Origin of the sequence: Jeotgalibacillus sp. S-D1 (assembly GCF_004358665.1) — a bacterium.
In the GTDB taxonomy this organism is placed as follows: domain Bacteria; phylum Bacillota; class Bacilli; order Bacillales; family Jeotgalibacillaceae; genus Jeotgalibacillus.
The window spans coordinates 115,344-173,014 of the sequence record NZ_SMZR01000002.1; the positions used below are offsets into that span (position 1 = coordinate 115,344).

Sequence of the window (57,671 nt, forward strand, 5' to 3'; positions counted from 1 at the left end):
GGAGAAAAAGCGCTAAAGCTTGCTCAAATTATCCACTCGTCTCTTATTAAAAAAACAGGCAGTAAGGACCGCGGAGTAAAAAAACAAGACTTCCATGTTTTGCGAGAAACGAATATGCCGGCAGTTTTAATCGAATGCGGCTTTATGACTAACAAGGAAGAAAAAGCTCTTCTTGCTTCCCCCGCTTTTCGGGCAAAATGCGGAAAAATAATTGCTGAAGCGATTATCGCATTTTTAGACGCCGGTCAACCTTCCCATAAAAAGAGCCTTCCAAAAGAACAACCGTTATATCGTGTCCAAACCGGGGTATTTACAACAAGAGCCAGAGCTGAAGAGCTTGTAAAAAAACTTCGAAGCGCGGGATTTGATGCTGCAATAGGAATAATCAACAAATAGAGGTCTTAATATTAAAACGATAAAAAAATGAACGGCTCAAAAAAGAACAGCGTCAGTGCGACAGCTGTTCTTTCTTATGTCATGATCTAATTATTCCGTAGCGGTTTCTTTATCAGATGATGAAGAAAACTTCATTTTTAAACCAATTGCAATTGCGGCTAATGAAATCAGGCCGCCTATTATTCCGGTGCCCAATAGAAAAATGATGAGTATCCATTTAAATAGACCCATTATTTCAACACCCAGCACATAAATTCCCAGTATGGAAAATAATACACTGATTCCTAAAAAGGTTGCTCCTATTGCGCTCAGTCCAAACCAAGTGGTGCGCTTAATAAATGTTTCCATCTTATCACCTGCTTCTTTCTTTGTTATGTAGCTTTCCCTATTTAGGACTATACCATTATAGGAGCATTTGGAAACATTTTGTCTCATTTAATTTAATCAAAAGGCTTTGTTAAACCTGACCAATGAAGGCGATTGGCTTAAGGGTATCACACTTTCAGTTCCAAACAACGGTATACATTCATCGTGCTAATAAAAAACCGTGATGAGCTTATGGCTCACCACGGGATTTTTTGTATAGAAATACCTGATCGTACGTTTTTCTTTATTCTTGTGAAGAATCGGGCTCCGTGCCTTCCTGGCTGGAATCGTCCTTTTTCACCTCATAAGGCCTAACGCTAACTGCCCCCGTTTTAGCATCTGCAAACAAATAAAGCTTTGAGCCGTCAGCTTTTTCACGGGTAAAATGAAGCTTGCGCTGCATTAATTCTTCCCGTTCCTCTACATGATCCATTTCCCGATGGTTCAAATCAAATCTGCCAAAATTAGAGCGCAGTGTTCCATCCAGGCTTAAACTGTCAGGTACATAAATATTGATTGAACCTGCCAGCGTTTTTGCTTCAATTTTACGAGCTGAAGTACTAGAGGTTTTGCAGGTTACATTTCCATTAACCGATTGCACTTCCATGGAATCAACTGCACCTTCTACTGAAACCTTGCCATTAACAGATTCTGCATCGATGGAATCTGCACGGGTGTTTGAAACCTCTATGCCGCCATTGGCCGTTTCCAGTTCTCCTCTTTCGATCAGCATATTGGAAAGCTCGATTTTACCGTTGGCGGTTTTCACTTTAACTTTATTGACATTGGCTGATTCTCCATTGAACTTTCCATTAAACAAACGGACATCCCAGCGGTCATAGCTGTTTCTTGGCACATAAAGTACTGTGTCGAGCTTTATCATTTTCAAGTCGGAAATAAAGCGTAATTTTTTATACTGTGTATTAAAGAGAACAGCGTCCTTTAATTGATTTTTTGCTTTGATTTCGTCATCTGACCGGTATACTTTAACATCGCAATCCGCTTTGGCAAAGTTTTCATCCCACGGCACCACCGTTACTTTGCCATTCGCTACATTAATTTCAATGTCCGTTAATTCACCGGCATCCGCCTGGAAGGTGTGCTTAAATTCAAGCGATGGACCCATGTTAAACTCAAGGTCCAGCCCCTTTACTTTTTCAAAAGCATTTTGCACAAAATCCATGATCCGATCTGTAGAGTTTGCACCGGGTTTCTTTTGCTTGTCTGAAGACTTATCTGATTGGAAAAAATCATCCAGATTAAATGGAAAATCTTTTTTCTTTGATGGCTGTTCTTCACCCTGACTGGCAGCAGTAGACTGGCTGTAAGAAGTAGAGCTTGTTGTCTGGGTCTTGCTTTGACCAGACTCATTTTCCAAAGCCTCCAATAATGTTAATGCTTCAGTCGCTGTAATCGTGCCCTTTTCGACCATATTTAATATCCGTTTACGTTCGTTTTCCATCTCTCAAACACGCTCCTTATATTGAAATGATTGTTCCAATTCATTTGAACGTTCCTAAAAGGTATACGACTGTATCGATTAAAAAGTTTCAATTGATAAGTTAAAGAATGAAAGATTTGAAATCGTCTAACACGAAATGAACCCACATGGTACTTATGGGGATAGTATAGCCTTTTTCAGTCTTGAAAATGAATAAAAAAGGACTGATCAACATTCGCTTTTAAGCAATAATTGCGCAAGCCTCTGTTTCACAGTCCGATTTTATATTAATCATTTACGAAGTCGTAACCGGTTCACCTGTCCGTTCAGACATTCGGGCCGCCATACGTTCACGTTCACGCTCAAGAACTGGTTTAAGATACTTTCCAGTATATGACTCATCTACCTTCACAATGTCTTCAGGCTTTCCGGTAGCCACAATTGTTCCTCCGCGGTCTCCGCCTTCCGGACCTAAATCAATAATCCAGTCTGATGCTTTAATGACATCCAGGTTGTGTTCTATAACCAAAACAGTATCTCCATTTTCCACAAGGCGTTGAAGCACCTCAAGCAAACGTGAAATATCATCTACATGAAGGCCGGTTGTCGGCTCGTCTAAAATGTAAAGAGAACGGCCTGTAGAACGGCGATGCAGCTCAGAGGCCAATTTCACCCGCTGCGCTTCCCCACCTGAGAGTGTGGTTGCAGGCTGTCCCAGCGTAATATAGCCTAGTCCGACATCAACAATCGTCTGGAGCTTGCGGCTGATTTTTGGGATATTTTCAAAGAAAGACAATCCATCCTCAATTGTCATTTCAAGTACATCTGAAATATTTTTACCCTTGTATTTTACCTCTAATGTTTCCCTGTTGTACCGTTTGCCATGGCATACTTCGCAGGGTACGTAAACATCCGGCAGGAAATGCATTTCAATTTTGATAATGCCGTCTCCGCGGCAGGCCTCGCATCGCCCGCCCTTGACATTAAAACTGAAACGCCCTTTTTTATATCCACGCACTTTTGCTTCATTCGTCGTTGCATATACATCACGAATGTCATCGAATACTCCGGTATACGTGGCAGGATTTGACCGTGGTGTTCTGCCAATCGGAGCCTGGTTAATATCAATTACTTTATCCAGCTGATCGATGCCTTTGATCGCTTTATGCTCTCCTGGCTTCGTTTTTGCTTTATGCAGCTTTTGGGCAAGGGCCTTGTGAAGAATGCCGTTAATTAAAGTACTCTTGCCTGAACCCGATACCCCGGTTACAGATGTGAAAATACCCAAAGGAATATTAACTTTAACATTTTTCAGGTTGTTTTCTTTTGCTCCTGTGATCTCAAGCTTTCTGCCGTCCCCTTTTCTTCTTTCATGGGGCAGCGGAATAAATTTTTTGCCGGAGAGATACTTCCCTGTCAAGGACTTGCTGTTTTTCATTACCTGCTTCGGTGTGCCGGCTGCTACAATTTCACCGCCATGGACGCCTGCCCCTGGGCCTACATCAATTAAATAATCAGCCGCCATCATGGTATCTTCATCATGCTCCACCACAATTAGCGTGTTGCCGATGTCCCGCATATTTTTTAACGTGCCGATTAACCGGTCATTGTCGCGCTGATGAAGACCGATGGAAGGTTCATCAAGAATATAAAGAACCCCTGACAACTGGGAACCAATTTGGGTTGCGAGGCGGATACGCTGTGCTTCTCCACCCGATAAAGTACCTGCTGCACGGCTAAGTGTTAAATAATCGAGTCCTACGTTTACAAGAAAGGAAAGCCGCTCATTTATTTCTCTTAAAATCAGCTTGGCAATCTGCATTTCTTTTTCAGTCAGATCTAACCGATTGAAAAATGCTTTTGCTTCTTCAATGGAAAAAGACGTCACCTGGCCGATATGGTGATCATTAATTTTAACTGCCAGACTTTCTTTTTTCAGCCGATGCCCCTTACAGGTGGGGCAGTCCTGCTGTCCCATATATTTTTGCATTTGCTCACGAATATAGTCTGAACTTGTTTCACGAAAGCGTCTTTCAATATTTTGAAGCACACCTTCAAATTGAATATTGTTTTCACGAACCTGACCAAAATCATTTTTGTAGCGAAAATGGATTCTTTCTTTTCCTGAGCCGTGAAGGATTTTATCCATTTTCTTTTTTGGTATGTCCTTTACTGGTATGTTCATATCTATTTTATAATGTTTACAAATAGCTTCGAGCATGGATGGATAGTATTGGGAGCTGGTCGGTTCCCATGGGGCAATCGCATGCTGCTTCAAAGTAAGCGATGGGTCGGGAATCACAAGATCCAAATCAACTTCAAGCTTTGAACCCAGACCGTCACATTCTCCGCACGCCCCGAATGGAGAGTTAAATGAAAACATTCTCGGCTCCAATTCCTCAATTGAAAATCCGCAAATCGGGCAGGCATGATGCTCATTAAACCTGATCTCTTCCTCGCCAATCACATCAATGACTACATTGCCATCTGCAAGACGAAGCGCACTTTCAAGCGAATCAGCCAGTCGGGATTCAGATCCTTCTTTCACTACAATTCGGTCCACGACAACTTCTATGGAATGCTTTTTATTTTTGTCTAATTCGATCTCTTCACCGATATCAATCATTTCGCCATTTACCCGTACACGTACATAGCCCTGCTTTTTAATATCCTCAAGTACCTTTGCATGTGTACCCTTACGCCCTGAAACGATTGGGGCCAATACCTGCAGACGGGTCTTTTCAGGATACTCATAGATCCGGTCCACCATTTGCTCAATGGTTTGGGAAGTGATTTCAATGCCGTGTTCTGGACATATTGGACGGCCCACTCTAGCAAACAGCAAGCGCAGATAATCATAAATTTCTGTAACCGTTCCAACAGTTGAACGCGGGTTTCTGCTCGTGGTTTTCTGATCGATTGATATAGCAGGAGAAAGCCCTTCAATGGCATCTACATCCGGCTTATCCATTTGACCAAGAAACTGACGGGCATAAGCAGAGAGCGATTCGACATAACGCCGCTGACCTTCTGCATAAATTGTATCAAAAGCCAATGAGGATTTTCCCGAGCCAGACAGGCCTGTCATGACTACCAGCTTATCCCTTGGTATTGTGACATCGATATTCTTTAAATTATGGGCTCGTGCCCCCTGTACTATAATTTGATCTTTTGCCATTAAAAGGTCATCCTTCCGCTTTTAACTCTAATACCAGGTCACGCAGCTCAGCCGCACGTTCAAAATCAAGTGCCCGGGCAGCTTCTTTCATTTCGATTTCCATCGATTCAATCACTTTTGCCCGCTCTGGTTTAGTAAGCTTCTTCATTTTGGCAGCTGGTGAAACATATTCTTCCGACTCTTCTGCTGCATGAGTTGCACGAATGACATCCCTGATCTTTTTATCAATCGTAACAGGAGTAATATTGTGCTTTTCATTGTATGCCGTTTGTTTTTCTCGTCTTCTAGCGGTTTCATCAAGTGCTCGGCGCATTGAATCCGTGATTTTGTTGGCATACATAATAACATGGCCATGTGCATTTCTGGCTGCACGGCCGATCGTCTGGATCAATGCACGGTCGGAACGTAAGAACCCTTCTTTGTCTGCGTCCAAAATAGTAATTAACGAAACTTCAGGTATATCCAATCCTTCCCTTAAAAGGTTAATCCCAACCAACACATCATATTTACCAAGCCGCAGATCGCGGATAATTTCAATTCGCTCAAGTGTCTTTATTTCAGAATGTAAATATTGAACTTTGATGCCGATTTCCTTTAGATAATCGGTTAGATCCTCTGACATTTTCTTTGTTAGGGTTGTAATTAGCGTCCGTTCATTGTTTTTGATCCGTTCTTGAATTTCCCCAATAAGATCATCGATTTGACCTTCAATTGGACGTACTTCAATTGTAGGATCAAGCAGTCCGGTTGGTCGAATAATCTGCTCAACCATCTCCGGTGTATGTTCAAGCTCGTAAGGACCAGGGGTTGCTGATACAAATACCGCCTGATTTACATGCGATTCAAACTCATCGAACTTTAACGGCCGGTTATCGAGTGCAGATGGCAGACGGAAGCCGTGATCCACCAATACTTTTTTACGCGCCTGGTCGCCGTTGTACATCCCGCGAACCTGCGGCAGCGTTACGTGAGATTCATCAACTACAAGAAGAAAATCCTTTGGAAAATAGTCTATCAGTGTATAAGGAGTTGCACCTGCCTCACGCAGGGTCAAATGCCTTGAGTAATTTTCAATTCCTGAGCAGAAGCCCATTTCATTCATCATTTCCAAATCGTAGCGGGTACGCTGTTCCAATCTTTGTGCTTCAAGCAATTTATCTTCTTCTTTCAGAACTTTCAGCTGTTCCTCCAGCTCCGCTTCGATATTGGCGATTGCTTTTTTCATTTTTTCTTCCCGTGTAACGAAGTGGGACGCCGGGAAAATAGCGACGTGATCACGATCACCTAAAATTTCGCCTGTCAGTGCATCCACCATTCGGATCCGGTCAATTTCATCCCCGAAAAATTCGATGCGAATGCAGTGCTCATCATTTTTCGCCGGGAAGATTTCCACAACGTCCCCTCTTACGCGGAACGTACCGCGAGTAAAAGCAATATCATTTCGTTCATACTGGATATCCACCATTTTGCGAAGGAGCTGATTCCGTTCGATCTCCATACCCTTACGCAGCGAAACGACCAATTCACTGTACTCTTCTGGAGAACCCAGACCATAGATGCAGGAAACGCTGGCAATTATGATAACATCATCCCGTTCAAAAAGAGAGGATGTAGCGGAGTGACGCAGTTTATCTATCTCATCGTTGATGCTGGCGTCTTTTTCAATAAACGTATCCGTCTGCGGTACATACGCTTCAGGCTGATAATAGTCATAATAGCTGACAAAGTATTCCACTGCATTATTGGGGAAAAACTCCTTAAATTCACTATACAGCTGCCCAGCCAAGGTCTTATTATGAGCAATGACAAGCGTTGGCTTTTTTACTTCCTGAATAACATTCGAAATGGTAAACGTCTTTCCTGTCCCTGTAGCACCCAGCAGCGTCTGATGTTTTTTCCCATCTTTGATGCCCTGCACTATTTTTTCAATTGCCTTCGGTTGGTCGCCCCCCGGCTTGTAAAATGATTGAAGATCAAACTCTTGCACCATGAATACGCCTCCCAGATTTCATCGTAACTTACTTACATTTCTTCTATATGCATACCCTTTATCCTGCTTTCAAACAAGGCAGAGCGTAAAAATTATCAACTTAGCAATACTTTCTTCCATATTACCACAACAGACTTTTAAAAAGATAGCAATAAGAGAACGTATATTCGTATAATATATTGGCAAGAATAGAATCCTTTAACAAAACAGAGCCTGATGAAAATAAACTCGGATGTCTTTTCTTATTGACAGCAAAAAAAAACACGGCGTTTACGAAACGCCGCGCATTTTTTCATTATTTTGTTTCATATATCGGTTGGCAAACCAAAGGCCTAGTGTGAGAGAAGCGGCATCGACGATAATGATGAGCCAACTTCCAACATAGCCTTTATAAGACGATGCTGCAATCAATGCGATCGTTAGCAGCATTGCAATAAAACGGCTGTAGGTTACCCTTGTGAATAGAACCACTAAAAGTGCAGGGGCAAAGATAGCCAGAAGTAGTTTTGTGCCCATTCAATCACCTCGATTCATGCTTTCATCTTACGCACTTCAGTCTCCATCTGCAATAAGATTCTGGGTTATTTTACTTAATTCGCTTTGAGGAATGAATTTTTCTGCAAGCATATCCGGCAGAACGTCGCTAAGAAAGAATTGCACACTTTTCATCTCATTAAACTTCACAATTGTGGTAAGTGCCTCCTGATATATTTCAAGAAAGATTGGCTCTGGATTTCCTTTTTGAATTTCCCCGAACGATTCATAAAGTAAATCAATTTTATCTGCGACAGATAAAATATTCCCTTCAAGCGTTGAATCCTTGCCTTCTTTAAATCTTTCCAAATAAATATCCTGATATGGTGCAGGAAACTCCTGCCTTACGAATTTATGCGTCATTTCTTCCTCAACTTCGCTAAATAAACGATTTAATTCAGAAGATGCATATTTTACCGGGGTTTTAATATCACCGGTAAAAATCTCGGGATAGTCATGGTTTAACGCCTTCTCATACAGTGATTTCCAATCCGGGTTTTTACCATGGTATTCTTCTACCGTCCCCAGGAATTGGGCAATTTTTGTCACCTTAAATGAATGGGCAGCAACGGTGTGCTCATTGTATTTAAACTTCCCCGGACAGCGATACAATTTTTCCATGTCTGATAAACTTTTAAAATAATGGTGAATGCCCATTAAATCCTCTCCCGATTTTATCTGATTTAGCCTATCTTAGCACCATGAGGGAATTGGGACAAGCTAAGAATGGTAAACAAAATAAAAATAAACAATCGAAGATGCACGCCTTCGATTGTTTACAGTTATACCGGAGAGATCACGCAAAAGCTTACGCACTATCCGGTGCAAATTCTCTCATACGGTCTTCAACCATGATAATTCCGAGCTGGTGATGCTGGCCTTCGTGCAGCGCACGCTGAACATACCGCATTTCACCTTGCTGGTTAAGCACTTCAATTTTACAATGAACCCGATTTTTTTGAAGTGCAGCGTATAGTTCCTGTTCATTTTTTACTGGCAGGCCATTTAATTTCTTAATAACCTCTCCCCTTGTTAATCCCATTTTATCAGCAGGAGTGCCAGGTATAATATCCACAATCATTACGCCATTTTCCCTGTTCATAAAATGATAGCCTGAATGGCGGCATATCGCCCTGGTTTTAAATGCTAAGAAAACCCGTCCGGCAAAAGCCAGTACAAAAGCTGCCAGGAATAAATAAGGAGCCCAGTAGCCTGCTACAGCCACAATTGTAACAAGTGCACTTAACCAGACAACCTCCTGCGAAGCCTGGCGAATAACGGGAGCAGGCAGATCATGCACAATCGTTAATTGGAAACCGATAACAAATGGCACTGCTATCAGTGACCACGATGTAGAACCAAAAGTAATGACAGGCCACCATCCGCTTATTGGTTCAATACTGCCTGCAGGAACAAGCAAGAATAACGGCACCAGCCACAATCGCTTCGTAAAAAATGCTCCTGCATTTAACCCTCTTGGCGTACGGATAATTCTCGGTGAAGTGCGTTTCTGCGCATTTACCCTCATTAATATACCTTCAGCAAAAAGCAAAATACCCATTATTATACTTGTAACGCCAATGACGCCTGGATCCTGAGCAGTTTCAGGAATCCATGCCGGCATTGTGACATCCAGATACGACAGACCATAAACAATACCGGCCGCCAAAGGAATCACAAAGGCCGGAGAAAGTGCACGGAACTGCCAGGTCAGAACGCCTGCGAGCATAAGAAGACTTACCGTATAAATCCAGATAAGCGGTATTTCCACTCCAACTGTTAAAATTATTACGGAAAACAGTATTCCAAGAAGTAAACCCCAGCCTAACAAACTGGTCAACTCTACAGCCCATGACTGCATTCCAATACGAATGTCTTTCCGTTCTCTTTTTACTCGCATAATACCTGCCGCGACAACCGCAATTATGGCTGCATAAAACACAGGGTTCAACAATACTGCTGCTGCCCCATTACCGATTTCTTGAATCCACTCGTTCATTTTTTGAACACAACCCTTCTAATCTGTTTCCTGGTATGTAGATCCTGCATTCACTAATGTAAATAAAAGGACCATTTAGCATCAAATGGTCCTTTCGAAAGGAAGATTCTGATTGTCTCTATTGTATCAAACTCAACATGACTCTTACATGAGAAATTTTACTCTTTCTCAGAGATAAATTGAAGAGCAGATTGCAGCTGCAGATCATTCTTTGGATTGTCTTTGTATGATTGAATAGCTTTATCGAGCTCTGTCAGGGTTGCTGTATTTGCTTCTCCGTTTTCTTTCAGGCCTGATTTCTTTTGGAAAGCAGTAATTGCTTTTTCAGTACTCGTAGAGAAGTAGCCATCTGTGCGATCCACTTCGTACCCGAGACCATTAAGTATATTTTGCAGCACAGCGACTTTCTCATCATTCATACCCTTTTTCAAAACTACAGCTGATTGCAGCGGCACCAGTCCATATACAGGCGATTGCTTAACAGCAATTGTAGGTTCAATTCCTTTTTTATGAATCCACCGTTTATTTGGTGTCAGCCATTTTGACATTGTAAGTTTCATTTGACTGCCATCGCCCAATTCAAACGATTGCTGAACGGTGCCTTTGCCAAATGTTTTTTCTCCGATTAACGGATAGCCTTCAACCTCCTGCATGCCGGCTGCTAAAATTTCCGCAGCAGAAGCACTGCCCCCGTCAATTAATGTAACAACAGGATAGTCTTTCTTTTCTTTTAACACAGACTTAAGGGGTTCACGCTCACCGGTTCTTTCTTCAATATGCATGAACGGTTTTTTTCCAGTGACAAATTGATCCATAATCTCATGCACACTGGACAATAGACCGCCTGGATTTCCTCTGACATCTAAAATCAGCCCATTAATGCCCTCTGTCTCAAGTTTCGTAAGTTCGTCCTTTAAATCATTGGCGGTTCCTTCAGCGAAAGTGGTAATTTCTATATAACCGATTGTGCCGTTATCTGTTTTCATCCGGTCGCTATGTACCGTTTCAATTGGAATTTCATCTCTTTTTACAACAATCTTCAGATCTTTTTCACGGTCTCCACGATTAATGCCGATTTCAACTTTACTTCCCTTCGGTCCACGGATTTTAGCTGTTACTTCATACAAGGTAAGACTTTGTACGCTTTTCCCGTCAACACTGATTATTTTGTCATTTGGTTTAAGTCCAGCTTCTTCTGCCGGAGAGCCTTTGAATGGAGAAACAATAACAAAATCTTCCCCTTCTTTTGTTACCTCAGCACCAATCCCTGAAAAAGATGAATCCAGTGACTGCTCAAATTGCTTCGACGTTTCCTTATCCATGTATACTGAATACGGATCGTCCAAAGAAGCTACCATCCCCTGTATGGCTCCATCCAGAAGTTTGGATGAATCCACTTGTTCCACATAGCTGTCTTTTATCAGGTTTTGTGCTTTTTGAAGCTTGGCCAGCGCCTCTTCCACTTCAGGCTGATTGGCCTGCTGTTCCTGGGTGTTTTTGAACCAGATCTGTTCTATTGCAAAAAAGAGAGCAGCTCCCACAAGGACACATGTAATCATCAGGAGCAGCTTATTGTACTTTCTCATACCATTCATCCCCCCTTAATAAATCATTACAACTGAATGTATGATGAACCTGTCCAATATAGAAGGACAACCCTCACTGTTCTACTGCTTCAATCAATTGTTCCTTTGTCACCGGCCCGAGAATTTTCTGTTTTATATTTCCCTCGCTGTCCACGATATACGTACTTGGGATCGTCAGGATCGTGTAGGCTCTTGCTACATTTCCTTCAGTATCCAGTAGCACAGGAAATGTCATTTGATTCGCTTTAACAAAACTTTTTATTTTTTCTTCGCCATGATCCTCCTGTGTCAGATTTATCCCCAGAAGCACTACATCAGGATGGTCCTTTATGTAGTCAGCTTGAAATTTCTCAAGCTCAGGAATTTCTTCATGACAGGGGGGACACCAGCTTGTCCAAAAGTTTAAGATAACCGTTTTTCCTCGCATGTCAGATAGCTTGACCGTTTCTCCTTGTAAACTTTGCAAGGAGAAGTCAGGTGCTGCCTCTGTAGTGTTCTTTGCTTCAACCGGTACATTTGAGACCGCCACACTCCTTTCGAATCCTGGCTCATCGATCATCCCCCCGCTCGTTAAAATTAAATAAAATCCGAACCCGCCCATGATAAATGCCCAAGTCCCTGATTGAATCCATCTTTTCAATGCTGCAACTCCTTCCTTAATCAATCCCGTTGGAAGAGTATACGTAGGCAGATCGAAATAGATGTTCAAAATTATTTTTGACTGGGATGAAATCTAATGCGGATGGGGGTTGAAAGTGGATGGGGGGGAAATGTAGAATGGCGGCCGGGAAATGTAGAACATTGACGGGGAAATGTAGAACAACCGCCAGGAAATTTAGAAGAGTGACAGGGAATTGTAGAACAGCGGCCGGGAAATGCAGAACATGCCCCCAATGAACGCTTACTTTCAGCATCAATCAAGAAATTCACAACAAAAAAACCGCCATAACGGCGGTTTAGTTGATTTAGAATGAAACATATTTACGCGGGTTAACTGCGTTTGACTTAGCGCCATTCCAGGCACCCTCGTGAAGTTCAAAATGAAGATGGGAGCCGAATGAGAATCCTGTGTCACCCATTCCGCCGATGTACTGGCCTTTTTCAACATATTGTCCATTTGATACTGAAATGCTGCTTAAATGAGCATATACTGTTGTGTATGTTTTTCCATCAATATTATGAGTGATCATGATCATGTTACCATATCCGCCGTTTTCGCCGCTTTTCGCTTGGAAAACATATCCGCTTGCTGCTGAAACGATTGATGTTCCGACTCCAGCTGCTACATCCATTCCATAATGGTAACGTGATTGGCCATTTAATACATCATAACCAAATTCGGTTGTGATCGTACCAAATGCCGGTGTTGTCCACGCTCCAGCACTTGTTGCCGGCTTAGCAGCTTGCTTGGCAGGAGCTGGTGATGAAGACGTTTGTTTTGGAGCAGATGCTGATGCACTGGCTTGCTTAGCAGCAGCTGCTTCTTCCGCTGCTGCAGCTTCAGCCGCTGCCGCTTCTTGTTGACGTTTCTCTTCAGCCTGGCGTTCTAATTCCTTTTGACGCGCAAGTTCTGCAAGGCGTTCTTGTTCAGCAATAATTTTTGATTCTACATCCGCTGAAAGATCTTTCAGTTCGCTGTCTTTTACTTCAAGTTCTGATTTTTCTTTTTCAAGCTTGCCTTGCTCAGCTTCAAGTTCTGCCATTAGTGATTTCTTTTCTTCCTTTTGGCCATCCAGTTCAGCTTTTAAATTATCAAGATTCGCTTTTTTATCTTCTAAAGCAGCAAGCTCTTCTTTTACTTCTGCTTCTTTTTGCTCAAGCGATTTTTGGTCTCTGTGCTGTTCTTCCATAATTTTACGATCAGCCTCTACAAGCGTGTTTACTGCTGAAAAACGATCAATAAAATCGCCAAAGCTTTCCGCTCCAAGTAAAACATCCATGTAGCTTACTGAGCCGCCGCTCATTTGAATCGCACGGGCACGCTCTTCCAAAAGAAGGGTCCGTTCCTCAATCTTTTGCTTTAATACTTCGATTTCTTCACGCAGCTTTTCAATATGAGCTGTTGTAGAATCAATTTCTTCTGAAACAGTTTCGATTTCAGCTGTTGTAGATTTAATTTTTGAATCTAGTTCTTTAATTTGTGAAGTAACCTCGCTTTGACGGTCAATTACTTTATCAATATTTGAATCCTTTGAATTGATTTCCCCATTAATCTCTTCACGTTCTTTTTTAATATTGTTTTGTTCGTTTTCCAGACTGTTAATTGATTCTGCGGAAACAGTTCCTGAATATGCAGGAACGCTGCCTATAAGTAATGCTGTTGCAATGGACAAGCTCCATAATGACTTTTTCACAATACGTTCTCCCTTCGAATCTAGCATTTTCTCTTTTTAGTTGATCTTACACACGTAAGAATTTACGGACAGACATAAAGCTTCCCCAAATACCAATAACAACGCCCATTAATAAAATTAGTGCATTAATTTGATAGATAAACGGTGTGAATTCGAGAATTTGAATAAAAGAATTTTGCAGTCGCGGCTGCATGAATTCATAAACGTTGTAGTACAGGACAGTTACGATGCCAATCGGCAGAATCGATCCAATAATACCAAGCCAGATACCTTCAAGGATAAATGGAATCCGTACAAACCAATTTGAAGCTCCTACAAGCTTCATAATCTCAATTTCTCTTCTTCTCGCAACAATTGTTATCTTAATTGTGTTTGAAATTAAGAACATTGCGGTAAACAATAAACCAAAGATCAAAACTGCGCCAACATTACGGCTTATTTCAAGCGTTTCGAATAACTGGTCAATTTTTCCTTCGCCATATTCGACATCTGCTATATTTTCAATATCGCTAATTTCTGTGGCTAATCGTTCAGTTTGTCGAGGGTCGGTGGCTTTTACAACAAATTTATCCCTCAGTGGATTATTTTGTTCAAACAGCGCCATGTCTTCGCCAAAACTGTCAATTAAGCTGGTTAATTCCTGTTCTTTTGAGGAATAAGCAACCGATTCTACACCAGACAGACTGGTTATTTGATCTTCGAGTGAATCAATTTCTTCCTGTCCTGATTCAAGCTCAATGTATACATTCATTTCTACATCTTGTTCAATATCCGTTGCAGCCTTATTCATATTAAGCATTAAAGCAGTGAATACACCAACAAGCAGCAATGTAACAGTTACAGCACTGACAGATGCAAATGTCATCCAGCCGTTTCGTGCAAGGTTTTTTAGGCTTTCTCTAAGATGTCTTGATAGTGTTCTAGCCTTCATAACCATACTCCCCTCGCTGCTCGTCACGAACAATTACTCCATTTTCAATGGCAATTACTCTATGACGAATTGTGTTAACAATTTCTCGGTTATGGGTGGCCATGACGATTGTAGTGCCTCTTGCATTAATCTCTTCAAATAGATTCATAATTTCCCATGACGTTTCCGGATCAAGATTACCTGTTGGCTCATCGGCAATAACCACTTTTGGCTGATTAACAATTGAGCGAGCAATCGATATACGCTGCTGTTCTCCTCCGGAAAGCTCATCGGGCATCATGCGGGCCTTATGTTTTAACCCTACGAGATCAAGTACTTCCATGACTCGTTTTTTAATCACCTTTGGCTGTTCCTCTATTACTTCCAGGGCAAATGCAATATTTTCATAAATTGTCAGTCTGTTTAACAGCTTGAAATCCTGGAATACTACACCTATATTTCTTCTTAAATAAGGAACCTTCTTCGGTTTTAATGTCGCAATGTCCACATTATCAACCAGTATCGTACCTTTAGTTGGCTTTTCTTCCCGGTACATCATTTTAATAAAGGTAGTTTTTCCAGCCCCGCTGGGACCAACGACATAAACAAATTCACCTGAATTTATTTGAACGTCAAAGCCATTTGCGGCCATGATTCCATTAGAATATTTTTTATACACTTTTTTCATCTGGATCATATGTATACTCACCTAATCTATAAATTTGGATATAGCTCTCTTAAAGGTGTATTTCGACAATAATAAGCTTCTATGTAAAAGGATTATAAATAGAATTAAATCTTATTTGTCTAAATACAGGAGAAACGCTCGGATTTTTGCTACAAGAGTATTATAACTATTCAAAACATGTTTGTTAACGTTTTTTATATTACATTTATATTTCTTCCCTGCAACAAAAAAAGCATCATTTTCCAGTTAAGGAAATGATACTTTTTAAATTTGCGGTTATTTCTTCTCTGAGAGCCACTCTGCAATAACCTCAGCACGCTCTCCTTCTACTATCCCGCCTGGCATTCTTCCCTGCCCGTTTTGAATAACATCAAGTATTTCCTCATACGATTTCTCTGCACCGATTTTTGCAAGCTCTGGAGCACTTGATCCTTCAAGGTTGCCGCCATGGCAGCTTGAGCATTTGCCCATGTAGAGCTTTTCAGGATCCATTTGTTCCGTAGAGGTATCTGAACCCCCTGAATCCCCTCCACCGCAAGCAGCGAGAAACATGGTTGCACCCAGCATGATGCTTAAAGTTACTTTTTTCATTTTATACACCTCATAGCTTTTACAAGTAGAATTAATTATAGCATTATTATGCCCGTTTGAAACCTTCTCCCAACACTTCGGAAGCATCGCTTACAATCACAAATGCATGGGGGTCGATTTTTTTTACGACATTTTTCAGTTTAGAAAATTCCGTTTGATCGATAACACACATTAGAATAGGCCTTTCATGGTCTGTGTACCCTCCATGTGCTGACAGCTTTGTAACACCACGGTCGACTTCATCAAAGATAGCCTGACTGATCTCTTCCTGCCGATTCGTAATAATATACAGCATTTTGGATCTGCCCAAACCAATTTGGACCAGGTCAATGGTTTTACTTGTAACATAAAGTCCGATCATCGCATATAAACCACGTTCAATATCAAATACTGCAGCTGCAGACAATACAATCAACCCATCAATCAGCGCCACACAAGTTCCGAGGCCTAAGCCTGAATATTTATGTATAATTTGCGCTGCTAAATCCGTTCCACCGGTTGATGCTTTGCCCCGAAACACAATGCCAAGACCAACGCCTACCCCAATCCCGCCAAATAGGGCTCCCAAAAGGGGATCCTCTGTCCATGGCTCCCAGCTTTCTGTAAGAAATACAGCAAAAGGTAAAAAGAAAGAGCCTACAGCTGTTTTTAATCCAAATTGAAATCCAAGAAAGATTAGTCCTGCAATAAAAAGAGGAATATTAAATGCAATTTGCACGAGTGAAGGCCGCCAATCAAATAATCCATATAATATGGTACTAATTCCACTGACACCGCCTGAAGCTACTCCATTCGGCAGCAAAAATACGTTAAAGGCAATCGCTACACATACTGAGCCTAAAATAATGTTTCCATAATCAAGTACCACGCTTATTTTACCCGCTTGAGCACTTGCTGTGCCTCTATTTCTTTTTTTCATTTTGATGTCCATTCCTTCCGCTGCTAACGTTCAATGCTTGAGAGTATAGCACGAAAGCATCAGGTTTGTGAATATTAGCTAAATAGAGCGGTAGCGTGATAAAGGATTAAAGAATCTGTATATTATAATCCCGTCAAACTCTTCATACATAAAAAAACCTTTCCTGAGAATAATTGAATAGAATTTTATCTATTCAGCCATTTCGGAAAGGATTTCATTATAATATAGAAGAAACTCGTTTTAATGGTGTAGTCTTGAACGTAAATAAGCGTTGATGAAAGGATCTAAATCTCCGTCCATTACCCCTTGAACATTACCAGATTCCGTACTCGTCCGGTGGTCTTTTACCATTGAATAAGGATGGAAAACGTAAGAGCGGATTTGGCTTCCCCAGCCGATCTCTTTTTGCTCTCCACGGATATCGGCTAATTTTTTTTCCTGTTCTTCTATTCGAAGCTGATAGAGCTTCGATTTAAGCATTTTCATCGCATGCTCCCTATTTTTAATTTGAGAACGTTCATTTTGACATGATACGACGGTATTAGTTGGCAAGTGAGTGATTCGAACCGCCGAATCAGTTGTATTAATGTGCTGGCCACCTGCACCGCTTGCCCGGTAGGTGTCAATCTTTAAGTCCTCAGTACGAATCTCAATTTCAATATCATCGTTGAATTCCGGCATGATGTCACATGAGACAAAAGAGGTATGGCGTCTGCCGGAAGAATCGAATGGCGAAATGCGTACCAGCCGGTGAACGCCTTTTTCAGCTTTTAAGTAACCGTACGCATTATGACCTTTAAACATTAGCGTAACACTTTTAATTCCCGCTTCGTCACCTGGCAGGTAATCCATTGTTTCCACCTTGAAACCCCGTTTTTCTCCCCATCTTGTATACATACGGAGAAGCATGGAGCCCCAGTCCTGTGATTCTGTGCCTCCAGCACCCGGGTGAAGCTCCAGGATTGCATTGTTTTTATCATATGGTTCACTTAAAAGCAGCTGCAATTCAAATTCGTCCAGTGATTTAATGAACTCCTTCATTTCAGAAACCATATCTTTTTGAAGCTCTGCATCCGGCTCTTCTTTCAGCAGCTCGTGCGTGAGTTCAAGGTTTTCCTGTGTTTCTAAAAGGTCTCTGTACCCATGGACTGTATCTTTTAACGCATTTAATTCATTAATTACCGCCTGCGCTTTTTGCTGGTCATCCCAAAAATCAGGCTCAACCATACGTTCGTCTATTTCAGCAATCTGAGCTTCTTTATTATCTAAGTCAAAGAGACCCCCTGAAGTCCGCTAAAACCTTAGCTGTTCTTTCTAACTCTGCTTTTACCTCAAACATTTCCATTTATGTGTCCACCTTATTAAAATATTTTTAAATCTATGGCTTTATTAAACGCAGCTGCGGATTTCAGCTGCATCAACAGTGTACAACTAACAACAGCCAAATTTATCAGAGCTATATCATAAGAAAGCTGACCCGTCAAAAATGGCGGGTCAGATCTAAAGCTGATTATTGAACAGCACCGTGACAGTTCTTAAATTTCTTGCCGCTGCCGCATGGGCAAGCATCATTTCGGCCGACGACATTTGATTTGCGAACTGGCTGGGCTTTCTTTTTTGCATCGCCGGTTTCTTTAGGGTTTACCGCCTGGCCTTTTGCCACTTCCTGGCGTTCAAGGTTGCTGCGGATTTCTGCCTTCATAATGTACTTAGCTACATCTTCATTGATGGATTGCTGCATGGTTTCAAACATAGCAAATCCTTCATTTTGGTATTCTCTGAGCGGATCAATCTGACCGTATGCCCGCAAATGAATACCCTGGCGAAGCTGATCCATCGCATCGATATGGTCGATCCATTTTGTATCAATGGAACGAAGAAGGATTACCTTCTCAAATTCCCGTATGCGGTCTTCAAGCTCTTTCTCACGCTCATCATACCGTTGGGTAACTTTTTCCATAATTAGAGATTTCATTTCTTCATTTGATTTTCCAGCCAGGTCGCTTTCAACAATTTCGCCTTCTGGCTGAAGGTTTGCAAATATGAAATTTTCCAGTCCCTTCAAGTCCCATTTCTCTTGTTCTTCTGTTACTGGAGCATAAGAATCAACAGCATTAAATACAGTTGCTTCAAGCATATGCTCAATAATGCTGCGCAGATTTTCCGACTCAAGTACTTCAAACCGGTCTTTGTAAATGACTTCACGCTGCTGACGAAGAACATCATCATATTGCAGGAGCTGCTTACGTGCGTCGAAGTTATTGCCTTCTACCCGTTTTTGAGCTGACTCTACTGCGCGTGTAACCATTTTACTTTGAATTGGCTGTGTATCATCCATTCCAAGTCTGGCCATCATGCTCTTCATATTGTCTGAGCCAAAACGGCGCATTAGTTCATCTTCCATTGAAAGATAAAACTGAGTAACACCAGGGTCGCCCTGACGTCCGGAACGTCCGCGCAGCTGATTATCAATCCGGCGTGATTCATGGCGCTCTGTGCCGATTACAGCAAGTCCGCCTACCTCTATAACACCATCGCCAAGCTTAATATCAGTACCGCGTCCTGCCATGTTTGTGGCAATCGTTACTGCACCGTACTTACCTGCGTCAGCGATAATCTGGGCTTCTCCACCATGATTTTTTGCATTTAACACGTTATGGGGGATGCCCTTTTGTTTTAAATGCGTGGAAATCAATTCAGATGTTTCGATTGCTACTGTACCGACCAGAACAGGCTGGCCTTTTTGATGGCGTTCTGCAATATCTTCAATGGCCGCCATATATTTTCCTTTTGTTGAAGCAAAAATTAAATCAGCCCGGTCATCGCGGACAATTTCACGATTGGTTGGAATGGATACAACACGCATATTATAAATATTTCTGAATTCTTCTTCTTCCGTTTTTGCTGTACCTGTCATTCCTGAAAGCTTTTTGTACATACGGAAGAAGTTTTGGAACGTGATTGACGCCATGGTCATCGATTCATTTTGAATCTCAAGGCCCTCTTTAGCTTCGATTGCCTGGTGAAGGCCGTCACTGTATCGGCGTCCTTTCATCAAACGTCCTGTAAATTGGTCAACAATGACAACATTGCCCTCATCCACTACATAATCAAAGTCCGCCTTCATGCTGACATGGGCTTTGAGCGATTGGGTAATATGATGGTTCAGAGTAACGTGAGTAATATCAAAAAGATTATCAATACGGAAAGCCCGTTCTGCCTTGTTGATTCCATCCTCTGTCAATTGAACGCCTTTTGTTTTTTCATCATATGTGTAATCTTCATCCATTATTAAATTGCGGACAAAGGCGTTTGTCTGGATATACAATTGCGTTGATTTCTGCGCCTGTCCCGATATAATCAATGGTGTTCTGGCTTCATCAATAAGGATTGAATCCACTTCATCTATAACAGCAAAGTTTAAGGGACGCTGAACCATTTGTTCTTTGTACAGAACCATATTATCACGCAAATAATCAAACCCCAGCTCGTTATTAGTGCTGTAGGTAATGTCGGCGGCATAGGCTTCGCGTTTTTCATCTTTTGTTAAACTATTAAGATTTAGTCCTACTGTCAGTCCTAAAAAGTTGTACAGACGTCCCATTTCCTCAGCATCACGGGAAGCCAGGTATTCATTCACTGTAACGACATGGACTCCTTCTCCGCTGATGGCATTTAAATAAACAGGCATAGTGGAAGTTAGGGTTTTACCTTCCCCTGTTTTCATTTCGGCAATATTCCCTTCATGCAGGGCGACACCGCCTAAAATCTGTACCCTGTATGGATGCAGACCAAGAACACGTTTAGCTGACTCGCGAACAACAGCAAATGCCTCAACCATCAAGTCTTCTAACGTTTCTCCCTGCTGATGGCGGGATTTAAACTCTTCTATTTTATTTTGCAGCTCGGCATCAGGCAAACGCTCCATTTCAGTATGAAGTGCCTCTACCTGATCAGCTACTTTTTCAAATTTTTTCACATCACGCTTATTTCCATCAAACACCTTGTTTAAAATTCCAAGCATGTTAACGCTCCTTTATGATGGGGCTTTTTTTGCAGCCCTTACTTTCCATGAGGGCAACTGCCAACTTACCCGCAGCCCTTCTTATGGTTAAAATAATCACAATGAATAATTTTTCACATGCAAAAACAGCATCTGAACCGCATAATTTCACCTATCTATCTTACCATTTCAACCCGAGCAGTACAAGATGGGCACATTCCCAGTCAGGTTAATATTGGATTAAACGAAGCTCAAGGGGAAATTACTTTCACCGTTTCACAATTAAAAACCGCTGAAATCAATTAATTGATTTCAGCGGTTTTTTTAAGATTGAGCCATATAGTCCAAAACATCTAAATCAATGTAGCCGTCTTCCTGCTTTCTCATCTCAAAATTTTCCGTATGAAGATAGTTTCGCAGAGCTCTCTGCAGTGTAATCCCTTCCCGTTTATAGCCCAAGCGGACGAGCTGATACTCGAGGTTTGTTTCAACTTCATCTTCAATCGGCACGATCAGATCTTTTTTGGACTGAGCAAAATAAAGCTGATGCAAGCGGTGGATCCGTATCAGCTCTTCAACAGGTGTTGGGTGATCATCTACACGAAGATCAATAAACCGATCATTAAAACCCCCGTATCCGCCTTTTTCTTTTACCACCAACAGAGCGGCGGACTGCTGGCCACGCGAATCGCCACCGGCTGTCTGTCCGGCTGCGAGTGCTGAAAGAAGTCGTTCCGCAAGTGTTCCATCCGCACTCTCAAATGTCTTTGCCATCGCTTCTACTGTTCCGGGTACCAAAATATTACCTTGAACCGCGAAATTTTTTCCTGAGATTCCACCTGCCCATTCATAGCACTTATCCCCTGTAAACGTGGCAGAATTCCCCTGCGCATCAACAATTCCTACCTGGCGATAGTCCCTGTCTTCATCGGGTTCTGTCAGCAGTTTTAACGTTTCGTCAACACTCGTGCCGGACATCATATAGGCAATGCCTTCGGGTCCATATGTAGTATTTGCATAGGATTGTGTTGCAACAGCCCCTACACCTGCCACCGCGTGCGGAACAACCGCTCCCACACCTAAAAACTTCGACTGTGTTGCCACACCCCATTCTCTTTCTACAGGGTCAAATCCTACGATTGAATACGTCATGTTCATCACTCCTACTCGTTATGTGTACTTAAAAACTGTCCTGCTTCATCTGCTATGAAAAGTGCCCCACAGAAGGATCAGCGACGACCAGGTCAGTTGTAACCAAAGTATTTTATTATAGCTGCGAAAATCCCAAATATCACCGGGGATAACCTCTTTACTGAAAAAACAGCCTGTGACCATTCTTTTACCCTTTTCTCAAAGATTATAAGCATCTTGGACAAAAGGCAGCGAAACCGGAAGAGATGAATACATTTAATATCGTATGATTGCCGTACATACAATGAGGGCGTAAGACTTGAAAGTTCGATTGCAAATAAATGGGTGAATGTACTAAGAAAAGCTATTTGAAGAGACTAAAAAAGGTAAAGCCCATTGGCTTTACCTCTTTAATCACCTAGTTTGATTGGTCCTGCAGTATTCTTAACTCTTCCAAAAACCATTTTTCCATCTTCCGTGCGGCTGATGATACACTAGCTGCAGAGATATCAAACGCTTCCCCTGCTTCTTTTTGAGTAATAGGATGGTTGGTAGCATGCTGGGCCATTAAATAAGACACTGCTGCAATATAAGGTTGTGGTTTACGGATTTTTTCGCCATGCTCTGCAAAATAGCTAGAGGCTATATGGCATGCGAACAGGGATAAATCCTCATCCCCCTGTTTGTCCCAGTAGTTTTTCAATTCATGAACAGCTTCGGTTTGTGCATCCTTGTCAATTTCCTGGACCATCTGACCAAGCCATTCACCTTCGGATTCCAGGGATTCTGTCCGTTCAACCATCGCATTGATGATTCGGGTGCTCATCTCAGTAGTAAGCCAATTAACTCTGTTTTCGCCTTCAATATTATCAATATTCAGCTGAGAAATGCGATCGATCACTTGTTCACGTTCATTTTGAGAGTAAACTGCTGGCAGCATAAAGCCGTAAGGCACCCATTTTTCTTCAAAAGGAATAAGCAATGCATAAATAAAGTCAATTGATGACCATGAGTGGAATTCAGGTAATACTACCGTGTACTCCTGATCATCCAATAAATCCTTCATAATAATTTCCCGAATATCTTCATCCATGGAAACGACCTCGGCCAGCACCGGCTTTGGCGAAGCCCATTGCTTCATCAGCTCCCGTAGCCTCGGACGTTCCGTGACAGTGGATTTTTCTTCCAGGAAATTTTCCCAATATGTGGTGCTGTCTTCTTTTCTTAAACCAAAAATAAATGACAAGTATACAGTTAAAAACTGAGGTTCATTAAATGTTTCTGTTACATGATTTAATACATAACTGATATCTTCCTTAAACAGGGCTTGTTTTGGACCCATTGCCTCGCTTAAAAATTGCAGCTGCAAATCCATTTGCTCCGTGACAAGAAGTGTCTGTATGGATACCACCTGTTTTTTTGAACAGCATTTTTTATATTTCTTCCCGCTGCCGCATGGGCATGGTTCATTTCTTCCTACATCTTGCATCCTGGCACTTCCTTTTTTTCTTGATAGCTACGATTGTACCATGCCTCTGCTCAAAATTAAAAAATCGTCCCCTTCTAAAAGAAGGGAACGACTTGATGACAGTATATTATTATGCTTCTGTTTCAATCAAACCATATTTGCCGTCTTTACGCTTGTACACAATATTGGTTCCATTGGAATCAGCATCTGTAAATACATAGAAGCTATGGCCAAGCATATTCATTTGTAGAACAGCCTCTTCGCTGTCCATTGGTTTCAAGTTAAAGGTTTTAGTACGTACGATATCCATTTCGTTATCGCTGTCTTCATAAGTTGTTTCTTCAATCGTTTCAATGCCGTTTTCAGGATCAACAATTGTAGCGAAGAACTCAGGCTCATTTCCTTTTTCACGGAATTTACGATTTACTTTAGTTTTGTGTTTGCGGATCTGGCGTTCCAGCTTGTCTAAAATCAAGTCAATTGCTGCATACATTTCTTCATGACGCTCTTCAGCGCGAAGGGTCAATCGCGGCATTGGAATTGTTACTTCCACCTTTGTATGTTTATCATTGTACACCTTAAGATTGACGTGAACATTTGCGTCCGGTGTATCATTGAAATAACGCTCTAGCTTATCAATTTTCTTTTCCACATACTCGCGGATTGCTGGAGTTACCTCGATATTCTCGCCTCGGATATTGTAGTTCAACATGTAAACTCCTCCTTTAATCAAAGCTATACTATCTATTTCTTCTCTACCCCTCCTTTCTCCTGCTTAAGCGTAAAATTTTTAATAATTTTTTGTAAAAATTATTGGGGATCGTGGCGAAATTTGGCATAATGGAGTATTAAGGAAATAGTTTCAGCTCTCTCTTCACTAATCATGCTCAAAAAAGTCATGTTAAAAACACTTAAAAATAGGGTGGGATACCTTTTGTAGCAGGCACCACAAATAGGTTCTTTAACAGATTGGAGGCAGAAGTCTTGTTTGATAAAGAGTTTTCGTCATTTTTTGTCGAAATAGGTTAAAAACCAGCTGAAACATTTGTATATGGCTAACAAAGCAGTCCTTCTTCCACTAATTGGACACTATAAAAGTTTTACACCCCTTATAGTATTAATCCCTTACGACAGCGGACCTCATTACTTTCAGTTCTTTCATGGGTTCGTCAGTTGATTCAGAAATCAACGCAATGGCTTCAAACTCATACATGGCTGGCTCAAGATTATTTAAGAACGGCAGTCCGCTGTTTATACTCACTGGTTCATTTCGTTTCAGCACCGTGCTTTGATATGGGCCTTCAGCTGTTTCTATGTATTCATAGTCCCCATCTGCCATCCGGACAGTAAAGTAAATGGGGCTGTCGCGGTGATAAATCCTTACTTCTTCTTTTTTCCCCATGTAGGTAATTTCCCCCAATACCGTTCTCCCTTGGCTATCTTCATTTATATTTACAGTCACCTTAAAGTCTCCAAAAACTTCTGTTTTTCCTTTGCTTTGATATTTTTCACCTGAATCGCAGGCTGAGAGACAATACAGCGAAAGGAATAATAAAATAAGTAAGAAATAATGCTTCATGACGTTCCTCCTTTTAGCTGTAATTCTGGACTATTTCCTGCTATCACAATTGAACGGGCCTCTGTATATAAGCTAATTCATCTATAAATATGTAATTCCGTCTCTCATTCGTTATAATTAATCTACTACTTTAATAAAGGGGATTTATTATGGGCAAAGAAATGGACGATTTTATTATAGAAAGCTATCAAAAAGAAGAAAAGATGATGATACTTGTATTTGCACAATGGTGTGTAAATCATGAATTGGATCCGAAAGCTCTCTATCTGGAGGCGTACCCTGCACAGTCAGAAAATCAGTCGTTAAAGGAAGCGATTGATTTAACTGTTCCTAAGGAGGAAGCGGGGGAAGTTCCGGATGAAACATTATTAGGCGTGTTAACTTTATTCGGCAATGAAGATCTTGCCTTTATTGTGACGCAGGAAATAGAAAAAAGAACAAAAAAGCAGAGCTGACTGCTTTTTTGTTCACTTCTTAATGGTTTCAATAAAATGCTTTAAAATCCTGGCTGTTAAACCCCAGATCGTATAGCCGTTATATTCATAAAACCACTCTTCCATGTTTTTCAGTCCCCATTGATATTGATTTCCGTTCGCAATTTTTTCATAAGGAAAGTCTGTGGGCGGCTGTGGCTGGAGCGGGATCAGATGCTTATAAGGCTTATGGTTAAGCAGCCAATCAACAGGAACTGTAAATACCTCTTCTACCTCCAGTTTATTCAGCCGGCATGCACGATGGTCATCAATCGTTGCCACAAAGGGATAGACAACAAAGGTCGAAGCCGGGATAAAAGGACTTAATTCTCCAACAATTTGAATGCTTGATGCATCAACCCCCAATTCTTCATGCGTTTCCCGGATCGCTGCATCTTTGGGTGATGCATCCGCTGAGTCAATTCTTCCTCCCGGAAAGCTGATATCGCCCGGCTGACGCCTCATGCTGAGAGACCTTACTTCGAATAAAACATGCCACTCATTATTAACCAGAACGAGCGGAATAAGAATGGCTGATTTCATGGCTGTATCCTCGCCTATGAATAACGGTTTAGGCCGATTTAATCCTTTTTTTATTGTTTCGATCGTCATAGGAACCTCCTGAATGGAAAGATATAGATTAATCCTATGGTATCACTAAGTATATTATTAATACGATTAATATGTATAAAACCGCCTTTTGAAAGGCGGTTTTATACAAGCTGATTTTGATATATTATCTTTTTTTTATTTTACTCGATCATAAAACGTACCATCTTTATTCACCTGACCGAACGGATCAACATATTTTTTTACAGTTGATTTACTTGCTTGCAGCCTGGTGATTTTATTCTGTATTTCATTTCTATTTTGTACCATGGCACTTTGGATCAGATTATTTAACCGGAGGATTTCATTTCCCATTGTCTGCTCGTCCAAAGTAAAAGGGTCACGGATCAACGGGAGAATTTCTTCACGCCGATCCAAAAGTGTTTGCAGGCGGGTGAGCCGTTCATCTCTCTTTTCTTCATTTACACAATCGTCAAGCAGAACCTCATAAATAGATTGCGTCAAATGTAAACAATCCTCTATCACATTCATGCCTGATGGCCTGCCCCAAATTTTTTCCTGCGTTCTATTTGGACCGCCGCTTTCCATGTGTCCCTAAGCTCCGTTACCATTCCCAATGCTTCCTCTAAAATCATACGGTCATTTTCGATATTTGCTTTAGTTAGACGCTGATGTAAATAATCATATAAATGCATTAAATTATCGGCTAAAGCGATATCCATATTTAATGTAACCATAAACTCCTGAATAATTTTCTGTGCTTTCTGGATGCATTCATTACGTTTTTCAATATTATTGTGATCCACTGCTTCTATTGCCCCGCCGATAAATTTTATGCAGCCGTTATAAAGCATGAGTGTCAGTTCTCCCGGGCTTTTTGTTGTTACACTATTTTGCTGATAAGCAGCGAATGGATTGGTTACCGCCATTTTAATTCTCCTTTTTTAAAAAAGTAAACTCGGATGCTGGCTATTGCACCACGCTGAATTGGAGCGGAAATCAGCAGCCGCGTTCAAAAAAGCATTAAAAATCGTTATGACCCGCCGCTGAAAGCATTCAACAGGTAAGCAGACTGCTGGTTGGCCCGCTGAACTGCGGTTTCCATAGCAGAAAACTGTTTATAATACCGGTTTTCCAGCATGATTAACCTGTCTTCAAAACGGGTTATTTGACGATCTAAATTTGATAAGTTGCGCCCAATGGCAAAAGTGGCAGGTCCGCTAACATCTCTTCCAGCCCGTTCAATAATCTGGCTGCGCGCCGTCCCTATGGTTTCTCTAAGCAGCACACCCAGCCCCTTTTCAGAAGGAGCAGAACCATTTTTATTGAATAGGTCATGTATGCCAGCTGGGTTAGCTGTTATTGCTGATGTAAGTTTAGCCTCGTCAACAACAAGCTTCCCCCCCTCACGGTAATCCGCAGAGGTCGTTATGCCGTACTCTGACAGCCATTGATTGCCGCTTGCACCTGCTACGGCACTGTTTAAGCTTTGTCTCATCCTGCTAAGCGCAATGGTTAAGACCATGTCTCCCCTCAATGTGCCGCTTTTCGCTTTTTCATCCCAAAGCTCTGCTTCCTTTTCAGACAGCTCTGCCCGCTGTTCATTTGTTAATGGAGGAAAATCTCTGTTTCTGGTTTGAGATAATCTGCTGCTTATATCTTCTATTAGTGTGTTATATTCATTTACAAATCTGATGATTGAGCCGCCAATTTTCTCCGCATCCGGTGATGAACTAAACTGGATGTTTTGATTGCTTGCTTGATTTACTGTGAATTCGAAGCCATTTAGCTGAAAAGAATTTGAAGGTCTTTCAGTTGAAAGGCCATTAAAGGTGAATTTCACATTTTGTCCTTTCATTCCTGAGCCGCTGCCTGCTGCTGCATCACTGTCTGCATTTAATTTTAACGTGTTAGCAAAGAAATCACCTGTTAGTTTAATTTCAGCATCGCCTTCTATGCTGCCGGTATGCTTTGCGGTGACTGACACTTTGCCTGTGAAAGAATCATAGAACATATTAACCGTATCGGTTTTATTAATTTTTGTTATAAGTGAATGCATCGTTTCTTCAGCGGGGTCAAACTCGATCGTTTTCACTTCACCCAGCACGCCGCCTGCAGTAATGGCTTGTATTGTAATAACTTCTGTTTGCGGGGGCTCCTGGTATGGTCCTAGTCTGGCAGCAGGGTCTGCTTCCACTTCTGCGAAACTTCGCATATTGGCAGAAAGGGCAAGCTGCTCAACATTGATCGTTCCTGCCAGGTCAGCTGATGCTGATATACTCTTTACTGACAGATCTGGAGAGGAAGTGGACACGTTTTTTTGGGAATAAGTTGATGCGCGCATCACTGTATCGAAAACCATGTTGCTTAGGTCATTTAACTTACGATTAATATCCCGGTAGTCATCGCGCTGCCATTCTATGAATTGTTTTTGCTGAGTAAGTTTATCCAAGGGTAATCTGTTTGCAGCCATTAAATTTTTAATGATTGAATCCGTGTCTATTCCGCTGGCTAAACCGCCAATTCTCACGTTTATTCACTTCCTTCAAAACTGATTTCTGGTTGTGGAGGGCTTTATATTCTTTGACCTATATATCGGCGTTATCCATGTGATATTAACCGGTTCATAAAAAAAGACCCCATTACTGGGATCCTTTTAACTATATTCAAATTAACGAAGCAGTTGTAAAACGCCTTGCGGCTGCTGATTAGCCTGAGCAAGCATTGCCTGTGATGCCTGGGAAAGGATGTTGTTTTTAGTAAATTCCATCATTTCTTTCGCCATATCCACGTCGCGGATACGGGATTCAGAAGCAGTCAGGTTTTCAGCAGTTGTATTGAGGTTATTGATTGTATGCTCAAGTCGATTCTGCTGGGAACCGTATGTAGCACGTTGTTTGTTAATTTCTCCAATCGCTGTATCAATCTCCGTCACTGTGCTGGTGGAAGCTAAAGCAGCAGTGCCTGTAAGTTCAGCTGCAGCGATTGTCAGTGTTTCACTTGCATCTTGCGTTACAGTAATATTCACAGACTCTGTAAATACATTCTTACCATTAAATTGAGTTGTATCAATAATATTATTGATTTCAGCTCCTAGAGAATCCATCTCTAAATTAATATTTTCTACATCATCTGTATTATATGTGCCATTTTCTTTTTGTACTGCCAGTTCCTTTAAACGGGTTGCCATAGATGAAACTTCACTTAAAGCACCTTCAGCAGTCTGCAGGAAAGAAATTCCATCCTGACTGTTTCTTGAGGCCTGCTCCAGTCCTTTTAACTGACTGCGCATTTTCTCTGAAACTGATAAACCTGCAGCATCATCGCCTGCGCGGTTGATACGCAGTCCAGAAGAAAGCTTTTCCATGTTTCCTTGTGCAGCAGCGTTATTCGTTGATAACTGACGATGTGTATTTAAAGCAGAAATATTGTGATTGATAATCATATTCTTTTCCTCCCTGAATGGATCGCGAACATCCTTGTTCACGAAAATAATTTAGGCAATCAAGAAGCGGCCGCACTCTATTTTGCTTACTGTTATTATCGGTAAAGAAAATTAAATGTTTATAGATTCATTAACTATTTTTCTTGTAATCAACCAATTCACTTAAATTCGAGAAAGATTCAAGCGCTTCACGATTTGAATCAGATATTTCTTCGACTAATTCTTTTCGAAGCACTTCAATATTTTTAGGGGCTGATATACCAATTTTCATTTGGTCTCCCTGGACCGAAATAATTTTTAATTCAATCTCGCTGCCAATTAAAATGGATTCTCCTGCTTTGCGTGTCAGAACCAACATCTCATTTTCCCCCTTTTATCATAAGAGGTTCCCTTGATTTATAACGGTTATCATTTCTTATCCACTGTTTTGCCTTTTTTTCAGCTGAATTGATTACGATTGGAGCCTGAAGGTTTAATGTAGAGGCTGAAAAAGGTGCATTTAATGTAACAATAGATTTTAATAATACGTGAGAGGAATCGGTAAGGCTGAGTTTTTCAATGGACGCTGCATCCAGCTCCATCTCATAATCCGGATAAAATTCAAATGGATCCGCCACGATAAATGCTAAATTTGGTGTAATGGCTGACTGGAGCACTTCAAACCCTTTGTTCTCTTCTACAGGCAGTAAGAGAAATGCCTTCTCGCTTTCAAAGCCCGGAATTCCTTCGTTAAAATTGATAAGTAAATTTTGGGCAGGATCCACTTCTCCGTGGTACTTTGTATAAATCATGATGCTCGCTCCTTGTCAGGTTCAAATTGAAAAGCTTATCGTAGAAAGTCAACTAATGTAGGCTGAATAATTCGTGAACCTGCTGATAATGATGCGCGGTGCAGTGCTTCCTGTGAAGTTAGTTCAATAAGTACTTTTTCCATATCGATATCTTCATTTTCCGACATCATTCTGGCTGCAGCTGTTTCCTCCTGGGATAATCGCTGTTCCATCATTTCAACACGGTTATACTTTGCTCCAAGTATGGAGCGGTTTTGCATAACATCGGAGGCATGCGAATCTATTTTACTTACAAATGATGAAATGTTCCCGTTTGGCTGCTCTTCCTTTAAAGCAGCGGAAAGCGCCTGAAGGTCTGAAAACATCGTTGAATCAAAAGCGTCCGAAGGCTTGACGTTTACTCCTATGGTTATGCCTTTCATTACTTCAATTTCGATTGATTCGTTATTCGTGGGTTCAAATGATAAAGATGTCATATTGAATGGAGCAGCAGATGTATCTCTGCCATTAAAAAGATACTTATTGTTAACTTTCGTATTTGCGAGTGCCCCAATATGTTCTGTCAGTTGATCAATTTCAGCTGCGATTGCAAATCGCTGATCATCTGTATATGTATCATTTGAGGCTTGTACTGTCAGCTCTCTTGCGCGCTGCAGCGCCAGATTCACTTTATCCAGAGTATTGTCCGCACTCTCAATCCATTGATAGGCTTCGCCCACATGACGATCTAAATAGTTTCGGTTTTGCGCTATTTCAGCCCTGTACCGCAGTCCGTTCATTGCTGTTACCGGATCCTGTGATGGTCGGGTAATTTTCTTGCCGCTGGTCAATTGATCCTGCAATACCTGCAGCTTGGAATAACTGGTCGAAATTTGACGAATCGTATGATTAGTTAACATCGATTGGGTAACCCGCACTTCTTTCACCTTCCTTTAACGGCCGGAGAGCCCCATGCCATTTATTATGCGATCAAGCATTTCATCTACTGCTGTAATCATTCTTGCAGATGAGTTGTATGCCTGCTGGTATTTAATTAAATCGGTCATTTCCTCGTCAATCGAAACAGCACTCACAGAATCTCGTTTATTTTGAACCGAATCAGTCAATATGGATGACTGTGTTGTCTGCCGGTTCGCTTCTGCTGCCTCCACACCAAGTTTCCCTATTACTCCCTGATAATAAGAAGCAAGTGAAGCTGTGCCCTCATCGTCCGGGAGGAATCCTTTTTCAAAAAGCAATAAATCTTTCATTCCTGCAAGCAGAACAGCATTGCTTCCATCCCCTGAAAAATTCCCCTTCGCTGCAGCGATCCTGTTCGATGATTCCTTCAGATGATCATGAACTCGTATCACCTTCGCTGCGTCCGTGCTGCCGGATAGAGCTGAAATGTCGAAGAAATAATCCGAGGAAGCCAGCTGACCGCCTGCTTTAATTTCCTCTAAACTCCATCCTGCTTTCTGAAGCTCGTTGAATTTCCCAGCAAATGTATAGGCCATTTCATTTAATTGGCGGAGCATGTCCGGATAAGTGCCGGCTACTGCTTTATCAGAATCTGCAGTCTCTTTTCCAAACGCATCAATTTGTCCGGAAAAGACTCCTGATAAAGAATACTTTTCTACTGAAAACGTTTCGCTGTTATGGGGTCCTTTAATCATTATGCTTTGTACACCGGTTTGATCAGCATTGTACTGGATAGCCAGCTCTCTCATCCCCATAATATTTCCATCTATTAGGTCCGTAATAATCTGATTATCTTTGTCTGCAAGCTTTATCGTATACTTGCCTGCAGCGGAAGCATGAGGCGTTCCCCCGCTTGGAATCCGTTCAACTTTAATATTGATATATTGTGCAAGTTCATCAGTAAGCTGATCTCTTTTATCATATAAATCGTTTGGAAGTTGCCCTGAGGGTTCAATCTTTCCGATCTTGTCATTTAAAGAATGAATATCAGACAACAGCTGATTGATATTGCGGACATTATGATCAATAGAAGTTTTTATGTCTTTTTGGAGTATAGTAAGGCGATTATGAAGATTATTGAAGGTATCGGCAAGCGCAATTCCCCTTTGAAGTGCAACCTCACGCACCCCTGTATCTTCTGGGTATAGGGATAGATCTGCTATCGAATTGAAGAATTGATTCATACTATTGGAAAGTCCATGCTCGGAAGGTTCATTCATAACGTCTTCCATACGGGTCAATAATTCACTTTTTGTCTGCCAATATCCCAGGGAATTGGCTTCCTGACGATAATGATTGTCCAAAAAGCTTTCCCGCTGCCTGCTGACAGCCTCCGTATTTACTCCTGTTCCGATCCCTTGAACACGATTGTAGCCCTGCATTTGAAGGGTCTCACTTTGGGACATTGTAACCCGCTGGCGTGAATAACCGGGTGTATTTGCATTCGCAATGTTGTTGCCTGTTATATAAAGAGCACTTTGCTGTGCGTTTAATCCCCTCTTTGCCGTTTCAAGCCCCATAAAGGTGGATGCCATGATTATTCCTCCATATACGTTTAGGTTTTAGAATCAAATAAAGATGTTACTGGCAAAGCAGAATTGTGATTGTGCTGGGGGTTTGAATAGTTAAAAGGCGTTTGTTTGGGAAGCATCGAATTTAACATCGTACTCACTAGCTGCAGTGATTGGTGAGTAAGTTCCCGGTTTAGGTTGTTTTGCTCTGATAGCTTCATGACCGCTTCTGTAAGCCTGGTTTTTAGTAATTCCAGCTCTTTTTTCATTAATTCACATTCAGTTTCGTCAATAATCTCCTGCAAAGTGGGGACACCAGCTCCCGGTTTAACAGGTACTAAGCTGGCGGCCTGTTTTTGACGCTGTTGATTTAATTCACTAATTTCCAACAGGAAAGCTTGTTCTTTCTTCACTAACTGCTGCAGTTCATCCCTTTTTGAATAAATGAGCGATTGTGTTTTCCGGGATGCAATCCCATAAAGTCCTTCATGAAGTTCCACCAGCTTGTCCATTGTTTCAACCAGTGCCTTTGGCATAATAAATGATTCTCCTTTAAAAAAGATTAAAGATTACGGAAATGCTTCAGCAGATCAGCAGCAGTTTTTTTAGCATCCGGATTCATGCTTCCATTTTCAAAATTGCTCTTCAGGCGATTAATCATCTCCTGACGTTCAGTCTGAATGCGGCTGCTGTTATGCATTTCTTTTGCCTGAGGTGAAATTTCCACCTTCTCTGTATGGGAGTTTTTTCGGCCATCAATTCCATCGATTTTTGTCAGGTGCTTTTTATATGGATTTACATGTTGAGTCTGTATAGGGTTTATTTTCATATCAAATCTCCTGCTTTCTTTTATACAGGTGCTGTTAATCATTATATCGGCAAGGTAAAGAAAAGTTAAAGGCACATGAGGAATTTAAAAACAAAGTTTCATGTGCCCTTAACAGGTTTGCCGTTATGATAATGACCATTACCTTCCCACTGTGATTGAGCAGACTTTTCCAGCTCCTGCTTGCTTTAAGGTATAAGCTGCATGTCTGATCGTAGTTCCGGTCGTATAAAGATCATCAATCAGCAAAATGGACTGCCCTTCCAGCCTGGTTTTCACCGTAAATGGATTATCTGTCAGGTGTCTCTCCTTCTTTCCTTTTTGCGCTTGATGACTGCTTGAGAAATTGCTGCAGATTAACAGATTTTCATACGCTAATCCGGCTTCGATCAAGAGAGCTTCCGACTGGTTAAACGTCCGCTCCTTTAATCGTTTGTCATGGAGAGGGATGGGTGCGATAACGTCATAAGGCGGCATCAATGAAACGACAGCATTCAGTTTAGCGCTGAAGCATGAAGCAATTAAGTAATCCCTGTCGTATTTGAACCGTTTTATCAGCTCCTTAAGAGGATGGTTGTAGGAATAGAGTGAGCGGTTTTGATGCAGGACACCATGATAGAGAGGATGCTTTGCCCATTGCTGGCAGTCGGCACAGGCAGGAATGGTATGAGGGGAAGGACGTGAACAGGCGGTGCAGATAGCATTGAAGTTAATGGGTTTCAATTCTGAACTGCAGGCATTGCATAGAGTGTCAGCTTTACGCGGTGTAAAAAAGTCTTTCCAGCAGATCTCCTGAAGAATAGCAACATGACAGATCAGGCATTGACTCATGACTTTCTCTCTGCCAACAGCCCCTGTTTTGCTGCCTGTCGATTCATCATCCGTATGTGCTTTTGAGCGTCAATAATAGCTTCAGTAAGTCCGTAATGAAAAAAAGTCACATTGCCTTCAGGATGGCGATAGTCTCTCCCGGCCCTGCCGGCAATCTGTACCAGAGCGCTTTCTGTGAAAATCGTTTTTTCAGCCCCCAAAACAGCAACATCCACATTGGAGAAGGTTACTCCTCTCTCCAGGATTGTAGTGGTCAACAGGATTTTTAGTTCTTTTTTTCTCATTATTTCTATTTTCTCTGATCGTTCAGGATCCTTTGCGTGAACTGAGCACAACTTTTTTGACGTGAAGCGATGTAAAATCTTCTCAAGAGAGAGCATGGATTCGATATCAGCTAAAAAAATGAGCATCGTTTTATCACTGGATAATCGGTGTTCAAGCCACTTTTGAAAGGCGTAGGGAAGGCGATGCTGCACAATCGATTTTTTCCAATTTCCTATCCATTTGGTTTGAGGTTCGGGTAAAGGATACCCATGATATCGTGCAGGAATGGTGACTGATTGAAGACTCCCTTTTTTTACTTCAGCAAGCATGGCCTTATTTGGTGTCGCAGACAAATAGATTAAGGCCGAATCAGGCTTTCGTGCATTTTGTGCGGCTTTTTGGAGGGTTATATCCATCGTGTATGGAAATGCATCGACTTCATCAATAATCATGACATCGAATGCAGAGGAATACCTGTACAACTGGTGAGTCGTTGCAATTGTGAGGTTGGCCATATTATTTCGATCGGCGCTGCCGCCATAAAGAGCTTGGATAAGAGTAGTTGGAAAAGCTTTTAAAAAACGGGGGAAAAGCTCTTGAACCACATCTCTCCTGGGTGTTGCGATGCAGATTTGCTGGTTGGCGGACAGCGAGTATGCGACCGCTTTAAAAAGAATTTCTGTTTTTCCAGCTCCGCATACTGCATGCACCAATGTGGATTGCCTCGTTTGAATTGATGTAATGAGCTGCTCTGAGGCCAGCTGCTGAGGCTTTGAAAGCGTGCCGTTCCATTGAAGAACCGGCTCAGCTGGCGGTTTTGTCAAGGAACTCTGAGGTCCGGTCCACTTTACTATGGGATGACACATAGAAGATTTCCCGATATTTATGCAATTACGGCAGTAAGTGCATACGCTGCTGCACCTATAGCAATAATGCTTTGCAAACAAGGATCTCCTGTTATTATGGCAACGAAGACATATGATGCTGTAGTTATTCTTTGTTATGGAAGGCGTGTAATTAATCCATTGATGATTAAAGTGGTGATCAAGCTCTTGCTGGGTAAATGTTTGAAGGATTTCATCATGAAGGAGCTGCTTACCATAGAGAGTTAAACGGAGTTCTTTTGACAGGGGCGATGAAGTTACCATTAAAAACCTCCTTAAAATTAAAGAAGCAGGTAGAGAACGGCATGCAACCATTCTCTGCTTCTTACTTTTTCATCATCCATCCCAGTCCCATCGCACCTTCTCCTAAGTGGGTGCCGACAACCGGACCAAAGTGGCTGATCTTAAAGGTTACATTAGACAGCTGCTGTTCAATTTCGCGTTTCCATTCATTTGCTTCCTCTTCCCGATTGGCATGAATGATGACAGCCTGAAGCTCATCGTATTTTGAAGCATCCGCAGAAAGCAGATCAACGATTCGTTTCATTGCTTTTTTGCGTGTTCGTATTTTTTCAAAAGGCTGGATTTTTTTATCTATTACGTGAAGCAGCGGCTTTACCTGCAGCAGGCTTCCAATGATTGCCTGCGCATTGGAAAGTCGTCCTCCTCGTTGAAGATGACTCAGACTATCAACCATAAAATAGGCTTTTGTCGTCTCCTTAAGCTTGTTCAGATGATCCAGAATTACGTCCGGTGAGCAACCGCGCTCTGCCATGTCTGCCGCTTCAAGCACAAACATCCCTTGCACCATACAGGAAATTTCCGAATCAAATGGGTAAACCTGAATCCCTTCCACCATTTCTCCTGCTTGGACAGCACCTGAAAAAGTCCCGCTAAGCTCACTGGACAGATGGATCGAAATCACATGGTCATAGTCACCCGCAAGCTCCTCATAGAGTGCTGCAAATTGTCCTACAGCAGGTTGTGAGGTTGTAGGAAGCTGTTTTTCTGTTCGAACTGACCGGTAGAATTCCTCTGTCGTCAGATCGACTTCTTCCTGATACGTTTTGCCAGCCATAATCACACTTAGAGGTATCATGTGAATCGAATGCTTGTCCCTGAGTTGTTTTGGGATATAGGCTGTGCTATCTGTCACAATTGCCGTTTTCATTCAATCATTCCTATCTATGCTTTAAGATTTCTAAAACGGTCTTTCTCATTCCCCGGCATTAGCTCTAGTACTTATTTTAGCCCAATACATGCTGGAATGCACCATCTTTTAGAGTCAGTTGATCACATCATTCCACAGAGCGAGTAAAACAGCTGTATGGTCATCTCTTTGATCAGAATTCTGAACGTATATAGGATCATGCTTTTTCTCAGAAGATCCTTGATCAAAATGATTGACAACTTGTATATACACGTTTATGATGACTAAGTAATGTAAGCGCTGTTTATTGAATTACTGGACTATCTTTTGTCTGGTGGGGAATAGATGAGTAACGACAATTTTTAGTAATATGAAAACGGTTACGGGAGGCCAGAAGATGAGTGATGTAAACAGAGATCAGGTCCGTCAGATTATTGAAGCAATTGGCGGTCAGGAAAATATCGACTCTGCCACACATTGTGTGACAAGACTTCGTTTTGTGCTGCACGATGACAGCAAAGTTGATAAGAAAAAGTTAGAAGCCATTGATATCGTGAAGGGCTCGTTTGCTAACAGCGGCCAGTATCAGGTTGTCATTGGGCAGGGGCTTGTGGACAAGGTATATAAAGTACTTGCAGAGGAAACAGGTATCCAGGAAGTGTCGAAAGACGATGTGAAAAATGCTGCAGCTAAAAAAATGAATCCAGTGCAGCGAACTGTTAAATTACTGGCAGATATCTTCATTCCAATTCTGCCGGCCATTGTAACTGCAGGATTGCTGCTCGGATTAAATAACGTGCTTACCGTAGAAGGATTATTTGGATCCGAATCACTTGTGGCAATGTATCCTCAATGGGCTGATCTTGCCGGGGTTATCAGCATTATCGCAAGTGCCGCCTTTAACTTCCTGCCTGCCTTAATCGGCTGGTCGGCAGTTAAACGATTTGGTGGAAATCCGCTCATGGGAATTGTTCTTGGACTAGTCCTGGTTCATCCCGGACTCTTAAGCGCCTATGATTATCCGGACGCTGTAAGGGAAGGAACGGTTCCTACCTGGAATTTATTCGGACTGACGGTTGAATCCATTGGTTATCAGGGTCAGGTATTACCAGTGCTCTTTGCTGCTTACTTATATTCCCTAATAGAAAAATTCCTTAATCGCAAAGTCCATGATTCTATTAAATTATTGGTTGTTGCTCCTGTATCACTTCTTGTTACATCATTAGCAGCTTTTATTGCCATTGGTCCTCTGACGTTTGCAGCAGGAACTGCGCTCGCAGATGGCGTTATATGGATCTTTAATAATTTCGGCTGGCTTGGCGGATTAATCTATGGCGGTGTTTATGGAATTCTTGTTATCACCGGCATGCACCATACCTTCCTGCCAGTGGATTTACAGCTGATTTCAAGTAATATTAACGGAACATTTTTATGGCCGATTCTTGCGCTGTCCAATATCGCCCAGGGATCTGCAGCATTCGCTGTTTTCGCCCTCACCTTCTTTGCTAAAAAGCAGGATGAAAAGCTTAAGGGTCTCGCAAGCTCCTCAGGAATTTCAGCCTGGCTTGGTGTTACGGAACCAGCATTATTCGGAGTAAACCTTCGTTTCCGTTTCCCGTTCATTTGCGCATTGATTGGTTCAGCCATTGCCGGTCTATTGCTTGGAACTAATTTTGTACTTGCAAACTCAATCGGTGTCGGCGGCGTACCCGGAATTATCTCGATTCAAAAAGAATTCTGGCTAATCTTTTCAATTGGTATGGCGATTGTCATCATTGTACCTTTTGTACTGACACTGCTTTATGGACTATTAGTGAAAAAAGGGAAATTAGACGATTAAAACCAAAAACGTTCGCTGACTCTTCGCGGACGTTTTATTTTTCAATCAGTTTCCTCCCCCTTTTAACCAGAAATACAATCTAAGGAGCGATATATAATGGACCAGACATGGTGGAAAAAATCAGTTGTTTATCAGATTTATCCAAAAAGTTTTAATGATACGACAGGAAATGGTGTTGGAGACCTGAATGGAATTACAGAAAAGCTGGATTATTTAAAGGAGCTTGGTGTAGATGTCCTTTGGCTCACGCCTCCTTATAAATCGCCACAGAATGATAACGGCTATGATATAAGTGATTACTTTTCGATTCATGATGAATATGGAACGATGAAGGACTTTGATTACATGCTCGAGGAAGCACATAAACGCGATATCCGCATTATCATGGATATTGTAGTAAATCATACCTCAACTGAACATGAGTGGTTTGTTGAATCACGAAAATCAAAAGACAATCAATATAGAGATTTCTATATATGGAAAGACGGCAAACCTGACGGATCCCAGCCTACAAATTGGCAGTCAAAATTTGGAGGTAATGCCTGGCAGCTGGATGAAGAAACAGGCCAGTATTACCTCCACCTCTTTGATGTGACGCAAGCAGATTTAAACTGGGAAAATGATGCAGTCCGCCGTGAAATTTACGACATGATGAACTTCTGGGCTGAAAAAGGCGTAGATGGTTTCCGTCTTGATGTAATCAACCTCGTTTCTAAAGATCAGTCATTCCCGGATGAAGATGGAGATGGTGACGGCAGGAAGTTTTACACAGATGGTCCTAAGGTACACGAGTACATGCACGAAATGAACAAAGAGGTTTTTGCTAAGCATGACCTGTTAACCGTAGGTGAAATGTCTTCGACAACAATCGATCATTGTATAAAATACTCAAACCCTGAGCGGGAAGAACTAAGTATGACCTTTAATTTTCATCATTTAAAGGTTGATTATCCAAACGGTGAAAAATGGTCAGTAGCTGATTTTGATTTCCTGCAATTAAAAGACATTTTATCCACGTGGCAAATTGGCATGAATGAGGGCGGCGGCTGGAATGCGCTGTTCTGGTGTAATCATGACCAGCCGCGTATTGTCTCCCGCTATGGAAACGATGGAGAATATCATAAAGAATCCGCTAAAATGCTCGCCACGGCTATGCATATGATGCAGGGCACTCCTTATATTTATCAGGGCGAAGAATTTGGCATGACAAACCCGAAATTCACAACGATCAATCAATACCGTGATGTTGAATCGCTAAATATGTATAAAATTCTTGTTGACCAGGGCCGTCCGGCTTCAGAGGTAATCGAGATTTTAAAGCATAAATCACGAGATAACTCGCGTACACCCGTACAATGGAATACAGAGCAAAATGCAGGGTTTACAACAGGCACACCATGGATTCCAGTGGCAGGAAATTATAACAAAATTAATGCAGAAACAGCACTTGCCGACAGTGACTCAGTGTTTTACCACTATCAAAAACTTATATCCCTGCGAAAAGAATATGAAGTTATGACTTCAGGAAATTATGAACTGTTATTAGCGGAGGACCCGTCCATATTCGCATATACAAGAAACACGCAAAACGAATCCCTGCTGGTATTAAATAATTTTTATGGGCATGTTGTAAACTTTACACTGCCGCCGGAAACAGCTGATCGATTTAAAGAATTCAGCAAAATAAATACATTAATTCAAAACTATAAAGACGTAAATGGCTCTGTAGAATCATATGAATTGCGCCCTTACGAAACCATTGTCTTTCATTTAACTTCATAAATAACTCAACAGCAGCGATAAACAAAACCCAATAATTAAAACCGCCCCATTGGGCGGTTTTTACATATGTCAGCCAAATTATTTTTAAAGCCAAGCCAAATGCCCAACACTTTTATCCCAATTCATCATTAGATAAAGAAACACTTAAGATGGGATTGGTGAGAATGGCGAAGAGCAATCGCGGTAAAAGCTTAAAACGCACTATGAAAAAATCCGGAACATCATATAGAGGCCCATGTCCTCTTTGTACCAAGACAGGAATTAAACTATTGTATTCTCATCGAAATGAAAACAATGACATTATTAAGGTATGCAAAAACTGTCGGGATAAGTAAATTCATAGAAAACGGCCCCTGCTTTCGTCTCATACCGATTGCAGGGGCCGTTTTTCTCATATCTTTCAGGCTGGATTCGCCATAAAATGAATGGATGCTATTTTCCATTCACCATCTGTTTTTTTCATTACAGTAATTTGACGTCCCGTACGCTTAGCTTCTGCTCCGTTAGCAGGATCGGTTGTCGTCAGCTGAAGATCGGAATATACCTGTGCCTGATCTTTTTCATATTTATTAATTGTTTTAAGTTCGACTTCACGCTTAACATCAAAGTTGTTAAACACATCTTCCAGAGCTGCTCTTTCTTCTTGTTCGTTAAAATATTCTCCGCCGGTTAACAGCAAATTCATATAACCATCAATGTCTTTGTCATTAAAAGTAGAAATATACTGATCAAAGGTTTCTAAAATTGCCTTCTCCTCATCTGCTGGGACATTTTCAGCCTCGTCTACCTCGCCTGCTTCATTTAATTCGAACCCAACATCTGAATTTTCAGCGTCCTCATTTCCCTCTGATTGAACATGGGTGTCCTGCCCTTCACCCGATTGACCATCCAGAGCAGAATTGGTATTCTCTCCTGTATCGTCATTGCTGCAGCCTGCTATGAATAATGCGAATAAGCTGGCGCATAATGCTGCTTTTATAGAAATAGCTTTCATTTTGTCCCGTCCTTTCATCTTGTTTTACACGCTTATAATATCCATAAAATTACCTGTTAAATCGTAATTCCTAACCCCCATTATGATACAATAAGGTAGGGTGATCAATATGGCAACAACCAACAAATATATGAACATTTTTCAGGAGCTTTCCGATGAGATTGAAAAGGGTGTTTATGAGCCTAACACGCTGCTTCCCAGTGAACATGAGCTATGTGAAAGATTTGAAACATCACGTGAAACAATCCGAAAAGCTCTTACATTACTTTCTCAAAATGGGTTTATACAAAAAATGCAGGGTAAAGGGTCTCTTGTTCTTGATGTCAGCAAGATGTCATTTCCTGTTTCAGGTCTTGTAAGCTTTAAAGAACTTCAACAGTCGCTCGGCAGAAACATCCAAACGACCGTACATAAACTGGATTTAACAGAGGCAGACGAAATCCTTTCAACACAGCTTGAATGTGACCACGGAGCTCTCGTTTGGGAAATTGCGCGGGCACGTACGATCCAGGGAGAACGTGTTATTTTAGATAAAGACTGGATCCTGCAATCACATGTCCCCTCTTTAACAAAAGAAATATGCAGTGACTCAATCTATGCCCATCTGGAACAAAACCTGGGCTTGAATATTTCATACGCTAAAAAAGAGATTACAGTTGAACCCGTTTCAGAGGAAGACCGGGCATTGCTTGATGTAGATGGCTACAGCCACATTGTCCTGGTAAAGAACTTTGTTCATTTAGAAGATACCACCATTTTTCAGTACACAGAGTCCCGTCACAGACTGGATAAATTTAAATTTGTCGACTTTGCACGCCGAAGAAAGTAATCAAAAATCGAAAAAATACAGAGAACGAACTACCCGAGATGAACTCATCAACGGTAGTTTTCTTATTTCTGTATAATTTTACTCCCATAATCAAAATCCTGCTGCTACATTTCCCAGGCAATAATTTGCAAAATTCTCCAAATAGATCTATGTTTCTATAAAAATAAAAAGAACCGTTTAGGGCAACGGTCCTTTTTTTATTTTTAGGAATTGTAAAATATCAGCGTACTTCTACCCAGCCGTTTTTGATGGCCGTTACTACTGCCTGCGTACGATCATTTACATTCATTTTCTGAAGTATATTACTTACATGGTTCTTGACGGTCTTTTCTGAAATGTATAAGCCTTCCCCAATCCCGCGATTACTTTTGCCATCAGCGAGCATTTGCAGCACTTCACATTCACGTTTCGTCAGCAAATGGAGCGGTCTGCGCACTTCAACCTGCTGGAAATTGCCAGTGAATTCGGCTTCTGCCAAACGTCTGAATTCATTGACTAAATTAACCGTGACCTTAGGATGAAGATAGGAGCCGCCTTCTGCCACCGTTTTAATTGCGTCAATCAGGGCATCTGCATCCATTTCTTTAAGCATATAACCAAGTGCACCAGATTTAAGAGCATGAGATACATAGTTTTCATCATCGTGGATTGATAGAATAATGACTTTTGCATCAGGGTATTGTTCAACTAATTTAGACGTTGCTTCTACACCTGTTACTTCTGGCATATTAATGTCCATCAATACCACATCAGGATTGTGTTCTTCATATAGATCAATCACTTGAGCGCCATCATCGCCTTCAGCTACAACGTTAAAAGTTTCTTCAAAATCTAAAATGCGTTTGACGCCTTCGCGAAATAATTGGTGATCATCAATAATAATAATGTTCGTCATGTAAAATTTCCTCCTTGATCATATGAAATCCATTATAGCGGCACTTGTATCATTATGAGTGTCCCGGATCCTGGCGTGGAATGCACAGCCATTTCGCCCGCCAGTAAATCAACACGTTCCTTCATTCCAATCAATCCAAATGAGCCCTGCTTTTTTTCAGCGGAGTCAAATCCTTTTCCATCATCCTTAACGACTATTGAAATAAGATTGCTTCGGATTTCGACTTTAACGTTTATTTCAGTAGCGTTTGCATGCTTAAGCGCATTTTGAACGGATTCCTGAATTAATCGGAAGATTGAAATTTCGTATTTTGGATTTAATCTGGATTCTTCCCCAATTTGCACAAATGATAGCTTAGTCCCATTACTATACTCTTCGATTGAGCTTAGATATTTTCTGAGGGTCGGAATTAAACCTAAATCATCAAGAGCCATCGGTCTCAGGTCATAAATAATGCGGCGCACTTCAGATAAAGCAGATCTCACCATGCTTTTTAATTGTTGAATTTCAACAATTGCCTGGTCAGCACCTTGAGATTTATATACTTTTTCTATTAGATCTGACCGCATGAGTACATTCGCCATCATCTGAGCAGGGCCATCATGTATTTCCCGGGAAAGTCTTTTTCGCTCTTCTTCTTGTGCTTCAATTATTTTAATACCAAATTCCTGCTTTTGTTCAGCGTTTTGTAATGCAGCACCCATCTGTTTTATATCACTGTTTAAATAAGTTAAAACAACGGATATTTGCGTTACTAAATTTTCTGCACGTTCTATTGTATCCAACATGCTTTGCAGACGCCTTTCAAGCTCATCTCTTCGGCTGCGCAGCTGTTTTTCTTCTTGTTGGTAAGCAGAAAGTTTTATCTGGAGGTCGTAAGCAGTTTCATATGCTTGCCGGACCTGATCTTCGGAAAAGTCTTTGAAATGACGGCTAACTTCTGCAAGACGCTTTCGTGACAAAAGGAAGCGATGTTCGAGATTGTCTCCTTCAAATATGACGGTGGTAATATTATCCTTAATTTGACTCAGTTCTTTTACCAGCTCATCGTAATCATTGCGTGTTTGCTCACCAATTTCAAAAATTTCCGATTTACTTTGGTCCACGGTATCGATCATTTTACCCAAAATTTTGTCTAGCATTTGGGAATCTAAACTATTTGCGGACACCCGTCAGACTCCTTTCCTATACCAAATATTTGTACCTAAAATTATACTGTTAAACCAGTTAAAAGAAAAGCTCTGCGTAATATATGTTTTTAACGCAGTAGATGTCGAATATCATTAAAATCAATTACTTTACTACAATAATAAAATAGCACATTATCTAAATTTTTCGGAACCTAATTAATTATAACATCGTTATAAGGTCACGATATTAAAGTTCCATTACAAATGGCACATACGAGATTTCAGATTAATTTCACCGTGACATAATATGACGAAAGTTGCTCATTATTGTTATAATGGTGTAATATAGCATGTTCATTTGATAAGGAGAGCTTTAATCATGTTAACTAATTACTATACAGTCAGCGGATTTGCAGAAAACGAGATTATCATCCAAAAGTCTCGGTTTCTTACATCTGTTAACCGTGCCGAAACAGAAGAGGAAGCACAGCATTTCATTCAAAAAATTAAAAAATTGCATCCATCAGCCAACCATAACTGCTCAGCATACATGATCGGTGAACATAACCTTATCCAAAAAGCAAATGACGATGGTGAACCTACAGGCACTGCCGGCATCCCAATGCTTGAAGTCTTAAAAAAACGTGACTTAAAAGACACGGTCGTTGTCGTTACACGGTACTTTGGCGGTATAAAACTTGGCGGAGGCGGACTAATTCGCGCCTATGGACGTTCAACCACCGAAGGCATTAACGCAGCAGGCATCGTCCGGCGCAGTTTAAACCGTCTGGTTACCACTGTAATTGATTATACTTGGCTTGGTAAAATTGAAAATGAAATCCGTTCCTCAAGCTATCCTTTAAAGGAGATTCATTACTTAGAAGATGTATCCATTGAATCTTATGTGAAAGATGAAGAGTTTGATCAGTTTGTCGAATGGATGACGGAGCTCACAAACGGCAAGGCAATAATCAAGTCAGGGGAAAAAGTGTACTTAGAGGAAAAAATTTCAGCTTATTTCGACAATAATTAATTTGTAATCAAAGTTTCATTTTACTGAAATGCGGAAAAAGAGTAAAATAGAGTTCGGGCTGTAAAAAGCAAATCTTTTGCTCAAAAACCTGATTCTTTTTTTGATATTAGTCCGTATGCCCTGAAAGTCAAACGAAATTTCCTACAAAGGAGCCATTCAATCAAATGGATAGAAAAACGTATAAAAAGAAATCAAAGGGGAGAAAGCTGAGAAAAAGATTTTTAATTATTCTTTTGCCCCTTCTCTTAGTTGGATTCATAGCCATAGGATATAGCGTTTCATTGTATGTTAAAGCCCAGGATGTAGCCAACGAATCCTATGAGGAAGTTCAAAACTCCGATAAACGGGATGAGGTTGTCGATCCGAATGTCGATCATGTGTCAATATTGTTCTTAGGGGTTGATGAGAGTGATAAACGCAAAAATGCTTCTGGATTTGAAGGCGGTGCCTCCCGTTCCGATGCAATGATTCTTGCTACGCTTAACAATGATGATAAATCTGTTAAATTAACTAGTATTCCCCGTGACACCCTGGCGTACATTCCTGAAGTTGGCATTGAAGATAAGATAAATCACGCACATGCCTTTGGAGGTCCAAAGGCTTCAATGGAAACTGTGGAAGGACTGCTTGACGTCCCGGTTGATTACTACGTTCGTATGAACTTCTATGCTTTTATCGATGTGGTTGAGGCGTTAAATGGAGTAGAAGTCGAAGTGCCTTTTGACATGGAAGAAATGAACTCTGATGATTCTACTAATGCAATTTCGTTAAAGGAAGGACGTCAGCTGCTTAATGGTGAAGAAGCCCTTGCTTTTGCACGTTCCCGCTCATATGACAGTGATGTTGCTAGGGGTGGACGCCAGCTTGAAGTAATGGAGGCAATTCTTGACCGGTCAACTTCTGTTGGTTCAATCAGCAAATATTCAGATGTTATAGAAGCGATCGGAAATAATATGAAGACCAACATGAAGTTTGAAGATATGAGATCCTTTATCTCCTATGCAACGAACTCTGACCTGAAAGTGGATATGCAAACCCTCGAAGGAGAAGCGGTCACATATAACGGAATTTATTATTATGAAGCATATGAAGAAGAACTTGCAAATCTTCGTGCTGATTTGCAGGAGCACCTGGGCATGTCTGATCCTAACGGGACTCCTGAAGCAGAAGGTTCTCAGCACCCTGCAGTAGAAAACACAGAAGAACCTGAATGGTAAAAAAAACCTGTAATCTCATAGATTCTGAGATTACAGGTTTTTTGTCTGTTTATTAGCTATTTTATTCAAAAAGAGAAAGTATTTCATCGTCCACATCGTAGCTTACTGCACCAGAACCGCCTAAGATTGTAAAATAGTAAACATCTTTTTCCACAATAAAATCTTTAAGTTCTGTTGGCAAACGGTCTGATCTGGTTAACAGCACAGGCTCATCATAAAGCGCAGCTAGTACAGATCCTGTCAGGGCATCAGCAAAGTTTTGTCCTGTTGCAAGATTAACAAAGTCAGTATCCATCTTTAATTGACGCACAACCTGTACCGATGTTTCATAACGATCTTTACCTGCAATTCGCTTTGGTCTAGGTAATTCTTTGAAGACCTCTTTACTAATTGCTGCTGTACCGCCAATAGCCCAGCTGTCATTATAATTTTCAAGAGCATTCGTTGTTGCAGCCGGCACCGAGTTAGCCCGCGTTAACAAAATTGGACTGCCAGTTGAAGCAGCATGTGAAGCTACAGAAAGCGCATCCGGATAATTCGAACCATTTGCAACAAACGCCGTTTCATTTCCAGGAAGCTCTGAAGCAATCAAAGCAGCAGTTTCATAGCGGTCTTTCCCGGCAACCCGGGTTACCTCATTCACCTTTAATGTTTTCTTTAAGTAGGTTTCTACTTCTTTCGAAACTGCACCTGTCCCGCCCAGGATCGTCACTTTTTCTACACCAAAATATTCGATGGCCTCTTTTACCGCTGAGGGCACAGAATTTTTTCTTGTTAATAGAATAGGAGCATCATATTCATACGCTAAAGGTGAACCTGCAAGCGCATCGGGAAATTCTGATCCTGTTGCCAATATAATATGAGGCGTTTCATCTTCAAACCAGCCAGTTTTGGCGATTTCAAATGCCGTCTCATAGCGATCTTCACCAAACATTCTTGATACGACCGGTTCTTCAGAATAACCGAAGGCATATAAATAGTATTCCTGTTCGGAATCAATATTTTTCTCATCCGAAACAGCTAAATAATAAGTCCCCGGCTCCAATTCTGCACTAAAACCATAGGTATCTGATTCCTTATGGATTTCTGCAGGTTCAATCTTCTGTTGATCTTCACCATAAAGCTCTACTAGGATTTTCTTTTCTGTTTCTTCAGCCTCTATTCCTGCACCCGCTTCAAAAGGAATTGACTGATCTCCTTCAATGGTTAATTTATAGAAATCCTTATCATCTTTTACCAGGGATCCTACAGCTACATCATCTAAAACAATTGAATTAGCCAGATCAAAAGAGTCATTAGGCTCTTCTTCATAAAAAATCATATCATCACCGTAATCGCTTACACTTATGCCTTCATTATTCTTCACTAACGGTTTGTCTCCTTCCGCAAATGAAGACTGGCCTGCCAGCAAACTTCCCCCTAACAATATCGATGAAACCAAAATCAATTTACTCTTCATTTTTTCACTTCTCCCTGTTATGTAGTAGTTGTATTAGAAAATATTACTATTCTATTACAATTAAAAGTATAAGGGAGCTAATGAAAATATGCTATATAAATACAAAAATATGTTAGAAAATTTAGTATAATTTCATATTTCCTTACCGTTCATTTACAAACGACAGCATATTCAAAAAGAGGATTGTTTACTATTCGCTATCAGGGCGATTTTCGACGCCTTAGACTACGAAGCTACCAGGAGCACTAAGCTGCAAATTTCAGTTAAATAAAAAAATGACCTGGTATAAAAAGAATACCCTAACGAACATATTCGTTAGGGCACTTTACTCTATTAAACTATTTGCCGCGCATTCTTACAAAGTTTAGAAATGGTTTATATTCTTTTCCGAGCAGGCCAACGCTTTCGACAATGATTTCAATGGAAATCAATACAACGGTCATGACCAGTATTGCTCCCCAAAGAGTTGATTGCGAAAAGATAAAGGCTGACATACTGAACATTGTAGCAATGCCGTAAATAACTAATACAGTTTCTTTATGGGAAAATCCTGCTTTTAGCAGGCAATGATGAAGATGTGATTTATCTGGAGCTGATATCGGCTTCTTATTAACAATTCTTCTGATGATCGCAAAAAATGTATCCGAGATGGGTACACCTAAAATTAAAATTGGAATCAAGAAGGAAATTACTGTGATATTCTTGAATCCAAGAAGAGCCAGTACTGAGATCATAAATCCTAAAAATAAGGATCCTGTATCACCCATAAAGATTTTTGCAGGGTGGAAATTATATAATAAAAATCCTATTGTGCTTGCGGCCAAAATAGATCCGAAGATAGCTACATAACCATCTCCCATGATTACCGCCATACCAGAAATAGTAATTAATGCGATTGAAGATACACCGGCTGCCAGTCCGTCGAGTCCATCAATTAAGTTGATCGCATTCGTAATACCAATGATCCACAAAAGCGTTAGCGGAATGGCTAAATATCCAAATTCCAGCTTTCCTCCAAAAGGAAGGTTAATGAATTCAACTTGAACTCCGCCCCACAGTATAACGGTTAGAGCTGCGACAAGCTGTCCAAGCACCTTTAGTTTTGGGGGTAGTTGAAATAGGTCATCCAACGCTCCCGTCAGTATGATAATTGAAGCTCCAACAATGATTGGCCAGGTATATTGCCCTTCCGGATAAACGAAAAGAATACCTATTATAAAACTAATAAATATTGCTAAGCCTCCCATTCGAGGCATAATTTTATTGTGTACTTTTCTTGCATCTGGAGTATCAGTGGCCCCAATAGCAATAGAAAACCTTTTAACTATTGGTGTTAAGATTATGGATAATACAAAAGCCATGACAATAGCTACATATAACATGCCTTACCTCCTTTACTGCCCGATTGCTTGCTATTTCTGCATTTTATCGTTATGTTTACCTGCTTCATTATACCATCATTCATAAGAAATGAAACAATGCTTAAAAATAAAGTGAAAAAAGTCGAAATTTTTCATTTATCTTATAGACGTATTGCTGATCCATTAGGTTTCATTTTTCAATTAGATTCCGGTATTCATCCTCAATCGATTTCTGAAGTTGCTGCACCGAAAATTTGTTTTCAGCAAATTTTCTTAGCTTAACTCCCTTTAGTTTAAGTTCACCGGTCTGCTTCATGGAAAATGCTTCTGTTATTGCTTTTGCTAATGCTTCAGGATCCTCAACCGGCACCACCCACCCTAAGGATGAGTCTGGGATCAGGTCTCTTACCCCTCCCACATCAGTGGTAATAATGGATGTTTCTTCTCTCGCTGATTCAAGTAAAACCAGCGGAAAGCTTTCACTTTGGGATGTTAATAAGGAAACATCCGCAGTCGATAAGATTTCATCAATATCTGTTCTGTATCCTAAAAAACGAATATTTTCACTTATGTTTAACTTATCCGCTTCAGCGATGAGACTGTTTTTCAAATCCCCTTCACCAACAATAAGAACGGTAATATCAATTTTTTCTTTAATTTCAGCAATTGCCTTAAAAAGAGTTAAATGCCCTTTTACCGGGTGCAGTCTGGCGACAATGGCAGCTGCAAAATCATCTTCATTTAAAGAAAACTTTTCTCGACTTGTTGTTATTTTTCCCCGATCAAACGAAATTCCATTGTAAATAGGGACTATTTTTTTGTCAGCAATACCATAATTTTTTAGCATTGTTTTAAAACGGTCTGATACAGCAAAGATTCGATCGGTTTTAGGTAACGCCCATTTATTTAATGCGGAAAATACTCTGCTCATTTTACGGTTATGCATAAAGTCCAAATCAGGATCGCTATGGACAGTGACTACCCATTTTGCAGAAATATTTTTATGTATCAACCGCACAAACAAGTTTGCTCTGGCTCCATGGCTGTGAACGATTTGAATATTGTTCTTTTCAATAAATGCACGTAATTTTTTCAATAAGAAGACATCGTAACGGTTTTTTTGTTCCATTAACGTTACATTTATTCCTCTGCTCACTGCTTCTTCATACAACTTGCCCTTTTGAAATACCAACAGCTTCATGTCATTTGTCGTCTTCCCTTTAAAAAGGGATAAAACGTGGTTTTTGGAACCGCCTGTTTCCCCGCCGCTGATCACATGTAGAATCTTCATGCTAACTTACTGCCCTTTTCGATTTTTGTTTTAGTACCAATAATAAAAATTGAGGCAAAGCAAGCTGACGCTTAAAACGGGAAGGCTGGCTTAAAAGACGGTAAAGCCATTCCAGTCCGAGCTTTCTGAACAAAGCAGGCGCTCTTTTTACGTTGCCGCTAAAAACATCAAAGCTGCCACCCACACCCTGAAAAATTGTAGCTGAAAGGCGATGCATGTGTTTTTCCATAAATAATTCCTGCCTTGGACTGCCTAAAGCGACAAAAACGATGTCTGGTTTAGCCTGATTAATACGATCCACAACAAGTTCATTATTTTTTTCATATCCATTAATGTAACCGGCCAGCTGAAGAGCAGGATACTTTTGTGTAATATTGGAGATGGCTTTAACAACCGTTTCTTCCTTTGCACCATAGAAAAAGACCCGATATTGCTTTTCATTTGCCTGCTGGAGTAATTTTTCCATCATGCCTACTCCCGTAATCCGCCATCTGATCGATCCCTTTAGAATTTTAGAAGCAATCGATACGCCTACTCCATCAGGAATCTGATAAGCTGAATCATTCAGGAGCCTTGCGAGCTGTTCATCTTTTTGAGCCATCATAATTTTCTCCGGGTTTATAGCAACGATTCTGCCTTGATCCCGATCATGAATGCGTCGGTCAATATCCTGCAGCAGGGTTTCGATCGGTAAAGCAGTCACATTAACACCAAGAATTTTTTCCTTCAAATTCATACTTACTGTCCTGCCTCTCCTGGTCATTCAATCATCCGCTTAAATGATGAGCCTTAAATGTTTTTTGAATCACCCAGTTTGTATACTTTAAATCCATTTTCTTCCCATTGATATCGGCTGATACAGTTTTTCGTATCAAACACGACCGGAGATTTGACCTGCTTGCGAACACTTTTCAGATCAAGCTCTTTAAACACCTGGTGGTCTGTTAAGATTAGAAGCAAATCAGCGCCGTTTACAGCTTCATCAAATGAAGCCACCTGTTCTTCAAATTCGATCCTGCTTGCATGCGGATCATAAGCAACAAAATCGATGTCCTCTTCCCGCAGATGCTTAACGACTTCCATTGATGGACTTTCGCGCATATCATCAATATTTGCTTTGAAGGCCAGTCCAAGTACAGCAACTTTTCCCAGCTCGTTTTGACCCAGGATTTCTTTTACCCGTCCTGCTGTATAAGAAGGCATGGAATCATTTGTGTTCCGGGCCAAATGAATGATATTGGCAAGATCAGGCTGTTTCTCAACAAGGAACCATGGATCCACTGCGATGCAATGTCCGCCCACTCCCGGTCCAGGAAGGTGAATATTTACACGGGGATGGAAATTCGCAAAATTAATGGCTTCCCAAACATTTACCCCGATTTGATCACTGATTTTTGCCAGTTCATTCGCAAAAGCAATGTTGATATCCCGATAGGTATTTTCAATGACTTTCACTAATTCAGCAGTTGTCGCATCCGTGACGTGAATTTGTCCTTTTACAAATGTTTTGTATAGTTCCACTGTCATGTCAGAAGAAACGGAATTTATTCCGCCCACAATTCTGTCGTTTTCCACAAGCTCAGTAAATACTTTGCCGGGAATTACGCGCTCTGGAGAATGTGAAATATATAATTCATCACCGATTGCTAAACCGGATTGTTCAAGAATTGGTATTAGAATATCTTCTACTGTACGCGGCGGCACGGTGGATTCTAAAATAACTAAGTTGCCCTGTTTTACGTAAGGTACAATTGATTTCGTCGCTTCTTCTACATAACGCATGTTTGCTGACTTGTCTTCATTTATAGGAGAAGGAACTGCAATTATATAAATATCAGCCTCTACAGGCGTATTGGAAACGGTAAATGTATTTTTTTCGATCGCGGAATTCAGCAGTTCTTTCAGCCCGGGTTCAATAATATGTACTTCACCTCTGGACAGCTGATCAATTACTGATTCGTTAACATCCACTCCATGAACATGGAATCCATTGTTTGCAAACATGACGGATGTCGGTAATCCGATATACCCCAGACCTACTACACAAATTTTCTTCATCATAAAACTCCTTATCCATTCGTATAAACCAATGTGAATTATACAGGTATTATTTAAAGCTGTAAATCTTTGGACTAAATTCCAATTCATCCTTCAATCAGTAGGAATCAACGTCCCCCTGGCTCACATACCAAGCAGATTTATCAAAAACATTCTCTGTGAATTCTTCAAAATGCAGTGCCTTGCCTACAAGAGGCATAGGATTCCCAATATGAAAAAACCCTGCCTTGCTCTTTAGGATTTTGTAATGATTTGTATGAGAAAGACTCCATGTAGAGACAATATCTGCCTCGTTTGTTTTACTCAGAATACCCAACACTATTTGTGTAATATCCTGCCCGTTATTAGCACATAATAGGTCAATAATATGGATGAAATTAATGGACTGGCTGTTTTTTTGCTGGGTTTCTTTCCTTATAACAAAATAACCGATAATTTTTTTATCCGTTGATACCAAATAAACTTCATATTTACGGGTTGGATGCTCAAAATATCGCCAATTCAGGTAATCAGCGTCTCTTTTTAATAATACATCATAATCTTTGCCAGCTCTATCCCATAATAAATCAAATTTCGCATCGGCCCTGGACACTCGCTCAACGGTAAGGTCAGCTGGGATTTTTTTTGATTTCTTTAGCAGCCTGTCGATCCATGTAAATAAAAAGCTTATTTTTTTAAAGAAGACAAAACGTCCCATCACTAGTTTCCCTGGTGATAAAAATTTCATCAGCCTCGGAACATAAGTAATTTCACGGCCATCCATGTAACGAATAAAAAGTTCTTTTGCTTTAGGTGCTGGATATCCGTACACAAAATTAATTCCGTTTTTTTGGCACTGTTCCATCAGGTGCTGAATGACCTTTTGATAGACCCCCTTACCCCTATGGGCAGGATGTACCATCACATCGATTCTTTCGGCAAATAAAGCCCGTTTTCCGCCTATCTCTCCCTCAAAAACAAGGGCGGCGGCGTGCCCGACTATTTCATCATCTTCTTCATACACAGTAATGAGAGGACGGTGCTTTAGTGAGTTAGAGAACTTCCAATTCCACTCCTCAATACTTCTTTTTGTTTGAAATACACGAAAAAACAACTCGTTTATTTTGATTTCATCGTTTTGTTTATACCCTCTAAGCAATGAACGCCACTCACCTTTATGAATAGTCTCAAACATTATAATATACGTATGTAAATTCTTGTCGAAGTTTTTGTAATGTTTTAATTACAAAAAATCCGAATGATTAACATTCGGATTTTGTCATAATTCCTGCTTCTAGTTTAACACAATTTTTTCTAACCCATCCCGGACAGATGGGCTGATTACATTGGTGGAACCTAAATAAAATAATACCGGTGTTCCATTTATTCCGTTTAACCAGGTTGAAACAGTTCCCGGTATGCTGGTGCTTCTTGTTAAAATAACAGGCGCTTTATATTTTGCAGCCAGTGCTGATCCGGATAAAGCATCGACAAGCACATCTCCTCTTGCAAAAAACACACTGGTTAAATTGTGATTTGCCGGGAAATACTTTTCAGCAATCGCTACGCTTGTTTCATAACGGTCTGCACCGCTAACTCTCTCAACAGTAACTCCCAAAGTCTTCAATTGAGTTTCAACAGTGCTTGAAACAGCTCCAGTCCCTCCGATTATCGTTACTTTTTTTACATTTTTTGCAGCGATAAATCGTGAAACTTCAGTTCGTAATGTGCTCTTGGTTGTTAACAAGATAGGTGTTGAATTTGATCCTGCGTAAGATGCAATTGACAATGAGTCAGGTGATTTTTCATCACCAGTAGTTAAAAAGATTTCATTTACAGATGAAGGAGAATAAACATTTGCCACCGAAACCGCCGTTTCATATCGAGTGGCTCCCATTACACGAACAACCTCTATGTTCATGGAAGAAATCTGGTTAGCTACATCTTTTGAAATGGCTCCTTCACCACCAAGTATATAAACACGTTTAGGTTTCAGCCGTTTAATTTCTTCAGTTATCGATTTTTGCAGTGTGGATGGAGTCGTTAATAATAACGGTGCATTCTTATTAGAAGCTAAAACACTGCCGGTAAGTGAATCGATCGGCAAATCCCCACGTCCTAATACGACGTTTTCTGAATTTTGATTTTCCCATCCGAAACTTGATATGCTGACGCCAGTTTCATAACGATTTACACCGGCCAAAGAGTGTGAAGTCGGATTTAAATAACTTGATGCTACATAGCCCTCACGCCCTGCCTCCGTGCGAACCGGAATAAAAGTATAATGATTGTTAATGTTATTTGGATATTTTACTGGCCGGTCCAGTACGGTCAAACGGGTCCCTTTTGGCAGCCCCGGGCTGACAATGGCATTAACATCTCCCAGACTGCGTATATTCACATTTTCTGTCGTATGTACCGCGTTTCCAGATGTTATCTGGGCTTTTGAAACGGTCAGCGGGTTCAGCGTAGCATACTGATTCTGCCCAAAACGAAGCAATGAACTGCCCGGATTTAAGTATGTTTTTAAATTGTTTACAGGAAATGGCGTTACATCAATCAAACCATACATACTGATGTGATGATAAATCGTTTCCTGATATGGTCTGGTGTTTGAAGCAGTAGGATCATTTACAGAAAGCATTCCGTTGTAGGCCAATATAGCAAAGTACCAATTATCTATTACTCTTCGATCCTTATCATTAACAGACGGTATAAGCGGCTTGCCGTCTGAATGGCGCGCATTGGCAAACCTCCATTTTTCCTCTAAAATATCCAATCCTTCTTGAATATTAAAACGAAGATCATTTTTCAAACGCTCTACATAGCGGTCTCTATCCGCTTTATTTTCGATAAAACGCCAGTCTGAGACCTGCATAATGCCGATCCCAATGCAGTCATACCCCAGCTTTACATTGGTTCCATCCCATGCTAAATAATTTGGGTTGCCAGCCGCACGTTCTGGCGTGCATTGGTTTTGATAATGGCTGACAGGCACGGATTGAGGATTCCAATATTGCTGCATATTTGATTCCTGAAAAGCAATCGCCTTCACAATTTCCGGCGGAATATTTCTTTTAAATGCTTCTTCAGTCAAAATCTGATTAATTTGGGCAGGTGAAGGATTTGAACCTGTAATTACCGCTTTAGATGTATTGGAATGGGTTGAGTAAGCCGGTTTATCTTGAGATACATTTTTTTCAGAAATGGTCTGCTCAACTCCTTTTCCATATGTATACTGATCGACCTTCATCAGCTGAGGTTCGATTGCCGTATCATCTGTTTCATATGAAGGATAGGTAATTTGAAGATTATTATCAACTATTTCGTATGATGCACGCTCATAAAATGGCGATGTATAAATTTCTTTACTGCTGTTATCTTCTATTTCAAGAACGGTATAGTTAATTACATTTGCAGTTCCTTGTAATCGATTGATAACCGTAAAGAAGCGCTTTTCATCTTTTTTTGTCTCCAAAAGAGCTTCGATAGTTCCAATCTCCACTTGATTTTCATAAACGATCTGACCATCGTAAAAAATTTCTATCGATGAATTTTCGCTATTCGATACTTTAATCGATAAATGAGGATCAATCTCTGAGTTTGTTTTACCTTGAGGGAAAACATGTACATGATTACTGGCACTTGCAGGGGCAGTGAAATAAAGGGCAATTAATAAAACAGCTATTCCCATCAGGAATTCACGTAAAAATGTCATTCTTCTATCTTTCATTTAACACACTCCTTCAATACTTTAGAACTAAAAAAGAAGAGACATTTTTCATGTCTCTTCTTCAATATTACTGTTATATCAGCGGTACTGCTACATATAATTATTCAATTATAATAAAATAGTACTTTTTAACTACCTGTCGATCCAAACCATTTTTTATGAACATTCTCTTTCATGTGGAATGCTATACCCAGCATAGCAAAAAATACTAAACCAAATATATCGGATTCCCACAAATTATAGACAACTCCCATAAAATAAGCCGACAGGACCGTTCCTATCATGTAAATATTGTATCTTGACTGCTTTCTGATTTTCCATAATTCCATAAGCATTCCCAGTAGAAATACAGCAAACAGCAGTACACCGACTGCGCCGGTCTGAACAATAATTTGAATATATTGATTGTCAGAATAAAACTTAGGCCGTACATCATATTTTTCATAAAGCGGTGAACCATGGCTTAATGTGGCAGAGTCTCCATAAGTCCCAAAGCCAGTTCCTATGACAGGATGATCCTGAAAAATCTCGAAACCTTTCTTTACAATATACAACCGACCAGAGCCCTGACTGCCCTGTATCGTTTCATCACTGAAAGTACTTCCGATCCGCTCAGAAAAACTGGATTGTCCTCCCTGATCAAACTGTTGAATATTTCCTACTTTTGTGCTGCCAGATTCAGTGCTTTCAATATAATCGGTAAGCAGATTAATAGGCAGTACGACAAGAATTCCTGAGATAACTGTAATTTTCAAAACAGACAAGATCAACTTCCAATTTCTAGTTCCTACTACATAAACTAAAAATGCGATACCAAACGCAATCCAGGTTCCTCTGGAATAGGTTAAGATTAGTAGCCCCATTGAAAGAGCCAGCATAATATTCAGACCCCAGACCAGTTTGCCCTGAACCAACCGGCGCAAGTACAGGAATAGCGCAAAAGAAAAGGAGAGGAAGATACCAAACACATTGGGATTACCCAGCATGCCATATATTCTGATTCGATTCTTTGCAGATAGCGGGAGCTGCTCCCAGCTTAATGGAAGAAATGCACTCCGAACCGAAAGCTTTTCAACGATTCCCTGTACAATTAAAATGATGGTGATCGCAATAATGGACCAAGCCAGCCGGAGTATATCTTCTTTTTGAATATCCAGCCGTCTGACAACATAGTACACAAGGTAAAACAAGATAAACGCACGAATTTGAAAAATAATTGCTACAATGGACAC

At 40.8% G+C, this 57,671-nt stretch carries 52 protein-coding genes (2 of these 52 cut by a window edge); 7 read left to right on the top strand and 45 right to left on the bottom strand.

All coding sequences use genetic code 11. The features are described 5' to 3' along the window. On the top strand, positions 1–396 hold the 3' portion of the coding sequence (locus tag E2R51_RS07680; RefSeq protein ID WP_133376475.1) for an N-acetylmuramoyl-L-alanine amidase. The gene continues 303 nt to the left of window position 1, outside the view; the window shows 396 of its 699 coding nt (coding positions 304–699); its start codon lies off the left edge, out of view; it ends in the stop codon at positions 394–396. A gap of 90 nt (positions 397–486) precedes the next feature. On the opposite strand, the gene E2R51_RS07685 is transcribed toward E2R51_RS07680, so the two are convergent. From E2R51_RS07685 to E2R51_RS07780, 20 genes are all read right to left on the bottom strand, one after another. After that, positions 487–744, bottom strand: a complete 258-nt coding sequence (locus E2R51_RS07685; RefSeq protein ID WP_133376476.1) for a hypothetical protein — start codon at positions 742–744, stop codon at positions 487–489. A gap of 262 nt (positions 745–1,006) precedes the next feature. Continuing rightward, positions 1,007–2,224, bottom strand: a complete 1,218-nt coding sequence (locus tag E2R51_RS07690) for a DUF4097 family beta strand repeat-containing protein (RefSeq protein WP_133376477.1) — start codon at positions 2,222–2,224, stop codon at positions 1,007–1,009. A 274-nt stretch (positions 2,225–2,498) separates the two neighbouring features. Next, the gene (uvrA, locus tag E2R51_RS07695; RefSeq protein ID WP_133376478.1) at positions 2,499–5,381 is read right to left on the bottom strand and encodes an excinuclease ABC subunit UvrA; all 2,883 of its coding nucleotides are present in this window, start codon (positions 5,379–5,381) and stop codon (positions 2,499–2,501) included. A 7-nt stretch (positions 5,382–5,388) separates the two neighbouring features. Next, on the bottom strand, positions 5,389–7,371 hold the full coding sequence (gene uvrB, locus E2R51_RS07700; protein WP_133376479.1) for an excinuclease ABC subunit UvrB: 1,983 nt from the start codon (positions 7,369–7,371) through the stop codon (positions 5,389–5,391). Between the two features lie 270 nt (positions 7,372–7,641). Next, the gene (locus tag E2R51_RS07705) at positions 7,642–7,887 is read right to left on the bottom strand and encodes a CsbA family protein (RefSeq protein ID WP_133376480.1); all 246 of its coding nucleotides are present in this window, start codon (positions 7,885–7,887) and stop codon (positions 7,642–7,644) included. Positions 7,888–7,923: 36 nt separating this feature from the next. Further along, the gene (locus E2R51_RS07710) at positions 7,924–8,562 is read right to left on the bottom strand and encodes an HD domain-containing protein (protein ID WP_133376481.1); all 639 of its coding nucleotides are present in this window, start codon (positions 8,560–8,562) and stop codon (positions 7,924–7,926) included. Positions 8,563–8,713: 151 nt separating this feature from the next. Continuing rightward, positions 8,714–9,904, bottom strand: a complete 1,191-nt coding sequence (locus E2R51_RS07715) for a PDZ domain-containing protein (protein ID WP_133376482.1) — start codon at positions 9,902–9,904, stop codon at positions 8,714–8,716. A gap of 158 nt (positions 9,905–10,062) precedes the next feature. Beyond that, entirely contained in the window at positions 10,063–11,490 is a 1,428-nt protein-coding gene (locus tag E2R51_RS07720; RefSeq protein WP_133376483.1) for a S41 family peptidase, read from the bottom strand. Positions 11,491–11,563: 73 nt separating this feature from the next. Next, positions 11,564–12,130: a TlpA family protein disulfide reductase gene (locus E2R51_RS07725; protein WP_133376484.1), complete on the bottom strand. Its 567-nt coding sequence runs from the start codon at positions 12,128–12,130 to the stop codon at positions 11,564–11,566. 325 nt (positions 12,131–12,455) lie between these two features. Next, entirely contained in the window at positions 12,456–13,844 is a 1,389-nt protein-coding gene (locus E2R51_RS07730) for a murein hydrolase activator EnvC family protein (protein ID WP_240733001.1), read from the bottom strand. 46 nt (positions 13,845–13,890) lie between these two features. Further along, entirely contained in the window at positions 13,891–14,775 is an 885-nt protein-coding gene (gene ftsX, locus E2R51_RS07735; RefSeq protein WP_133376486.1) for a permease-like cell division protein FtsX, read from the bottom strand. Continuing rightward, the gene (ftsE, locus tag E2R51_RS07740) at positions 14,765–15,451 is read right to left on the bottom strand and encodes a cell division ATP-binding protein FtsE (RefSeq protein WP_133376487.1); all 687 of its coding nucleotides are present in this window, start codon (positions 15,449–15,451) and stop codon (positions 14,765–14,767) included. The genes ftsX and ftsE overlap by 11 nt, the downstream gene beginning before the upstream one ends. A gap of 267 nt (positions 15,452–15,718) precedes the next feature. Then, the gene (gene cccB / locus E2R51_RS07745) at positions 15,719–16,033 is read right to left on the bottom strand and encodes a cytochrome c551 (protein WP_133376488.1); all 315 of its coding nucleotides are present in this window, start codon (positions 16,031–16,033) and stop codon (positions 15,719–15,721) included. 46 nt (positions 16,034–16,079) lie between these two features. After that, positions 16,080–16,952 carry a YitT family protein gene (locus E2R51_RS07750; RefSeq protein ID WP_133376489.1) on the bottom strand — a complete coding sequence of 291 codons (873 nt, stop codon included), beginning with the start codon at positions 16,950–16,952 and terminating at the stop codon, positions 16,080–16,082. A gap of 240 nt (positions 16,953–17,192) precedes the next feature. Beyond that, positions 17,193–18,297 (bottom strand): peptide chain release factor 2 gene (prfB, locus tag E2R51_RS07755; RefSeq protein WP_133376490.1). Its coding sequence is split into 2 segments (ribosomal slippage): positions 17,193–18,224 and positions 18,226–18,297, totalling 1,104 coding nucleotides; the frame shifts between segments, so codons are not numbered across the junction. A gap of 165 nt (positions 18,298–18,462) precedes the next feature. Continuing rightward, the gene (gene secA, locus E2R51_RS07760; protein WP_133376491.1) at positions 18,463–20,976 is read right to left on the bottom strand and encodes a preprotein translocase subunit SecA; all 2,514 of its coding nucleotides are present in this window, start codon (positions 20,974–20,976) and stop codon (positions 18,463–18,465) included. Between the two features lie 303 nt (positions 20,977–21,279). Further along, positions 21,280–22,107: a DUF1028 domain-containing protein gene (locus E2R51_RS07765; protein ID WP_133376492.1), complete on the bottom strand. Its 828-nt coding sequence runs from the start codon at positions 22,105–22,107 to the stop codon at positions 21,280–21,282. 397 nt (positions 22,108–22,504) lie between these two features. Then, positions 22,505–23,575, bottom strand: coding sequence for a YecA family protein (locus tag E2R51_RS07770; RefSeq protein WP_133376493.1), 1,071 nt, complete (start codon positions 23,573–23,575; stop codon positions 22,505–22,507). Between the two features lie 109 nt (positions 23,576–23,684). Then, positions 23,685–24,266, bottom strand: a complete 582-nt coding sequence (hpf, locus tag E2R51_RS07775; protein ID WP_133376494.1) for a ribosome hibernation-promoting factor, HPF/YfiA family — start codon at positions 24,264–24,266, stop codon at positions 23,685–23,687. A gap of 405 nt (positions 24,267–24,671) precedes the next feature. After that, the gene (locus tag E2R51_RS07780; RefSeq protein ID WP_133376495.1) at positions 24,672–25,133 is read right to left on the bottom strand and encodes a hypothetical protein; all 462 of its coding nucleotides are present in this window, start codon (positions 25,131–25,133) and stop codon (positions 24,672–24,674) included. A 149-nt stretch (positions 25,134–25,282) separates the two neighbouring features. Between E2R51_RS07780 and E2R51_RS07785 the strand changes: the two genes are divergently transcribed. Beyond that, the gene (locus E2R51_RS07785) at positions 25,283–25,588 is read left to right on the top strand and encodes a hypothetical protein (protein WP_133376496.1); all 306 of its coding nucleotides are present in this window, start codon (positions 25,283–25,285) and stop codon (positions 25,586–25,588) included. 12 nt (positions 25,589–25,600) lie between these two features. On the opposite strand, the gene E2R51_RS07790 is transcribed toward E2R51_RS07785, so the two are convergent. From E2R51_RS07790 to E2R51_RS07855, 14 genes are all read right to left on the bottom strand, one after another. Beyond that, positions 25,601–26,218: an NUDIX hydrolase gene (locus E2R51_RS07790; RefSeq protein WP_133376497.1), complete on the bottom strand. Its 618-nt coding sequence runs from the start codon at positions 26,216–26,218 to the stop codon at positions 25,601–25,603. Positions 26,219–26,353: 135 nt separating this feature from the next. Next, the gene (gene fliT, locus E2R51_RS07795; protein WP_483299921.1) at positions 26,354–26,764 is read right to left on the bottom strand and encodes a flagellar protein FliT; all 411 of its coding nucleotides are present in this window, start codon (positions 26,762–26,764) and stop codon (positions 26,354–26,356) included. Beyond that, complete coding sequence (gene fliS / locus E2R51_RS07800) at positions 26,704–27,105, bottom strand: flagellar export chaperone FliS (protein ID WP_133376499.1); 402 nt, start codon at positions 27,103–27,105, stop codon at positions 26,704–26,706. The genes fliT and fliS overlap by 61 nt, the downstream gene beginning before the upstream one ends. Before the next feature lie 104 nt (positions 27,106–27,209). After that, entirely contained in the window at positions 27,210–28,706 is a 1,497-nt protein-coding gene (locus tag E2R51_RS07805) for a flagellar hook-associated protein 2 (protein ID WP_165967169.1), read from the bottom strand. Positions 28,707–28,847: 141 nt separating this feature from the next. Further along, positions 28,848–29,621, bottom strand: coding sequence for a flagellin N-terminal helical domain-containing protein (locus E2R51_RS07810; protein ID WP_133376501.1), 774 nt, complete (start codon positions 29,619–29,621; stop codon positions 28,848–28,850). Positions 29,622–29,751: 130 nt separating this feature from the next. Beyond that, a complete protein-coding gene (gene csrA, locus E2R51_RS07815) occupies positions 29,752–29,979 on the bottom strand; it encodes a carbon storage regulator CsrA (protein ID WP_133376502.1) in 228 nt (75 codons plus the stop codon). A gap of 1 nt (position 29,980) precedes the next feature. After that, positions 29,981–30,412 carry a flagellar assembly protein FliW gene (fliW, locus tag E2R51_RS07820; protein ID WP_133376503.1) on the bottom strand — a complete coding sequence of 144 codons (432 nt, stop codon included), beginning with the start codon at positions 30,410–30,412 and terminating at the stop codon, positions 29,981–29,983. A gap of 35 nt (positions 30,413–30,447) precedes the next feature. Further along, positions 30,448–31,329: a flagellar hook-associated protein FlgL gene (flgL, locus tag E2R51_RS07825; protein WP_133376504.1), complete on the bottom strand. Its 882-nt coding sequence runs from the start codon at positions 31,327–31,329 to the stop codon at positions 30,448–30,450. A 15-nt stretch (positions 31,330–31,344) separates the two neighbouring features. Continuing rightward, complete coding sequence (flgK, locus tag E2R51_RS07830; RefSeq protein WP_133376505.1) at positions 31,345–32,907, bottom strand: flagellar hook-associated protein FlgK; 1,563 nt, start codon at positions 32,905–32,907, stop codon at positions 31,345–31,347. Between the two features lie 20 nt (positions 32,908–32,927). Further along, positions 32,928–33,419 (bottom strand): flagellar protein FlgN, encoded by a 492-nt coding sequence (locus E2R51_RS07835; protein WP_133376506.1) that lies wholly within the window; start codon positions 33,417–33,419, stop codon positions 32,928–32,930. Between the two features lie 26 nt (positions 33,420–33,445). Continuing rightward, positions 33,446–33,712: a flagellar biosynthesis anti-sigma factor FlgM gene (locus E2R51_RS07840; RefSeq protein ID WP_165967170.1), complete on the bottom strand. Its 267-nt coding sequence runs from the start codon at positions 33,710–33,712 to the stop codon at positions 33,446–33,448. 138 nt (positions 33,713–33,850) lie between these two features. Continuing rightward, positions 33,851–34,540, bottom strand: coding sequence for a ComF family protein (locus E2R51_RS07845; RefSeq protein WP_133376508.1), 690 nt, complete (start codon positions 34,538–34,540; stop codon positions 33,851–33,853). Next, positions 34,537–35,628, bottom strand: a complete 1,092-nt coding sequence (locus tag E2R51_RS07850; RefSeq protein ID WP_240733002.1) for an ATP-dependent helicase ComFA — start codon at positions 35,626–35,628, stop codon at positions 34,537–34,539. The genes E2R51_RS07845 and E2R51_RS07850 overlap by 4 nt, the downstream gene beginning before the upstream one ends. A 385-nt stretch (positions 35,629–36,013) precedes the next feature. Then, positions 36,014–36,859 (bottom strand): DegV family protein, encoded by an 846-nt coding sequence (locus tag E2R51_RS07855; RefSeq protein WP_133376510.1) that lies wholly within the window; start codon positions 36,857–36,859, stop codon positions 36,014–36,016. A gap of 376 nt (positions 36,860–37,235) precedes the next feature. On the opposite strand from E2R51_RS07855, the gene treP reads away from it, so the two are divergent. After that, complete coding sequence (treP, locus tag E2R51_RS07860; RefSeq protein ID WP_133376511.1) at positions 37,236–38,678, top strand: PTS system trehalose-specific EIIBC component; 1,443 nt, start codon at positions 37,236–37,238, stop codon at positions 38,676–38,678. Between the two features lie 96 nt (positions 38,679–38,774). Next, positions 38,775–40,460, top strand: a complete 1,686-nt coding sequence (gene treC / locus E2R51_RS07865) for an alpha,alpha-phosphotrehalase (protein ID WP_133376512.1) — start codon at positions 38,775–38,777, stop codon at positions 40,458–40,460. Positions 40,461–40,860: 400 nt separating this feature from the next. Here the strand turns inward: treC and E2R51_RS07870 are convergent, their stop codons facing one another. Then, positions 40,861–41,454 carry a YybH family protein gene (locus E2R51_RS07870; protein ID WP_165967171.1) on the bottom strand — a complete coding sequence of 198 codons (594 nt, stop codon included), beginning with the start codon at positions 41,452–41,454 and terminating at the stop codon, positions 40,861–40,863. 109 nt (positions 41,455–41,563) lie between these two features. Between E2R51_RS07870 and treR the strand changes: the two genes are divergently transcribed. Further along, positions 41,564–42,283 carry a trehalose operon repressor gene (gene treR / locus E2R51_RS07875; protein ID WP_133376514.1) on the top strand — a complete coding sequence of 240 codons (720 nt, stop codon included), beginning with the start codon at positions 41,564–41,566 and terminating at the stop codon, positions 42,281–42,283. A gap of 220 nt (positions 42,284–42,503) precedes the next feature. Here the strand turns inward: treR and E2R51_RS07880 are convergent, their stop codons facing one another. Together E2R51_RS07880 and E2R51_RS07885 are read right to left on the bottom strand one after the other, a co-directional pair. Next, the gene (locus E2R51_RS07880) at positions 42,504–43,178 is read right to left on the bottom strand and encodes a response regulator transcription factor (RefSeq protein WP_133376515.1); all 675 of its coding nucleotides are present in this window, start codon (positions 43,176–43,178) and stop codon (positions 42,504–42,506) included. Between the two features lie 32 nt (positions 43,179–43,210). Next, entirely contained in the window at positions 43,211–44,347 is a 1,137-nt protein-coding gene (locus E2R51_RS07885) for a sensor histidine kinase (protein WP_165967172.1), read from the bottom strand. A gap of 340 nt (positions 44,348–44,687) precedes the next feature. On the opposite strand from E2R51_RS07885, the gene E2R51_RS07890 reads away from it, so the two are divergent. Further along, complete coding sequence (locus E2R51_RS07890) at positions 44,688–45,341, top strand: YigZ family protein (protein WP_133376516.1); 654 nt, start codon at positions 44,688–44,690, stop codon at positions 45,339–45,341. 164 nt (positions 45,342–45,505) lie between these two features. Further along, complete coding sequence (locus E2R51_RS07895; protein WP_133376517.1) at positions 45,506–46,558, top strand: LCP family protein; 1,053 nt, start codon at positions 45,506–45,508, stop codon at positions 46,556–46,558. A 61-nt stretch (positions 46,559–46,619) separates the two neighbouring features. Here the strand turns inward: E2R51_RS07895 and E2R51_RS07900 are convergent, their stop codons facing one another. The 8 genes from E2R51_RS07900 to E2R51_RS07935 form a co-directional block, all read right to left on the bottom strand. Next, positions 46,620–48,017, bottom strand: a complete 1,398-nt coding sequence (locus tag E2R51_RS07900; protein ID WP_133376518.1) for a cell wall-binding repeat-containing protein — start codon at positions 48,015–48,017, stop codon at positions 46,620–46,622. 338 nt (positions 48,018–48,355) lie between these two features. Further along, positions 48,356–49,399: a glycosyltransferase family 4 protein gene (locus E2R51_RS07905; protein WP_133376519.1), complete on the bottom strand. Its 1,044-nt coding sequence runs from the start codon at positions 49,397–49,399 to the stop codon at positions 48,356–48,358. A 169-nt stretch (positions 49,400–49,568) separates the two neighbouring features. Beyond that, complete coding sequence (locus tag E2R51_RS07910) at positions 49,569–50,669, bottom strand: glycosyltransferase family 4 protein (protein WP_133376520.1); 1,101 nt, start codon at positions 50,667–50,669, stop codon at positions 49,569–49,571. A 1-nt stretch (position 50,670) separates the two neighbouring features. Then, positions 50,671–51,405, bottom strand: a complete 735-nt coding sequence (locus E2R51_RS07915) for a WecB/TagA/CpsF family glycosyltransferase (RefSeq protein WP_133376521.1) — start codon at positions 51,403–51,405, stop codon at positions 50,671–50,673. A 53-nt stretch (positions 51,406–51,458) separates the two neighbouring features. After that, positions 51,459–52,730 carry a nucleotide sugar dehydrogenase gene (locus E2R51_RS07920; RefSeq protein WP_133376522.1) on the bottom strand — a complete coding sequence of 424 codons (1,272 nt, stop codon included), beginning with the start codon at positions 52,728–52,730 and terminating at the stop codon, positions 51,459–51,461. Between the two features lie 94 nt (positions 52,731–52,824). After that, on the bottom strand, positions 52,825–53,865 hold the full coding sequence (locus E2R51_RS07925) for a GNAT family N-acetyltransferase (RefSeq protein ID WP_165967173.1): 1,041 nt from the start codon (positions 53,863–53,865) through the stop codon (positions 52,825–52,827). A 135-nt stretch (positions 53,866–54,000) separates the two neighbouring features. Further along, entirely contained in the window at positions 54,001–56,439 is a 2,439-nt protein-coding gene (locus E2R51_RS07930) for a cell wall-binding repeat-containing protein (RefSeq protein WP_133376524.1), read from the bottom strand. A gap of 128 nt (positions 56,440–56,567) precedes the next feature. Further along, on the bottom strand, positions 56,568–57,671 hold the 3' portion of the coding sequence (locus E2R51_RS07935; protein WP_483299922.1) for an O-antigen ligase family protein. It continues 360 nt past the right edge of the window; only the last 1,104 of its 1,464 coding nucleotides appear in the window; its start codon lies off the right edge, out of view; it ends in the stop codon at positions 56,568–56,570.

Coding starts and splice junctions, on each gene's coding strand:
- E2R51_RS07715 (WP_133376482.1), bottom strand. CDS start 9,904: ATGAACGAGTGGATTCAAGAAATCGGTAATGGGGCAGCAGCAGTATTG.
- ftsE (WP_133376487.1), bottom strand. CDS start 15,451: ATGATCCAGATGAAAAAAGTGTATAAAAAATATTCTAATGGAATCATG.
- E2R51_RS07810 (WP_133376501.1), bottom strand. CDS start 29,621: ATGATTATCAATCACAATATTTCTGCTTTAAATACACATCGTCAGTTA.
- E2R51_RS07780 (WP_133376495.1), bottom strand. CDS start 25,133: ATGAAGCATTATTTCTTACTTATTTTATTATTCCTTTCGCTGTATTGT.
- hpf (WP_133376494.1), bottom strand. CDS start 24,266: ATGTTGAACTACAATATCCGAGGCGAGAATATCGAGGTAACTCCAGCA.
- treR (WP_133376514.1), top strand. CDS start 41,564: ATGGCAACAACCAACAAATATATGAACATTTTTCAGGAGCTTTCCGAT.
- E2R51_RS07895 (WP_133376517.1), top strand. CDS start 45,506: ATGGATAGAAAAACGTATAAAAAGAAATCAAAGGGGAGAAAGCTGAGA.
- E2R51_RS07915 (WP_133376521.1), bottom strand. CDS start 51,405: ATGAATTTGAAGGAAAAAATTCTTGGTGTTAATGTGACTGCTTTACCG.
- E2R51_RS07905 (WP_133376519.1), bottom strand. CDS start 49,399: ATGTTATATGTAGCTATTGTCATGGCTTTTGTATTATCCATAATCTTA.
- E2R51_RS07690 (WP_133376477.1), bottom strand. CDS start 2,224: ATGGAAAACGAACGTAAACGGATATTAAATATGGTCGAAAAGGGCACG.
- E2R51_RS07900 (WP_133376518.1), bottom strand. CDS start 48,017: ATGAAGAGTAAATTGATTTTGGTTTCATCGATATTGTTAGGGGGAAGT.
- cccB (WP_133376488.1), bottom strand. CDS start 16,033: ATGAAAAAAGTAACTTTAAGCATCATGCTGGGTGCAACCATGTTTCTC.
- fliW (WP_133376503.1), bottom strand. CDS start 30,412: ATGATTTATACAAAGTACCACGGAGAAGTGGATCCTGCCCAAAATTTA.
- fliT (WP_483299921.1), bottom strand. CDS start 26,764: ATGGAAAGCGGCGGTCCAAATAGAACGCAGGAAAAAATTTGGGGCAGG.
- E2R51_RS07720 (WP_133376483.1), bottom strand. CDS start 11,490: ATGAGAAAGTACAATAAGCTGCTCCTGATGATTACATGTGTCCTTGTG.
- uvrB (WP_133376479.1), bottom strand. CDS start 7,371: ATGGTGCAAGAGTTTGATCTTCAATCATTTTACAAGCCGGGGGGCGAC.
- E2R51_RS07870 (WP_165967171.1), bottom strand. CDS start 41,454: ATGAAAGCTATTTCTATAAAAGCAGCATTATGCGCCAGCTTATTCGCA.
- treP (WP_133376511.1), top strand. CDS start 37,236: ATGAGTGATGTAAACAGAGATCAGGTCCGTCAGATTATTGAAGCAATT.
- E2R51_RS07790 (WP_133376497.1), bottom strand. CDS start 26,218: ATGACGATCGAAACAATAAAAAAAGGATTAAATCGGCCTAAACCGTTA.
- E2R51_RS07770 (WP_133376493.1), bottom strand. CDS start 23,575: ATGCAAGATGTAGGAAGAAATGAACCATGCCCATGCGGCAGCGGGAAG.
- E2R51_RS07705 (WP_133376480.1), bottom strand. CDS start 7,887: ATGGGCACAAAACTACTTCTGGCTATCTTTGCCCCTGCACTTTTAGTG.
- E2R51_RS07785 (WP_133376496.1), top strand. CDS start 25,283: ATGGGCAAAGAAATGGACGATTTTATTATAGAAAGCTATCAAAAAGAA.
- E2R51_RS07685 (WP_133376476.1), bottom strand. CDS start 744: ATGGAAACATTTATTAAGCGCACCACTTGGTTTGGACTGAGCGCAATA.
- uvrA (WP_133376478.1), bottom strand. CDS start 5,381: ATGGCAAAAGATCAAATTATAGTACAGGGGGCACGAGCCCATAATTTA.
- E2R51_RS07750 (WP_133376489.1), bottom strand. CDS start 16,952: ATGAAAAAAAGAAATAGAGGCACAGCAAGTGCTCAAGCGGGTAAAATA.
- E2R51_RS07835 (WP_133376506.1), bottom strand. CDS start 33,419: ATGCCAAAGGCACTGGTTGAAACAATGGACAAGCTGGTGGAACTTCAT.
- E2R51_RS07920 (WP_133376522.1), bottom strand. CDS start 52,730: ATGATGAAGAAAATTTGTGTAGTAGGTCTGGGGTATATCGGATTACCG.
- ftsX (WP_133376486.1), bottom strand. CDS start 14,775: ATGAAGGCTAGAACACTATCAAGACATCTTAGAGAAAGCCTAAAAAAC.
- secA (WP_133376491.1), bottom strand. CDS start 20,976: ATGCTTGGAATTTTAAACAAGGTGTTTGATGGAAATAAGCGTGATGTG.
- E2R51_RS07890 (WP_133376516.1), top strand. CDS start 44,688: ATGTTAACTAATTACTATACAGTCAGCGGATTTGCAGAAAACGAGATT.
- fliS (WP_133376499.1), bottom strand. CDS start 27,105: ATGGCGGTAACCAATCCATTCGCTGCTTATCAGCAAAATAGTGTAACA.
- E2R51_RS07910 (WP_133376520.1), bottom strand. CDS start 50,669: ATGAAGATTCTACATGTGATCAGCGGCGGGGAAACAGGCGGTTCCAAA.
- flgK (WP_133376505.1), bottom strand. CDS start 32,907: ATGGCATCCACCTTTATGGGGCTTGAAACGGCAAAGAGGGGATTAAAC.
- csrA (WP_133376502.1), bottom strand. CDS start 29,979: ATGTTGGTTCTGACACGCAAAGCAGGAGAATCCATTTTAATTGGCAGC.
- E2R51_RS07930 (WP_133376524.1), bottom strand. CDS start 56,439: ATGAAAGATAGAAGAATGACATTTTTACGTGAATTCCTGATGGGAATA.
- E2R51_RS07855 (WP_133376510.1), bottom strand. CDS start 36,859: ATGAAAACGGCAATTGTGACAGATAGCACAGCCTATATCCCAAAACAA.
- treC (WP_133376512.1), top strand. CDS start 38,775: ATGGACCAGACATGGTGGAAAAAATCAGTTGTTTATCAGATTTATCCA.
- E2R51_RS07710 (WP_133376481.1), bottom strand. CDS start 8,562: ATGGGCATTCACCATTATTTTAAAAGTTTATCAGACATGGAAAAATTG.
- E2R51_RS07840 (WP_165967170.1), bottom strand. CDS start 33,712: ATGAAAATAAACCCTATACAGACTCAACATGTAAATCCATATAAAAAG.
- E2R51_RS07845 (WP_133376508.1), bottom strand. CDS start 34,540: ATGAGTCAATGCCTGATCTGTCATGTTGCTATTCTTCAGGAGATCTGC.
- E2R51_RS07765 (WP_133376492.1), bottom strand. CDS start 22,107: ATGACGTATTCAATCGTAGGATTTGACCCTGTAGAAAGAGAATGGGGT.
- E2R51_RS07880 (WP_133376515.1), bottom strand. CDS start 43,178: ATGACGAACATTATTATTATTGATGATCACCAATTATTTCGCGAAGGC.